Annotated in this window: 64 protein-coding genes and 2 pseudogenes (2 of these 66 running past the window's edge); 43 read left to right on the plus strand and 23 right to left on the minus strand. The window is 37.6% G+C overall.

Features of this window, described 5'->3' with window-relative positions; genetic code table 11:
• From AC6CHV_RS19300 to AC6CHV_RS19325, 6 genes and pseudogenes are all read left to right on the plus strand, one after another.
• Nucleotides 1-468: the 3' portion of a YpjP family protein gene (locus AC6CHV_RS19300; protein WP_341331113.1), read on the plus strand. The gene continues 126 nt to the left of window position 1, outside the view; the window shows 468 of its 594 coding nt (coding positions 127-594); the start codon falls outside the window, past its left edge; the stop codon is at nucleotides 466-468.
• Nucleotides 469-670: 202 nt separating this feature from the next.
• Nucleotides 671-1387: an anthrax toxin lethal factor-related metalloendopeptidase gene (locus tag AC6CHV_RS19305; protein WP_498079506.1), complete on the plus strand. Its 717-nt coding sequence runs from the start codon at nucleotides 671-673 to the stop codon at nucleotides 1385-1387.
• A gap of 58 nt (nucleotides 1388-1445) precedes the next feature.
• Nucleotides 1446-2105 (plus strand): annotated as a pseudogene (locus tag AC6CHV_RS19310) (thymidylate synthase); the annotation flags it as partial.
• A 260-nt stretch (nucleotides 2106-2365) separates the two neighbouring features.
• Nucleotides 2366-2662 (plus strand): annotated as a pseudogene (gene thyA / locus AC6CHV_RS19315) (thymidylate synthase); the annotation flags it as partial.
• Nucleotides 2663-2963: 301 nt separating this feature from the next.
• On the plus strand, nucleotides 2964-3458 hold the full coding sequence (locus tag AC6CHV_RS19320; protein WP_341331115.1) for a dihydrofolate reductase: 495 nt from the start codon (nucleotides 2964-2966) through the stop codon (nucleotides 3456-3458).
• A gap of 176 nt (nucleotides 3459-3634) precedes the next feature.
• Nucleotides 3635-4105: a YusW family protein gene (locus tag AC6CHV_RS19325; RefSeq protein WP_498079507.1), complete on the plus strand. Its 471-nt coding sequence runs from the start codon at nucleotides 3635-3637 to the stop codon at nucleotides 4103-4105.
• A gap of 58 nt (nucleotides 4106-4163) precedes the next feature.
• Here the strand turns inward: AC6CHV_RS19325 and trhA are convergent, their stop codons facing one another.
• Complete coding sequence (gene trhA / locus AC6CHV_RS19330) at nucleotides 4164-4817, minus strand: PAQR family membrane homeostasis protein TrhA (protein WP_121448257.1); 654 nt, start codon at nucleotides 4815-4817, stop codon at nucleotides 4164-4166.
• A gap of 262 nt (nucleotides 4818-5079) precedes the next feature.
• Here trhA and ilvA point away from each other — a divergent pair, with 262 nt between their 5' ends.
• From ilvA to AC6CHV_RS19345, 3 genes are all read left to right on the plus strand, one after another.
• On the plus strand, nucleotides 5080-6351 hold the full coding sequence (gene ilvA / locus AC6CHV_RS19335; protein WP_341331117.1) for a threonine ammonia-lyase IlvA: 1272 nt from the start codon (nucleotides 5080-5082) through the stop codon (nucleotides 6349-6351).
• Nucleotides 6352-6436: 85 nt separating this feature from the next.
• A complete protein-coding gene (locus AC6CHV_RS19340) occupies nucleotides 6437-6688 on the plus strand; it encodes a DUF2535 family protein (protein WP_121448259.1) in 252 nt (83 codons plus the stop codon).
• Between the two features lie 138 nt (nucleotides 6689-6826).
• Nucleotides 6827-7669 (plus strand): DegV family protein, encoded by an 843-nt coding sequence (locus tag AC6CHV_RS19345; protein ID WP_498079508.1) that lies wholly within the window; start codon nucleotides 6827-6829, stop codon nucleotides 7667-7669.
• A 34-nt stretch (nucleotides 7670-7703) separates the two neighbouring features.
• Here the strand turns inward: AC6CHV_RS19345 and AC6CHV_RS19350 are convergent, their stop codons facing one another.
• The 3 genes from AC6CHV_RS19350 to AC6CHV_RS19360 all read right to left on the minus strand — a co-directional run bounded on the left by AC6CHV_RS19350 (nucleotide 7704) and on the right by AC6CHV_RS19360 (nucleotide 10084).
• Nucleotides 7704-8183: a PCYCGC motif-containing (lipo)protein gene (locus tag AC6CHV_RS19350; RefSeq protein ID WP_498079509.1), complete on the minus strand. Its 480-nt coding sequence runs from the start codon at nucleotides 8181-8183 to the stop codon at nucleotides 7704-7706.
• Between the two features lie 291 nt (nucleotides 8184-8474).
• A complete protein-coding gene (locus AC6CHV_RS19355; RefSeq protein WP_440272918.1) occupies nucleotides 8475-8762 on the minus strand; it encodes a hypothetical protein in 288 nt (95 codons plus the stop codon).
• Between the two features lie 23 nt (nucleotides 8763-8785).
• Nucleotides 8786-10084, minus strand: coding sequence for an MFS transporter (locus tag AC6CHV_RS19360; RefSeq protein WP_341331121.1), 1299 nt, complete (start codon nucleotides 10082-10084; stop codon nucleotides 8786-8788).
• 265 nt (nucleotides 10085-10349) lie between these two features.
• Here AC6CHV_RS19360 and AC6CHV_RS19365 point away from each other — a divergent pair, with 265 nt between their 5' ends.
• From AC6CHV_RS19365 to cysC, 5 genes are read left to right on the plus strand one after another with little or no spacing between them, the layout of a single operon-like run.
• Nucleotides 10350-11117 carry a phosphosulfolactate synthase gene (locus tag AC6CHV_RS19365; RefSeq protein WP_440272919.1) on the plus strand — a complete coding sequence of 256 codons (768 nt, stop codon included), beginning with the start codon at nucleotides 10350-10352 and terminating at the stop codon, nucleotides 11115-11117.
• The gene (locus tag AC6CHV_RS19370) at nucleotides 11102-11662 is read left to right on the plus strand and encodes a histidine phosphatase family protein (RefSeq protein WP_498079510.1); all 561 of its coding nucleotides are present in this window, start codon (nucleotides 11102-11104) and stop codon (nucleotides 11660-11662) included. Before AC6CHV_RS19365 ends, AC6CHV_RS19370 begins: the two co-directional genes overlap by 16 nt.
• A complete protein-coding gene (locus AC6CHV_RS19375) occupies nucleotides 11643-12350 on the plus strand; it encodes a phosphoadenylyl-sulfate reductase (protein ID WP_498079511.1) in 708 nt (235 codons plus the stop codon). Before AC6CHV_RS19370 ends, AC6CHV_RS19375 begins: the two co-directional genes overlap by 20 nt.
• 26 nt (nucleotides 12351-12376) lie before the next feature.
• Nucleotides 12377-13525, plus strand: coding sequence for a sulfate adenylyltransferase (gene sat, locus AC6CHV_RS19380; protein ID WP_121448267.1), 1149 nt, complete (start codon nucleotides 12377-12379; stop codon nucleotides 13523-13525).
• A 10-nt stretch (nucleotides 13526-13535) separates the two neighbouring features.
• Entirely contained in the window at nucleotides 13536-14141 is a 606-nt protein-coding gene (gene cysC, locus AC6CHV_RS19385) for an adenylyl-sulfate kinase (RefSeq protein ID WP_121448268.1), read from the plus strand.
• Between the two features lie 24 nt (nucleotides 14142-14165).
• Here cysC and AC6CHV_RS19390 read toward each other — a convergent pair whose 3' ends face one another.
• Nucleotides 14166-14786, minus strand: a complete 621-nt coding sequence (locus AC6CHV_RS19390; RefSeq protein ID WP_498079512.1) for a YitT family protein — start codon at nucleotides 14784-14786, stop codon at nucleotides 14166-14168.
• 176 nt (nucleotides 14787-14962) lie between these two features.
• Here AC6CHV_RS19390 and AC6CHV_RS19395 point away from each other — a divergent pair, with 176 nt between their 5' ends.
• Nucleotides 14963-15556 (plus strand): SCO family protein, encoded by a 594-nt coding sequence (locus AC6CHV_RS19395; RefSeq protein WP_498079513.1) that lies wholly within the window; start codon nucleotides 14963-14965, stop codon nucleotides 15554-15556.
• Between the two features lie 48 nt (nucleotides 15557-15604).
• Here AC6CHV_RS19395 and AC6CHV_RS19400 read toward each other — a convergent pair whose 3' ends face one another.
• On the minus strand, nucleotides 15605-15754 hold the full coding sequence (locus tag AC6CHV_RS19400; RefSeq protein WP_165918238.1) for a hypothetical protein: 150 nt from the start codon (nucleotides 15752-15754) through the stop codon (nucleotides 15605-15607).
• A gap of 143 nt (nucleotides 15755-15897) precedes the next feature.
• Between AC6CHV_RS19400 and AC6CHV_RS19405 the strand changes: the two genes are divergently transcribed.
• The 8 genes from AC6CHV_RS19405 to AC6CHV_RS19440 all read left to right on the plus strand — a co-directional run bounded on the left by AC6CHV_RS19405 (nucleotide 15898) and on the right by AC6CHV_RS19440 (nucleotide 22939).
• A complete protein-coding gene (locus tag AC6CHV_RS19405) occupies nucleotides 15898-16467 on the plus strand; it encodes a YkoP family protein (RefSeq protein WP_498079514.1) in 570 nt (189 codons plus the stop codon).
• Between the two features lie 263 nt (nucleotides 16468-16730).
• Nucleotides 16731-17582, plus strand: a complete 852-nt coding sequence (locus AC6CHV_RS19410; protein ID WP_498079515.1) for a metallophosphoesterase — start codon at nucleotides 16731-16733, stop codon at nucleotides 17580-17582.
• 189 nt (nucleotides 17583-17771) lie between these two features.
• Entirely contained in the window at nucleotides 17772-18557 is a 786-nt protein-coding gene (locus AC6CHV_RS19415) for a GDSL-type esterase/lipase family protein (RefSeq protein WP_165918239.1), read from the plus strand.
• A 24-nt stretch (nucleotides 18558-18581) separates the two neighbouring features.
• Nucleotides 18582-19163 (plus strand): YpmS family protein, encoded by a 582-nt coding sequence (locus tag AC6CHV_RS19420; RefSeq protein ID WP_440272924.1) that lies wholly within the window; start codon nucleotides 18582-18584, stop codon nucleotides 19161-19163.
• A gap of 113 nt (nucleotides 19164-19276) precedes the next feature.
• Nucleotides 19277-20065 (plus strand): DUF2935 domain-containing protein, encoded by a 789-nt coding sequence (locus AC6CHV_RS19425; protein ID WP_440272925.1) that lies wholly within the window; start codon nucleotides 19277-19279, stop codon nucleotides 20063-20065.
• Nucleotides 20066-20187: 122 nt separating this feature from the next.
• On the plus strand, nucleotides 20188-21126 hold the full coding sequence (locus AC6CHV_RS19430) for a phosphotransferase (protein ID WP_440272926.1): 939 nt from the start codon (nucleotides 20188-20190) through the stop codon (nucleotides 21124-21126).
• 68 nt (nucleotides 21127-21194) lie between these two features.
• The gene (locus AC6CHV_RS19435) at nucleotides 21195-21635 is read left to right on the plus strand and encodes an SRPBCC family protein (protein WP_440272927.1); all 441 of its coding nucleotides are present in this window, start codon (nucleotides 21195-21197) and stop codon (nucleotides 21633-21635) included.
• A 59-nt stretch (nucleotides 21636-21694) separates the two neighbouring features.
• Complete coding sequence (locus AC6CHV_RS19440; RefSeq protein WP_440272928.1) at nucleotides 21695-22939, plus strand: aminopeptidase; 1245 nt, start codon at nucleotides 21695-21697, stop codon at nucleotides 22937-22939.
• Between the two features lie 69 nt (nucleotides 22940-23008).
• On the opposite strand, the gene AC6CHV_RS19445 is transcribed toward AC6CHV_RS19440, so the two are convergent.
• On the minus strand, nucleotides 23009-23530 hold the full coding sequence (locus AC6CHV_RS19445; RefSeq protein WP_341331133.1) for an HD domain-containing protein: 522 nt from the start codon (nucleotides 23528-23530) through the stop codon (nucleotides 23009-23011).
• A gap of 151 nt (nucleotides 23531-23681) precedes the next feature.
• On the opposite strand from AC6CHV_RS19445, the gene AC6CHV_RS19450 reads away from it, so the two are divergent.
• The gene (locus AC6CHV_RS19450) at nucleotides 23682-24425 is read left to right on the plus strand and encodes an AAA family ATPase (RefSeq protein WP_440272951.1); all 744 of its coding nucleotides are present in this window, start codon (nucleotides 23682-23684) and stop codon (nucleotides 24423-24425) included.
• A 359-nt stretch (nucleotides 24426-24784) separates the two neighbouring features.
• Here AC6CHV_RS19450 and AC6CHV_RS19455 read toward each other — a convergent pair whose 3' ends face one another.
• Both AC6CHV_RS19455 and AC6CHV_RS19460 read right to left on the minus strand, forming a co-directional pair.
• Nucleotides 24785-25951: a chromate efflux transporter gene (locus AC6CHV_RS19455; protein WP_498079516.1), complete on the minus strand. Its 1167-nt coding sequence runs from the start codon at nucleotides 25949-25951 to the stop codon at nucleotides 24785-24787.
• A 15-nt stretch (nucleotides 25952-25966) separates the two neighbouring features.
• Complete coding sequence (locus AC6CHV_RS19460; protein WP_341331136.1) at nucleotides 25967-26275, minus strand: PadR family transcriptional regulator; 309 nt, start codon at nucleotides 26273-26275, stop codon at nucleotides 25967-25969.
• A gap of 175 nt (nucleotides 26276-26450) precedes the next feature.
• On the opposite strand from AC6CHV_RS19460, the gene AC6CHV_RS19465 reads away from it, so the two are divergent.
• On the plus strand, nucleotides 26451-27146 hold the full coding sequence (locus AC6CHV_RS19465; RefSeq protein ID WP_440272930.1) for an AIM24 family protein: 696 nt from the start codon (nucleotides 26451-26453) through the stop codon (nucleotides 27144-27146).
• 60 nt (nucleotides 27147-27206) lie between these two features.
• Here the strand turns inward: AC6CHV_RS19465 and AC6CHV_RS19470 are convergent, their stop codons facing one another.
• The 3 genes from AC6CHV_RS19470 to AC6CHV_RS19480 all read right to left on the minus strand — a co-directional run bounded on the left by AC6CHV_RS19470 (nucleotide 27207) and on the right by AC6CHV_RS19480 (nucleotide 30092).
• Nucleotides 27207-28208 (minus strand): glycoside hydrolase domain-containing protein, encoded by a 1002-nt coding sequence (locus AC6CHV_RS19470; RefSeq protein WP_440272931.1) that lies wholly within the window; start codon nucleotides 28206-28208, stop codon nucleotides 27207-27209.
• A gap of 76 nt (nucleotides 28209-28284) precedes the next feature.
• The gene (locus tag AC6CHV_RS19475; RefSeq protein ID WP_498079517.1) at nucleotides 28285-29361 is read right to left on the minus strand and encodes a TDT family transporter; all 1077 of its coding nucleotides are present in this window, start codon (nucleotides 29359-29361) and stop codon (nucleotides 28285-28287) included.
• Nucleotides 29362-29462: 101 nt separating this feature from the next.
• Nucleotides 29463-30092 (minus strand): homoserine/threonine efflux transporter, encoded by a 630-nt coding sequence (locus AC6CHV_RS19480; protein WP_121448285.1) that lies wholly within the window; start codon nucleotides 30090-30092, stop codon nucleotides 29463-29465.
• Between the two features lie 139 nt (nucleotides 30093-30231).
• Here AC6CHV_RS19480 and AC6CHV_RS19485 point away from each other — a divergent pair, with 139 nt between their 5' ends.
• Nucleotides 30232-31056, plus strand: a complete 825-nt coding sequence (locus AC6CHV_RS19485) for a TrmB family transcriptional regulator (RefSeq protein ID WP_440272933.1) — start codon at nucleotides 30232-30234, stop codon at nucleotides 31054-31056.
• Between the two features lie 611 nt (nucleotides 31057-31667).
• On the opposite strand, the gene AC6CHV_RS19490 is transcribed toward AC6CHV_RS19485, so the two are convergent.
• Nucleotides 31668-31952, minus strand: coding sequence for a phage holin family protein (locus AC6CHV_RS19490; RefSeq protein ID WP_440272934.1), 285 nt, complete (start codon nucleotides 31950-31952; stop codon nucleotides 31668-31670).
• A gap of 252 nt (nucleotides 31953-32204) precedes the next feature.
• Here AC6CHV_RS19490 and AC6CHV_RS19495 point away from each other — a divergent pair, with 252 nt between their 5' ends.
• Nucleotides 32205-33179 carry an NAD(P)H-dependent flavin oxidoreductase gene (locus tag AC6CHV_RS19495; RefSeq protein ID WP_440272935.1) on the plus strand — a complete coding sequence of 325 codons (975 nt, stop codon included), beginning with the start codon at nucleotides 32205-32207 and terminating at the stop codon, nucleotides 33177-33179.
• A gap of 95 nt (nucleotides 33180-33274) precedes the next feature.
• On the plus strand, nucleotides 33275-34051 hold the full coding sequence (locus tag AC6CHV_RS19500; RefSeq protein WP_440272936.1) for a class I SAM-dependent methyltransferase: 777 nt from the start codon (nucleotides 33275-33277) through the stop codon (nucleotides 34049-34051).
• Nucleotides 34052-34091: 40 nt separating this feature from the next.
• Here AC6CHV_RS19500 and AC6CHV_RS19505 read toward each other — a convergent pair whose 3' ends face one another.
• The 3 genes from AC6CHV_RS19505 to AC6CHV_RS19515 form a co-directional block, all read right to left on the minus strand.
• On the minus strand, nucleotides 34092-35300 hold the full coding sequence (locus AC6CHV_RS19505; RefSeq protein ID WP_341331143.1) for an MFS transporter: 1209 nt from the start codon (nucleotides 35298-35300) through the stop codon (nucleotides 34092-34094).
• Between the two features lie 144 nt (nucleotides 35301-35444).
• A complete protein-coding gene (locus AC6CHV_RS19510) occupies nucleotides 35445-35735 on the minus strand; it encodes a hypothetical protein (RefSeq protein WP_341331144.1) in 291 nt (96 codons plus the stop codon).
• Nucleotides 35710-35967, minus strand: coding sequence for a CGCGG family putative rSAM-modified RiPP protein (locus AC6CHV_RS19515; RefSeq protein ID WP_440272937.1), 258 nt, complete (start codon nucleotides 35965-35967; stop codon nucleotides 35710-35712). The genes AC6CHV_RS19510 and AC6CHV_RS19515 overlap by 26 nt, the downstream gene beginning before the upstream one ends.
• 224 nt (nucleotides 35968-36191) lie before the next feature.
• On the opposite strand from AC6CHV_RS19515, the gene AC6CHV_RS19520 reads away from it, so the two are divergent.
• Complete coding sequence (locus AC6CHV_RS19520) at nucleotides 36192-37205, plus strand: acyltransferase family protein (RefSeq protein ID WP_440272938.1); 1014 nt, start codon at nucleotides 36192-36194, stop codon at nucleotides 37203-37205.
• A gap of 65 nt (nucleotides 37206-37270) precedes the next feature.
• On the opposite strand, the gene AC6CHV_RS19525 is transcribed toward AC6CHV_RS19520, so the two are convergent.
• The gene (locus AC6CHV_RS19525) at nucleotides 37271-37516 is read right to left on the minus strand and encodes a DNA alkylation repair protein (protein WP_121448294.1); all 246 of its coding nucleotides are present in this window, start codon (nucleotides 37514-37516) and stop codon (nucleotides 37271-37273) included.
• Between the two features lie 118 nt (nucleotides 37517-37634).
• Here AC6CHV_RS19525 and msrA point away from each other — a divergent pair, with 118 nt between their 5' ends.
• Entirely contained in the window at nucleotides 37635-38597 is a 963-nt protein-coding gene (msrA, locus tag AC6CHV_RS19530) for a peptide-methionine (S)-S-oxide reductase MsrA (RefSeq protein ID WP_440272939.1), read from the plus strand.
• A 270-nt stretch (nucleotides 38598-38867) separates the two neighbouring features.
• A complete protein-coding gene (gene cspD, locus AC6CHV_RS19535) occupies nucleotides 38868-39068 on the plus strand; it encodes a cold-shock protein CspD (protein WP_010283803.1) in 201 nt (66 codons plus the stop codon).
• A gap of 316 nt (nucleotides 39069-39384) precedes the next feature.
• On the opposite strand, the gene AC6CHV_RS19540 is transcribed toward cspD, so the two are convergent.
• On the minus strand, nucleotides 39385-40251 hold the full coding sequence (locus AC6CHV_RS19540; RefSeq protein WP_341331148.1) for a LysR family transcriptional regulator: 867 nt from the start codon (nucleotides 40249-40251) through the stop codon (nucleotides 39385-39387).
• A 120-nt stretch (nucleotides 40252-40371) separates the two neighbouring features.
• Between AC6CHV_RS19540 and AC6CHV_RS19545 the strand changes: the two genes are divergently transcribed.
• Nucleotides 40372-41658, plus strand: coding sequence for an NCS2 family permease (locus AC6CHV_RS19545; RefSeq protein WP_341331149.1), 1287 nt, complete (start codon nucleotides 40372-40374; stop codon nucleotides 41656-41658).
• Nucleotides 41659-41692: 34 nt separating this feature from the next.
• On the opposite strand, the gene AC6CHV_RS19550 is transcribed toward AC6CHV_RS19545, so the two are convergent.
• On the minus strand, nucleotides 41693-42091 hold the full coding sequence (locus AC6CHV_RS19550; RefSeq protein WP_341331150.1) for a nuclear transport factor 2 family protein: 399 nt from the start codon (nucleotides 42089-42091) through the stop codon (nucleotides 41693-41695).
• Nucleotides 42092-42534: 443 nt separating this feature from the next.
• Here AC6CHV_RS19550 and AC6CHV_RS19555 point away from each other — a divergent pair, with 443 nt between their 5' ends.
• Nucleotides 42535-42930 carry a VOC family protein gene (locus AC6CHV_RS19555; protein WP_341331151.1) on the plus strand — a complete coding sequence of 132 codons (396 nt, stop codon included), beginning with the start codon at nucleotides 42535-42537 and terminating at the stop codon, nucleotides 42928-42930.
• A 78-nt stretch (nucleotides 42931-43008) separates the two neighbouring features.
• Here AC6CHV_RS19555 and AC6CHV_RS19560 read toward each other — a convergent pair whose 3' ends face one another.
• On the minus strand, nucleotides 43009-43380 hold the full coding sequence (locus AC6CHV_RS19560) for a VOC family protein (RefSeq protein WP_341331152.1): 372 nt from the start codon (nucleotides 43378-43380) through the stop codon (nucleotides 43009-43011).
• Between the two features lie 162 nt (nucleotides 43381-43542).
• On the opposite strand from AC6CHV_RS19560, the gene AC6CHV_RS19565 reads away from it, so the two are divergent.
• From AC6CHV_RS19565 to AC6CHV_RS19580, 4 genes are all read left to right on the plus strand, one after another.
• Nucleotides 43543-44250 carry a DNA alkylation repair protein gene (locus AC6CHV_RS19565; protein ID WP_341331153.1) on the plus strand — a complete coding sequence of 236 codons (708 nt, stop codon included), beginning with the start codon at nucleotides 43543-43545 and terminating at the stop codon, nucleotides 44248-44250.
• Nucleotides 44251-44302: 52 nt separating this feature from the next.
• Nucleotides 44303-44668 carry a DUF1801 domain-containing protein gene (locus AC6CHV_RS19570; protein ID WP_341331154.1) on the plus strand — a complete coding sequence of 122 codons (366 nt, stop codon included), beginning with the start codon at nucleotides 44303-44305 and terminating at the stop codon, nucleotides 44666-44668.
• A 63-nt stretch (nucleotides 44669-44731) separates the two neighbouring features.
• The gene (solA, locus tag AC6CHV_RS19575; RefSeq protein ID WP_341331155.1) at nucleotides 44732-45865 is read left to right on the plus strand and encodes an N-methyl-L-tryptophan oxidase; all 1134 of its coding nucleotides are present in this window, start codon (nucleotides 44732-44734) and stop codon (nucleotides 45863-45865) included.
• A 214-nt stretch (nucleotides 45866-46079) separates the two neighbouring features.
• Nucleotides 46080-47858: an adenine deaminase C-terminal domain-containing protein gene (locus tag AC6CHV_RS19580; protein WP_341331156.1), complete on the plus strand. Its 1779-nt coding sequence runs from the start codon at nucleotides 46080-46082 to the stop codon at nucleotides 47856-47858.
• Between the two features lie 56 nt (nucleotides 47859-47914).
• On the opposite strand, the gene AC6CHV_RS19585 is transcribed toward AC6CHV_RS19580, so the two are convergent.
• The gene (locus AC6CHV_RS19585) at nucleotides 47915-48805 is read right to left on the minus strand and encodes a LysR substrate-binding domain-containing protein (protein WP_498079518.1); all 891 of its coding nucleotides are present in this window, start codon (nucleotides 48803-48805) and stop codon (nucleotides 47915-47917) included.
• A gap of 153 nt (nucleotides 48806-48958) precedes the next feature.
• Here AC6CHV_RS19585 and AC6CHV_RS19590 point away from each other — a divergent pair, with 153 nt between their 5' ends.
• Both AC6CHV_RS19590 and AC6CHV_RS19595 read left to right on the plus strand, forming a co-directional pair.
• Nucleotides 48959-49648: a 3-oxoacid CoA-transferase subunit A gene (locus tag AC6CHV_RS19590; RefSeq protein WP_498079519.1), complete on the plus strand. Its 690-nt coding sequence runs from the start codon at nucleotides 48959-48961 to the stop codon at nucleotides 49646-49648.
• A 13-nt stretch (nucleotides 49649-49661) separates the two neighbouring features.
• The gene (locus AC6CHV_RS19595; RefSeq protein ID WP_341331159.1) at nucleotides 49662-50321 is read left to right on the plus strand and encodes a CoA transferase subunit B; all 660 of its coding nucleotides are present in this window, start codon (nucleotides 49662-49664) and stop codon (nucleotides 50319-50321) included.
• A gap of 44 nt (nucleotides 50322-50365) precedes the next feature.
• On the opposite strand, the gene AC6CHV_RS19600 is transcribed toward AC6CHV_RS19595, so the two are convergent.
• Together AC6CHV_RS19600 and AC6CHV_RS19605 are read right to left on the minus strand one after the other, a co-directional pair.
• Nucleotides 50366-51577, minus strand: coding sequence for a NupC/NupG family nucleoside CNT transporter (locus AC6CHV_RS19600; protein WP_341331160.1), 1212 nt, complete (start codon nucleotides 51575-51577; stop codon nucleotides 50366-50368).
• 89 nt (nucleotides 51578-51666) lie between these two features.
• A complete protein-coding gene (locus tag AC6CHV_RS19605; RefSeq protein ID WP_498079535.1) occupies nucleotides 51667-52335 on the minus strand; it encodes a thermonuclease family protein in 669 nt (222 codons plus the stop codon).
• Between the two features lie 369 nt (nucleotides 52336-52704).
• Here AC6CHV_RS19605 and AC6CHV_RS19610 point away from each other — a divergent pair, with 369 nt between their 5' ends.
• The 4 genes from AC6CHV_RS19610 to AC6CHV_RS19625 all read left to right on the plus strand — a co-directional run.
• Nucleotides 52705-53007 carry a metal-sensing transcriptional repressor gene (locus AC6CHV_RS19610; protein ID WP_341331162.1) on the plus strand — a complete coding sequence of 101 codons (303 nt, stop codon included), beginning with the start codon at nucleotides 52705-52707 and terminating at the stop codon, nucleotides 53005-53007.
• A gap of 12 nt (nucleotides 53008-53019) precedes the next feature.
• Nucleotides 53020-55416, plus strand: a complete 2397-nt coding sequence (locus AC6CHV_RS19615) for a heavy metal translocating P-type ATPase (RefSeq protein WP_498079520.1) — start codon at nucleotides 53020-53022, stop codon at nucleotides 55414-55416.
• 95 nt (nucleotides 55417-55511) lie between these two features.
• Complete coding sequence (copZ, locus tag AC6CHV_RS19620; RefSeq protein ID WP_341331164.1) at nucleotides 55512-55721, plus strand: copper chaperone CopZ; 210 nt, start codon at nucleotides 55512-55514, stop codon at nucleotides 55719-55721.
• Between the two features lie 125 nt (nucleotides 55722-55846).
• Nucleotides 55847-56451: the start of a YcdB/YcdC domain-containing protein gene (locus AC6CHV_RS19625; RefSeq protein WP_498079521.1), read on the plus strand. 883 nt of this gene lie beyond the right edge of the window; the window shows 605 of its 1488 coding nt (coding positions 1-605); its start codon is at nucleotides 55847-55849; its stop codon lies beyond the right edge, outside the window.

A 56451-nucleotide genomic window follows, 5' to 3' on the forward strand; every position in this document is an offset into this window, starting at 1 on the left:
ATTAATGACCAAAATGCTGAGTCGAAGCTATATTCCAATTTTGAATCTGATTATGGATATGACAGTAAAAACTTTGTTACATATGCGATGTCACAGGCTGAAACAAAATCCTTCGAGAAATTTGGGAGTAGAATAGGGCCTGTTATTGAAGATGAATTCCGTAGTGCAATCTTGCCGAAAATTGAAAGTGTAATTGAATTATTAGCCGAGCAATATCCAAGTGAAGAACTTGGACATCTTGAGATTTCAGAGCAACCGTCTGGTGGAAATGGGGAAAAGATTTTCCATATTTTCGATAAAACGTCTGGGAATGATATTATCCGTTTTCATGTAAGAAGGGATCATCCACCACAGGATGGCTATTGGTTTAACTTCCACTACCATACACATCATGATGGATTCCAAACACATCATACATTAGGTGAAATTTATTGGGATAAAAATACTCCGCCAAAATGGCTTAGTTAATAAAAGAGGAAAAGCAATCCAGAAGTCGATTATTCGCTCCTTTGGATTGCTTTTTTTGTCCGTATTTTTCCTGCTTGAATAACTTACCACTCCTAGTCTAGCAGACTCATATTTCTGAATATGGTATACTATTATTACCATTTTAAAAGAAGAGTGCGCTTTAGCATCACGATTTTATTCATAGATTAAGGAGAGCATTCTTATGCAAAAAACGTTTATTCTTACGCTTCTATTTGTCCTGGTAGGTTTTACCTATCATCCTGGTGAAGCGTCTCCTCATGGGGTTCCACTAAAAGATTATCAATCTCTCACACTATATACTGAAACATCGAATCTTAATAACTACGAAAAATTAAAAAACATCATAGTATTACCTGAAACTAGATTTAATGAGTCTGCCGCAGCAAAAATGATTGAACGTGTGAACCATATTGATGAACTTATCTTGCAAGGACTGGTTGACAATGGTGTAGTGCTGAAGCTGTTTACAGGTAATTTAACGGACGAGCCTACAGCTGCCTATTTAAAAGGAGAAAAGCCGCGTGGCTATAGTGAAAATGGACCGACTTGGGACGATGTTCCGGGAATTGGTGGCTCAGAAGTTGTACTAGCCAAAATCGGATCTAGTGAAAAGGGAAATGGCCATGGTTCTATTAATTTAGAGTTGCATGAATTGGCCCATTCGATTGATAATTTTGTATTTGGTACAATCAGCAATGATCCCAATTTTTTAACCATTTTGCAAAAGGAAGTCAATCAATTATTCCCGGATCGTTCTTATTTTAGTGATTATCCTGAAGAATATTTCGCAGAAAGCTTTGCAATGTATTATCTGTCGGATCAGACAAGAGAAGAATTAAAACTTGCAGCGCCAATGACACACCAGCTTTTTAGTGAATTAAGCAAAACTCAGCAATGAATTCGAATGCTATTTGTAGTAATATAGTAGAATGAAGTTCATGCAAGGAGTGAATCTATTGAAACATGGTGAAAATGCGTACCTAGATCTATTAAAGCATGTTCTTGAAAAAGGTACGAAAAAAATGGATCGAACAGGGACAGGAACGGTTTCAGTTTTTGGCTATCAGATGCGTTTTAATTTAAGTGAAGGCTTCCCTTTGCTAACGACGAAGAGAGTTCCATTTCGTTTAATTGCGAGCGAACTACTTTGGTTTATTAAAGGTGACACGAATATCAGATATTTACTGAAAAATAACAATAATATCTGGAATGAGTGGGCTTTTAAAAATTGGGTTGAGAGCGATGAATACAAAGGTCCAGATATGACGGATTTCGGAAACCGAAGTCTGGTTGACTGCGAATTTAATGAGTTGTATCAAGCTGAAATGGACAAGTTTAAATCTCGTATTTTAGAGGATGATGACTTTGCTACAAAATATGGAGAGCTTGGTCCAGTTTATGGGAAACAATGGAGAGCGTGGGAATCATCACGTGGTGAAACCATTGACCAGTTAAAAAATGTCATCAATCAAATTAAAAATAACCCAGATAGCAGACGTCATCTTGTCGTCGGATATAATCCGGGTGATGTTGAATTCATGGCACTACCACCTTGTCACAGTCTGTTTCAATTCTATGTGGCCGATGGGAAATTGAGTTGTCAGTTGTATCAGCGTTTGTAAATGAGCGCCTTTAGGGAGAAATCTCTATAGAAAACCTACCTAAACGGGGAAACTCTTGCAAAAGACAATCCCGTGCTAAATTGTTTCAAATTGAAACATAAATGCCGAACGACTATCCCATTTGGGAGTACACCTAAGCAGGTGGAAATGGTAGGGGTCCATCATTGGATCGTGATATAGTCTCATCTGTATGGCGACATACAGCAGTTCATAAGTGAACGGGCTAGGCTTAGCGAACCTAGTCGAAGATCATGTCAGGCGACCTTTTTCTCGGAATCCCCTTCAACATCGCAAGTTATGCTCTATTAACTCATCTAATCGCATTTGAATGTGGATTAGAGGTAGGGGATTTTATCCATACGATTGGAGATGCCCATATTTACACAAACCATATCGAGCAGGTGAATTTACAGTTAAGTCGTGAGCCACGTCCGTTCCCGGCATTAAAATTAAATCCTGCAGTTAAATCTGTTTTTGATTTTGAAATGGATGACATTGAAATCGTTGGGTATGAACCACATCCAACTATTAAAGCACCAGTTGCCGTATAACATAATTCAGCAGAATTCCCTACCTTTATTAGTGGGGAGGACTGAAAAAAGTGTTCAAATTTGCTTGGAGCGACTGAAAAAAGTTATAGCCTCCGGCGGATCCACGATTTTTCAAAGGATTTTTCGAGCTGTAAAATCAAAGACTAAGAACGCCACATCCTGTGGCAACGTCTATATGACCCACTTCCTGTAGGTCTAAAAATCTGGCGCAAATATGCCAAGACGTATTTGATTGTAATTCCTATTTCTATGATCCTAAGGTATAATCGACCTTAGGATCTTTTTAGTTAGGAGAATATATATGATATCATTACTAGTTGCAATGGACAGAAACCAATTAATCGGCAAGAACAATGATCTACCATGGCGTTTACCTGCAGATTTAGCTTATTTTAAAAGAGTAACGATGGGGCATACCATTATTATGGGACGTAAAACTTATGATTCAATCGGACGCCCCCTTCCAGGACGTGAAAATATTATCGTAACACGTGACACTTCGTATAAGGCAGAAGGCTGTAAAGTGATTCATTCCATCGAGGAAATTGTAAAAATGAATCAACAAACTGACCAGGAGCTATTTGTAATCGGCGGGGCGGAAATTTTTAAAGAAATCCTACCACATTCAGACCGTCTGTACATAACTGAAATTAATAAAGAATTTGAAGGAGATACCTATTTCCCAGCGTTTGAAAAAGACAAGTGGAAGGTTATTTCAAGAGAACAGGGGATTAAGGACGAGAAGAATCCTTATGATTATACGTTTTTGGTATACGAAAAAATCCCACAAAATTAATGAAAGCAAACAAAAACGCTATGATTTCTCATTGTAGAAACATAGCGTTTTTTATAATTTGTCTCGATTCTTTTGGAGTAAGTAAGAGAGAGGATTCCGTTTATAATTAAACTTGTATAAGCAATACGTGAAATAGCTAGAATGGTAATTATTATCTACAAAAAGGAGCATATACTATGAAGAAACTAACATTAAGTATGGCTGTTATCTTTTTTTTAATAACTATTACTGGCTGCAATGCCGACGATGAAAATGTAACCAAGGTTCCTGAAGAAGTACCCGTTGAGGAGGAAGGAACGAATAACCAAATCAACACAGATCAAACGAAGGAAAATCTATTTAACTTTACAAACTTCGATTTGGATGTAGAATACGCTGAAAATAAGGAATATGACGTGGATTATGAAAGTGAAAGCAATGGATTGGAAGCGGAAATCAAGGATGATATATCAAATACACAGATAAAAGGTGACGAAGCATTTGAAGTGCTAAGATCAATTTTTGAACAATTAAATTTTGATAAGGATACACCAAATGAAGAAGTAGTCTCAGAAGTGACGAAAGCCTTTGATTTAGATGAAGACTTCCAAAAGTTTGAGCTAGAAGTTAAGTTTCTTGATGGGACTGAGAAGGAGTATAATAACTGAATTAATCATAAGGCTTAGAGATAATATTTCTCTAAGCCCTTTTAAATCCGAGCCTTTTTTATGAGATAAACGGTACGTCTACGACATAAAATAGGATGCTAAAGAACATCGCGGCACTTCCCGCTAATACAAATAAATGCCAAATTGCATGGTTAAATGGCAGCTTTCTCCAAACATAAAAGACAGCTCCAACTGTGTAGAGGATTCCACCAGTTAATAGCAACATAAAGCCATTAAACCCGATGCTTTCATATAAAGGCTTAATGCCAACTATGATTAACCACCCCATCAGAACATAAAAAACCGTTGAGAGAATCATAAACTTTTCAACGAAGAAGACTTTAAACACAACTCCAACAATCGCTAGTCCCCATACAATTCCGAAAAGAGTCCAGCCTAACCAGCCTCCTATTGAAACGAGAACGAAGGGAGTATATGTTCCAGCAATTAATAAATAGATCGCTGAGTGATCTAGTATCGCGAACAGCTTTTTCACTTTCGGGTGTGTGATGCTGTGTAATAGCGTTGAAAATAAATACAGCAGTATCATGGATGCCCCGAAAATAGAGAAGCTAACAATATGCAAGACGTTTCCATATTTCACAGCAAATACGATTAACATCACGAGGGCAGGAATGCTTAATAAAACTCCTATACCATGTGTGATGGCATTTGCAATTTCTTCTTTTAATGATTCTTGTCGAAATGTCATATTTATCACCTCTTGTTACATCTTTCTCCAATCATACTGCTAATAAAAAAAGAACACAAATGACATTCGTAATATATCCCCCCGCTAAATTAGAAAAAAATTTCATAAAAATGACTGGTAGCGATTTCATTTCAAAAAGTAATACAATATTTAGAAAATTTTACTCCAGATAGGCTAATTCATGTTATAATGAACAAATTAAATCTTCATTACTGTACAGTGTTGTTGTAGAAATAAGCGAAGCGAAAGGGGATATGGGCTCATGGCACAAGAGGTAAAACAAAAACTAGATGGGATCCATGTAGAGGATATCATAAAAGCGAATCAAACATTAAAGGATGTTATAATCCATACACCTTTACAAAGAAATGAATTACTATCTGAACGTTACGAATGTAACTTATTGATAAAAAGAGAAGATTTACAAATTGTCCGTTCTTTTAAAATAAGGGGAGCCTATAACCGGATTAAAAATCTTTCGGAGCAGGATTTAAAAAATGGCGTTGTTTGTGCGAGTGCTGGAAACCATGCACAAGGCGTGGCTTTTTCCTGCTTTGCTTTAAAAATTCAAGGTAAAATCTTTATGCCATCCACGACACCAAGACAGAAAGTTTCTCAAGTAGAGGCTTTTGGACGGGAATATGTAGAGATTATTTTAACAGGCGATACTTTCGACGACTCTTATGAAGAAGCTGTAGCATGTTGTGAAAGAGAAAATCGTACATTTATCCATCCATTTAATGATGCTGATGTTATGGCAGGTCAAGGAACAGTAGCGGTAGAAATTTTAAATGATTGTGCAGAACCAGTCGATTATGTATTTGCAGCGATTGGTGGGGGCGGACTTATTTCAGGAATTTCAACCTATATGAAGAGCATCTCTCCTGAAACAAAGATTATTGGTGTTGAGCCTGAAGGTGCAACAAGTATGAAGACTTCAATTGCCAACGGGGCGGTTACTACATTGCCTAAAATTGATAAATTTGTTGATGGGGCAGCCGTTAAAACGGTGGGTGAAAATACATTTGAAATCAGTAAAAAGCTTGTTGACGATATTATTCCTGTGCCTGAGGGAAAGGTATGTACAACTATTCTGGACCTATACAACGAAAATGCGATTGTCGCCGAACCAGCAGGGGCATTATCAATTGCTGCACTTGATATGTACAAGGATCAGATTAAGGGAAAAACAGTTGTCTGTGTACTAAGTGGTGGTAACAATGATATCAGCAGAATGCAGGAAATAAAAGAGCGTTCGATGCTCTATGAAGGCCTACAATGCTATTTCATTGTGAACTTTCCTCAAAGAGCAGGGGCATTACGGGAGTTCTTACTTGATGTACTTGGACCAACTGATGACATTACTCGTTTTGAATATACAAAGAAAAATAACAAAGATAATGGGCCAGCATTAGTAGGGATTGAATTAAAAGCGAAAGATGACTACCAAGCATTAGTAAACCGAATGGAGAAAAAAGGGTTCCCATTCCGCGAGTTAAATAAAGAAAATACATTATTTAATTTGTTGATTTAAATTCAATAATTCTACATTTTTAGACAAAGACGAAATGCTTGTTTTCATGTATAATATAAGAAACGGGTGAAAAAGGACTGATAGTTTGCTATTCAAAAGCCTAGAGTTCAAAAATAGTTATGGACATAAGGTAAAAGTAATTGAAATTCCAGTATTAGAGGAAGGCAACACATATCGCTTTATGCTCGATTTTCGTTTACAAGCATATTTGTCGAAAATCATGACGAAATCAAGTCCAGGTCAAATCTATTCGTTTCGAGAATATTTGAAGACAGTGCTAAAATGGACTGATTATGAACGGATTTTCAAACTAGATATTTTAAAACATAATGCATAGTTTTAGAATGAGAGCTGATTTTAAAACATTAAAATCAGCTCTTTTTTTCTGGTTAGGTATAAATTGTAAGCAATCCCCCCGTTAAAATTTGGATAAACTATTTTTATAATAGCTGTACCAGACGTAGGAAGTGAACGTATGACAAAGGTAAAAATCGTAACAGATTCTACAGCAGATTTATCAGAGGAACTAGTAAAAGAACTAGGAATCGAAGTTGTTCCCTTATCAATTACGATTGATGGAGAAACGTTTTTAGATAAGGTAGACATCACTCAACAAGAATTTTTAGCGAGAATGAAGCAATCTGTCGAATTGCCAAAGAGCTCTCAGCCAGCATTTGGGCATTTCGTCGAGCTTTATGATCAGTTAGGAAGTGATGGCAGCGAAATTATCTCCATTCACATGACAGGTGGGATGAGTGGTACAGTTACATCTGCTGAGAATGCTGCTAATATAAGTGAATCAAGTGTAACCGTAATAGATTCCATGTATATTTCAAGGGCTTTAGCTTTTCAAGTTATTGAAGCTGCAATAATGGCAAAAGCGGGACAAACGAAAGATCAAATCGTGAAACGAATCAATGAAATTAGGGAAAACTCAACTTTGTTTGTAACCGTTGATACTTTAGAAAACCTTGTAAAAGGTGGGCGGATTGGAAAAGGCAAGGCATTTATTGGTTCTTTATTGAACATTAAACCAATTGCTTCTTTACAGGATGGCGTCTATACTCCAGTTTCAAAGGTAAGAAGCCATGCACAAATCGTGAAATACTTAAGTAAAAAATTTGCTGAAGATGTAAGTAATAAAACGATAAAAGGTGTAGCGATAGCTCAAGTTGATGCAATCGAACTTGCGGCAAATTTAAAAGAGGCAATCAAAAAACTAACCGGATACGAAAAGGTTGATATCGTTGAAACTACTCCAGTGATAAGCACCCATACTGGCCCAGGTGCAATTGGGTTTATGTATTACGCGGAATAGGACAAAAAGGACGTGTGAATTTCACACGTCTTTTTTAGATTTCAGGTTGTGGAGTTGGTGTTGGGTTCGCATAGCCTTCTTTATATGTTTCATCAATCATAGCTCGTATTTCACTTGGTGATTTCCCGTTTGAATATTCAAGTACGGCTGTAGCTGCGATTTCTAGGCAAACGTTACATTTTGTACCGTGATCATCCCATACAACTGCATCGCCTTTATTCTCATGGACAAAGCAATCGTAATTATCGCGATGTCCAACAGAATCAGCACAACCACAATAGCACGGCATTGATTCGAGTAAATCTTTGTGCATTGCTGCAGCTTTATATATTGTTACTAGTTCCTCTGACTTATCATCTAGAAAGGAGGGCATCACATCAATTGAGGCTGTTTCCTCACGTATATCTCCGATTACATGGTCTTCACCTTGGGACTCATGACTTTCTCCATTTTGGGAGCAACCAACCATACCAAACACGAGGACCAGCATGAGAAGAACAGATAATTTTTTCATTTCAAACAACCTTTCCAATGTTTATGTAAGCCCATTTTAACATAATCCATGTCCCTAAAATATCTGTTCACTATTTTGTCAAAATACAAAATGCGCAAGGCACACAATTCCAACTATGAGCAGGCATGTCCTGTGCCTAACACTGCAAGCCTAACCATCCTTGCATGGGCGACAAGCACAGAAAACTAATGACAGAAAGGCGCTTTTTGCCTTCAGAAGCGAATGACTTGTGACCTCGAGCCGAGAGCATGTGGAGCTTGGCAAAGAAAAAGGATATCGATATCGATATCCTTACTTATCTTCAGATTCTTCATCTGCTAAGTCTAATTTTTCTCCACCAATCGAGATATAAGAAAAAATATCTAAATCTGGCTTAGCTTTTGCCATACCTTGAATGTACGGAGTGATCGTGTCTTTAAAATCTTTACTTACGCCTAATTCCTCACAGTGTCCATAGACATACATTTTTTTATCGTCAAAGAAAAACGAGATATAGCCAAGTGCTTTTTTTTCTTGATTGACTATGTTAAGTATTTGACATTCTTCTTTGATAACCTCTGGAGAAACGAAAATTTGCAAAGGTCAACCTCTCCTTTATCATATTAGGTAAACTGAAGTTTTTTGAACAGGGAGTCATTTGTTTCTTTTTTAGGATTTTTCTTTTTAACATGAATTAGGAGCATACATAAAAGCCCAACTATAAGGGTTAAAGATGCAGTTGTTAAAAACATTCCGGCTCTTGACCAACTCATTAACCATCCATATATAGGCGGACCAATGGCTACTCCTAAGAACCGAACGGAACCATAAAGTGAAGTAACAAATCCTCTCTTTTCGGATGAAACAGAGCCCGTTATAAAGCTGTTTATACAAGGTAATACAAGTCCAGTTCCGATACTGCTGATTGCCAAAACGGCAATAAACGGAATTAAGCTCTCAAAAAAGACTAATAACGCAAACGATATAGTCATGAGGATAAGTCCAATGATGATAAGCTTCTTCATCAAAGGCATCTTTTTACCAATTTTACTACCTGTAATATACGATGTTGTTGTCATACATAATAATGGAATTGCTAATATTGCTCCTTTAAGTACACCATCTGTATCATACGTTTTTTCTAATACATCAGATAAGTAAAAGAGAATCCCAAAAAGGGTGAATAAACAAGTTGCTCCAGCTAAATATGCTGTGAATAACCATCTACCTTCATGTTTAAACACTGAAAACAATCCTCGCACATACTTTTTAAGTGGGGGTGGTTCTTTCTTTTGCTTTTTCTCTTTAACAAAGAATATCGTGAGAAGTACGGAAATTAAGCAAAAAATTGGGAATGCAAAAAAGGCAGCATACCAAAATAATAACGCTAGAAGGGAACCGATAATTGGTGATATTACCTTCCCAAAGCCATTTGATGCCTCCACGAGTCCTAAAACTCGGCTTTGTTTTCCCCCTTTAAATAAATCTCCAGTAAGCGCCATTGCGATAGGTGCTGTTCCTGCGGCACCGATACCCTGCATAAGCCTACCAGCCATGATCCAAAAATAAGGACTAGAAAACCATGCGGCTGCAGCACCAGCGAGCAATCCTCCTGTACCGTAAAGAATCAATGCTGGTATAATAACCGCTTTTCTTGAAAAACGATCCGAGAAATAACCAAGTAATGGAATAGAGATCGCCGCTGCAACTGAAAATGTTGTGATTACAAGACTCACCTGAAATTGGCTGATATCTAGCTCTTTTTGCATTTGTGGTAATACAGGAATGAGCATCGAATTACCAAGTACCAGGATTAGTGGAATAGAACTAATCGCAACAATTGTCATTGCTGAATTTTTTTGATTTGACAAGTTTTTGCATCTCCTTCTTTTACGGTATGTAAAAGGCTGGATGAACTTCATCCGTTTCCCTCTTGTCATTGTCGTTAAAATCAATTATTGCTTTACTAGTTTTTCAATATCTCACGAAACCTATTCTGTAAGTAGTTTCCAAATGAACAGTGCCCAGAAAAGCCCAATCTATACACCCTTTACCTATTTTTGAATAACATATCAACTGTAAGATGATGGGTATTTGTAATGGAAATAGAACAGAAGCCTATGAAAAATTGGGCAAATGTAGTGAGGATTTTTTATCCTTACGCTGAACTAAGGAGGAGTTATTCCTATGGATTTTTTAGATGTTCCTTTACGAACACAGGGAGAACGTAGTTATGGACTTACCTCAATCGCTGATTTTGGTACTCCGTTAGGTCAATTAGAGGCTTATTTACAGGATTATCATACCTATATCGATATCGCGAAAATTGGGATTGGCTCCGCCTATGTGACCCCGAACCTACAAGAAAAAATCAACCTCTATAAAAAATACAATGTCATTCCTTATTGTGGCGGTACTCTTTTTGAAAAATGCTTTGTGCAAGAGAAACTTGACGAATATGTACTAAGTTTACAAAAGCTAGGGATTGAATGGATTGAGGTCTCAAATGGAACAATTGACATCCCACTTCATAAGAGAATTTCATTAATCAAAAAACTAAAGCAGCATTTTAATGTAATTGCAGAGGTTGGGTCTAAAGATCAAGATAAAGAAATGCCTTTATCTGAGTGGGAACATGAGATTAATTTATTGCTGGCAACAGGTTGTAAGTATGTTATTACTGAGGGGAGAGACTCAGGGACAGCAGGTATTTACAATCGTTCGGGCAATGTGAACATGGATCTAATTAATCAAATTTCCCAAAATATTGACGTAAATAAGGTGATATTTGAAGCCCCAACACCTAAACACCAAATGTTTTTTATTAATCAGTTTGGAACAAATGTCAACCTCGGCAATGTGAAAATTAACGATGTACTGGTTTTAGAGGCACAAAGACTCGGACTACGAAGCGAAACATTTTTCCTGGGTGAAAAGACATGGAACTTACCTTAATCAGGCATCTTCCTACTGAATGGAATGAAAAGGGGGTTCTCCAGGGTAGCAAGGATATTCCTATTTTAGAACTTGCTGACGCAAACAAGAAGGCGATCGAAACCAATAAAAAATTGTTAAAACCAACATACTCATTGATTTTAACAAGTGAATTAACCCGCACTCAACAAACAGCAAAGTCCTATGGATATAACAGTTTTAAAATAGAGCCACTGTTAAATGAGCTTCATTTTGGAGAATTTGAAGGGAAAGATAAGAAGCTTCTCATCGAAACGTATAAAGATGAGTGGTTTACACGTCCAGGTGAAATCATGCTTGGGGAAAAGATTTCGAACTTGGAAAAAAGGGTGCACACATTTTTATACAAATACAAGGATTTTGAGTCAATTTTAGTATTTGGTCATGGTTCTTGGATACGGGCATGTGTATCCTGTCTTACATTCGGAGCTATCAATAATATGAACCAGCTAGAGATTAAAAATAATCAGTTGCTAACGATCAACGTGAGAGAGGAGGAACACAAGATTGAGCGTCATCACATATGAAAATTGGAGTGAGAAAAGGGTAAAGGACGTTGTCAACAGCAACAAAGATTATTATGACATTTTAAAATGGGCATATCGAACATATGCAGCAGAAGACATCGTCTACGCATGTAGCTTTGGAGCAGAGGGTATAGTGCTCATTGATTTGATTGCTAAGGTCAATAAGGCTGCCAGAATTGTCTTTCTAGATACAGGACTTCACTTCAAAGAAACGTATGAACTCATTGATAAGATCAAAGAAAAGTATCCTACTCTAAATATTGAACTAAAAAAACCTGACTTAAACCTAGAAGAGCAGGCAAAAAAGCACGGGGATGAGCTATGGAAAACCAATCCTAATTTATGTTGTCAGATTCGAAAAATTGAACCTCTACATGAAGTTTTAACTTCTACCAAGGCTTGGATTTCGGGACTACGGAGAGAACAGGGGCCAACCCGCAAAAATACGGAATACCTAAACAAAGATGAAAAATTTAAGAACATTAAAATCTGTCCCCTTATTCATTGGACTTGGGACGATGTTTGGACATATATTAAGCTGAACAATCTCCCCTACAATGAGTTGCATGACAAAGATTATCCAAGTATTGGTTGTGCACCATGCACAAATCGAGTATTAAATGGAGATTTGCGTTCAGGAAGATGGGCCAATTCTGATAAAACAGAATGCGGTTTACATGTGAAATAACGAAATAGGTAATGGAGGTTTTTAAAGTGTCATTAAGTACGCCGCATGGCGGTTCGCTGGTAAATCGTTTCAATCCAACTTTAAATGTTGAAGACATTGATAAACAAATTGAACTGAGCAACATGGAGTTAAGTGATTTGGAATTAATAGCAGTTGGGGCATATAGTCCGCTTGAGGGGTTTATAGGTAAAGAAGACTATGAATCGATTCTACACTCAATGAGACTTTCAAACGGTTTACCGTGGTCAATTCCTATCACTTTGGCGGTTGATAAGGCAACGGCAAAGAAGATCTCAATTGGAGAAAAGGTTCAATTAGTACAAAATGGTAAGGCTTATGGGGTCATAGAAGTGTCTGAAAAGTATGTACCAAATAAAGAAGCAGAAGCCTTTAATGTGTATCGTACGACGGAAGATGCACATCCGGGGGTTAAACGATTGTATGAAAGACCAAGTGTGTATATTGCGGGTCCGATTCAAATGATAAAGCGTCCAAAAAAGGAAAGGTTTGAAACCTTTTACTTGGACCCCATCGAAACAAGAGCGGTGTTTGAGCATCTTGGTTGGAAGAAAGTAGTCGGATTTCAAACAAGAAACCCAGTCCACCGAGCACACGAGTATATTCAAAAATCTGCATTAGAAGTTGTAGATGGATTATTTTTAAATCCATTAGTCGGAGAAACGAAATCGGACGATATTCCAAGTGATATTAGAATGGAAAGCTATATGGTTCTCCTAGAAAAATATTACCCAAAAAACAGAGTGTTCTTATCGGTATTTCCGGCTGCAATGCGTTATGCTGGGCCTAGAGAAGCGATTTTTCATGCTCTAGTAAGGAAGAATTATGGTTGTACTCACTTTATAGTCGGTCGGGATCATGCAGGAGTGGGAAATTATTACGGAACATATGATTCACAAACAATTTTTAGTCATTTTACAGAAGATGAACTAGGAATTTTGCCATTGTTTTTTGAGCATAGTTTTTTCTGTAGAAAATGTGGGAATATGGCGTCCGCAAAAACATGTCCTCATAGTAAAGAAGACCATGTCATATTATCGGGCACAAAGGTACGTGAAATGCTAAAAGCGGGTAAAAAACCACCAAAGGAATTTAGTAGACCAGAAGTAGTTGAGGTCCTCATTAGAGGAATGGCAGAACAATACACAAAGATATAAGGTGGGAAATATGGGCGAAGAACAATATATTATATGGCATCAATCAACAATTACGAAGAATGAGCGACAACAACAAAATCAACATAAAAGCTGTGTGATTTGGTTTACTGGACTATCAGGTTCAGGTAAATCCTCATTAGCAAATGCCCTTGACAAAGAGCTTTTCTCACTAAATGTACAAAGCTATGTCCTTGATGGTGACAATATTCGTCATGGATTAAATGCTGGCCTAGGATTTAGCAAACAGGACAGGAAAGAAAATATACGTAGGATAGGTGAGGTATCAAAGCTATTTGTTGATAGTGGGCAAATCGTTTCAACAGCATTCATTTCACCGTTTCGAGAGGATCGAGATCAGGTGAGAGCCTTGTTTCCTGACGGCGAATTTATCGAAGTATATGTGAAATGTCCAATTACTATTTGTGAAAATCGTGATCCAAAGGGTTTATATAAAAAAGCAAGGAATGGAGAGATATCCGAATTTACAGGAATAAGCTCTCCATACGAAGAACCCTATCGTCCAGAGTTGATTTTAGAGACAGATAAATTAACCATTTCACAATCAGTTGGAACAATTATTAACTATTTAAAAGAGAGGGAAATTCTGTTGAAGTAAGAAAGTACATTTGGCTTTCTTACTTTATTTTTTTCTCCACCCCAGTGATGGTGTATTGATAAACGAAGGTGCTCTAAGATGATAGATTACATCAATGATATTAGTTGATACTGTTTGGCAAATAATCGCATAAAAAACGATAGGGATATCGATTACTGATGCTGTTAATAAGAAAATGAAAAAGTTTAACCATAGCATGACTTTACCAGGAGACCAATCATTGTATTGAGCAATCATTAATGTTGGGATAACCATACCGCCACTGGATGAACCACTTCGGATTAATAGTCCGACTCCAACACCAAAAATCACTGCCCCACTTAATAGATCCAGCCAGAAGAACGGGGTTAAGAAGGATCCAAGAGTAGTTACATAACTCACTGTCACTGAAGTAATCGTCACGGCAATCATCGTTTTTACCGTCCATGAAAACCCAAAGTATTTTAAAGCAAGAATTAAAAAGGAAAAATTGACTATCCAAAGGGATATGCCTAAAGGCAATTGAACCCAGTGATTCATTAGTATCGCAAGCCCAGCAGCACCACCGGAAGGAATATTATGAGGAAATAAAAATAAGGACATACCGAGCCCCTGTAAAAATGCGCCGATAACAATACATATGTAGGTAATAATAATTTTAGGCATTTGAATAAAAACCTTTCCAACCAGTATAATAGAACCTCATAACCGATAACCTCCCAAAACTCACTCTCCTTGTCCATTTTATGATGACAAGCTGTTTGATATGTTCGAAAATTGTTCACAGCTATTTTGTTGTAAGTTTGTCACATATTCTTTAAAATGAGATATTGAATGGAAAAATGACGAATGTAGGTGAAAACGTGAAAAGAATAAAATTTTTTGTTATGATCGCCCTTATTTTTATTTTAGCTGCTTGTGGAAATAGTGGTATCGCAAATCCGCTGAACTATGAGGTTTCCGATTTCTCCTATGTAGATCAGAATGGCGAGGATTTTAGCCTTAAAGATTTAGAAGGAAAAGTATGGATAGCGGATATGATCTTTACACAGTGTGACACCGTGTGTCCACCAATGACCGCACATATGGCTAAGCTTCAAGGAATGGTAAAAGAAGAGGATCTAGATGTTGAATTTGTTTCCTTTTCAGTTGACCCAGAAGTTGATACGCCTGAAATGCTGAAGGAATATGCAGAAGGCTATTCCGATGATTTATCTAACTGGCATTTGTTAACAGGATATACATTGGATGAAATGACTGTATTTGCAAAAGACAGCTTTGCAGCTTTAGTCGCAAAACCAGAAGGCCAAGACCAAGTTATGCACGTAATCAAGTTCTACTTAGTTGACCAAAATGGAACAGTGTTAAAGGAATACAACGGGGTTGAAAATACTCCATACGAAGAAATTATTGCAGACATCAAGAAAGTACTATAGTTTTTGATTGAAGAAGGACTCCTGGCCGGAGTCCTTTTTGCTTACCTCTCAATCCTCTGCAGATTCAACGCCGTCAACAACGATGGTTTCTAGTTCTTTCCAGAACAACTCGTGACTAGTAAATGTCATACAGCCACTTGAGATTTGTTCTGGGAATTCTTGTTTTGAATTCTGTTGTTTTTCGTGATCTTTTTCCATATCAAATACATCCTTTCAAATTTTATTGAATGTACATAGTTTTTTTAAAAGTTTCTACTTTTATCTTGCCTTACTTTTCCAAAATAATTTTCAATTAAAATAGAGAAAATGAAACTGTAAATGATTGTTAAGGGGATGCATCCATGCTCGCAAAAATGAAGGTGTGCGTGATTACTATTTGGGCAATTCTTGATCCGATTTATTATGGACTTACAAGACTTACATATGTAGAGGATAAAGAGATTTTGCGGGTTAAAGTAACAAAATATAAAGGACGTTCATGCGTTCTTGCTGATGGAACCGAAATAAAGAAAAACGATTTATTAATTAAAATTCATTTACATAATGTGATTTTACTTAGAGAGTTGATTGGACTTCAAGGAGAAACTTCAAAGGCTAGAACGATATACAAGCAAGTGAAGCAGGCATTGCCTGGAGTTGCGGGGTATTTACAAAACCACCCAAAAAGGGATGAAATAAAAGGGCTTGTTGGTATTACAGCACTAAACAAAGGAAGCAAACGACTAGGCTTTGAAACAGTAGCGATATCAAACAAAATCTATCTTTGGTTTAAATTAATTGTATTTCTTCCCATGTATTGTATGGCAGTTTCAAATATGTCAGCGCAAAGTATCCGTAGACAGCCGATGTATTTATTTATGTCTAAAGATACATTGTATAAACTTTATTCAGAAAGGTCTCAAACTTCATAAGTGGGATGAATATAGAAAAGACACTAGCTGAATAAAATTAGAACCCCGACGAATGCCACAGATTTTAAAAGGGAAATTTCGATCAATAAGATCAAAGACTAGAAACGCCGTGGCAGCGACTTTATGACCCACTTCATTTAGGTCTAAATCTGGCGCCTAATGACTTAGTAATTTGATTTGTAATTCTTAGGTATCCATTCATTACCACTGCTTTTTTCGAATTCTATTATCTATAATGGAAGGAGAAAAGGTGGTGTTTTTTTGTGAAAATTTTTATCGCTCTTATCGCTATCATAGTAGTTTTCTACTTTCTTAGAAAAGCTAATAAAAATACGTATAAAGTGATTGTTAACAAAATTTCTGTAAACCCAGAACCACAATATGTGAACTCAACACAAGTCAATGTTCTCCACCTATCAGACCTGCATCTTGAAAATCTATCGATTACTCCGGATGAATTATACCGACAAGTGAAACATGAAAAAATCGATATAATAGCCATAACTGGTGATTTCTTGGATCGCCAACGCAGTATTCCAAAACTGGTTCCATATCTAGATATACTAAATAAGATTGCACCGAAACATGGTATTTATGTTGTGTTTGGGAATCACGATTATTTTTTACGAAAGAAAAACTTTGAAAAACTTAAACGGATGTTGGAAGAACATGGGGTGAGAACATTTCAAAATGAAAATGAGTCACTCATGATTCATGGACATCGTCTGAATTTAATTGGAATTGATGATTTCAGCTCGAAACGAAGTAATCTACTAGAGTCTTATTCAGCCTTAAAAGCGGGCTATAATCTTGTATTAACCCACGATCCAAACCTTGTTTTGCAGATGAAGGGGTATCATTTTGATTATCTTTTATCAGGTCATTTTCATGGTGGACAAATTTGTTACCCGAAGCCTTATCATTTGGTGAAAATGGGGAAACTTGTTAGAATGAAGATGATAAAAGGATTCCATACACATGATGGAAAACCATTTTACATTAACGAGGGATTGGGCCAAACAGGACTAAATATTCGCGTTCGAAGCAATCCTGAAATTACCATTCACACGCTAACGCTGGGAGCAAAAGAAGCAGCGGAAAAACACGCAATATAAGCGAAGACGTCCAAATAGACGTCTTTTTTCATCATCTATTGAATGAATTGTCCAAACTTTTATGAAGATTGAAATTATTACACTGAATAGAAGATATTTCAACGAAACATGAATCCTTACAGGTTTTTTTACGTATGCTATAATACTAAACTTGTAGACAACAGTCTGGAAAGAAATGTGGTGAGCAAGTTGAATAATTCGTTATTAGCCATTATTATCACTAGTTTATTATTAAGTGGTTGTTCAGGTGGAATAGCTGCAACAGCAACAGGTACAGCCACCGGTGATCATGATACAGGTCTAACTCCAAAGAGTGAAATCCCAGATGATTTTATCCCAAGAGAACTTCGTATTGCATCAATTGGCGATTCATTAACTAAGGGTGTCGGCGATGAAACGAATCAGGGGGGCTATACTTCGCTGTTGGAGGAAAAGCTTCTTAATGAAAAAGATGTAAAATCAGTTACTCTGGAGAATTTTGGTGTGAAAGGTCATAAAACAACTGACCTTCTAAATCGACTGCAAAATGAGGAAGTTCAAGAAGGAATTGCGGATGCTGACATCATTATCATTACAATAGGTGGAAATGATATAATGAAAATTGTGAAAGAGAACCTTTTTGATTTATCATTATATGTGTTTGAGAAAGAACAGGCTAAATATGAGGTTCGTTTACAAAAAGTCCTCGAAAATATTAGAAGCCATAATAGTGAAGCCGAAATCGTACTGGTTGGGCTGTACAATCCGTTTGGTTGGTTTATTGACCTTTCTACGGAAATTAATACAATTGTAGACAATTGGAACGAAGGTAGTGAAAGAGTTCTTTCAACATTTGACCATACTAAATTTGTAGTCGTAGACGATGTTTTCAGTCAAACGAGTGATAATCTCTTATCAGAAGATGAGTTTCATCCGAACGCAAAAGGGTATAAAATAATAAGTGAAAGGATTTTTGAAGCAATCATAAATGAGTGATTACCTTCGTAAAGGGGGTCTTTGATGAATGTAAAAAATAAATGGAAGTTTCTTTTTCTCACACTGTTAGCTCTTAATCTCGTGTGTGTGCTTATCTTTCTCGGGTTGCTTTTTGCACCGAATAAAGAAGTGTCCCCGAAGGAAAAGGTCATTTCCACGAATCATGTAAATCTGTCAGTCGAAACGAATAAAGAGGACTTAACGAGAGTAATCAATAATTTTTTGAAAAAAGAGGCAAAAGATAACCCCCTAAATTATAAGGTTTTGTTAACGGAACGGGTGATGCTCCTTGGAACGATTACTGTTTTCGGGAAAGAAATAGATATGGTTATGACATTTAAGCCTGAGGTAATTGAAAATGGAGATTTACTATTACAACAGGAGGCCTTTACAGTTGGTCAAGTGAGTTTACCTGTTTCATTTGTACTTAGGTATATTAACGACTATTATAATCTTCCAGAGTGGGTTCAAATTGATTCAAAAAAACAAGATATCTATGTCTATTTGTCCGAAATGAAAATGAAAAGCGATATGAAGGTGTCAGTTGAAACCTTTAATCTAAGCAAGGACGAGTTACGGTTCAAGTTGCAAGTTCCAATAGACTAGTAAGCAAACCAATGATTGGTTTGCTTTTTTTATTGAAATATTTTAACCATAGAATTAGTACAATCCCAACCATCATATCTATTTAAGGAAAGGTGAAGAAGGGAGGGTGGGGGATGGCCGATCCAATTGTTACAAGGTCATTAGATGAGATACGTTTTTGGTCTAGGATAATGAAGGAGCACGCTTTGTTTTTGAGTTTGGGTTTTACGTATGAACAACAACAATTAATTAATGAAGCAAAGAATTTTATTACGGTGTTTGAGAGAATTGAGGAAAAGCTAGCTCGGTTTTCGGTTCATTCGGAATTAAGTCAAGTACAAGCGTTTAATAATGAAGTGTATCAAGCTGCTGCTTCTATATGGGCTTATAAAAGAAAGGTATTAGGGTTAACTTTACGTTGTGAGATTAGAACAAACAATTACCCTTTGTTAGTTGATCATATTAGCAGGGAAGCAGCCTATTTTGCTAATCGGTTAAAAGAACTTAATCAAGGAATTCTTGCGCCAAAACCAGAAGCTATTATTCAGGAAAATGTGTTTTTCCTTCGAATTATGGCTGATCATGCAAAATTTATCGGACATTTGTTAGACCCTTCGGAACGAAAGCTTGTTGACCAAGCTAGGGAGTTCAGCCATGATTTCGATCAATTGTTATTTCAAGCAATTGACTTAGATTCAATGCGACCACAGTCGGAAACAAAACCAATTTTAACTCAGTTTTTAGATCAAAATAGAGTATCAGTTGCCTCATTAAGAGATTTTAAGAAAACTGCGAGGGAGCTAATTGAGGCCTGTCGCATAAAAAGTAATATTCATCCTCTGTTAGCTGATCACACCTTTAGAGAAGCTGAAAGATTTTTAGAAATAATTGATTTATTTGAGTCGAGTTTACTAAAGAAATAAATAACGTTGTAACAGTAAGAGCAAATCGATGTTGATTTGCTCTTATTTTTACTTAATTAAAGGAATGGAGCATTTTTTTGTGGAAGAAGTATGGATATAATAATCGTAAGAGAGGTATTTTTATGGAAATGCAGTCGGAAAAATGGTTCAAAACTGTAGTTGAAAGTGCTGGTTATAAAATCACTGGGCCAATTGTAAAGGTTAAAGAGTCTGATTTTTGTTTGATTGTACGAATCCCAACGAATAATGGAGATCTTTATTTGAAAGAAAATGGGTTCGCCACCAAACATGAAGCAGCATTGTCTAAGTATTTAGATGGGACATTAAAAGGTAAGACTGCTCGTATAGTAGCATCAAATGAATCAGAGGGTTGGTTCCTTATGAAGGATCTAAAAGGGCAACCCCTTCGGAAGCTAAAGGAAAAAGTTCTTTGGCAGCGAGCAATACAAGAATATGCAGAATTACAGATTATCCAAACGAATAATGTGGAAAGCCTTCTTGCACTGGGTGTACCCGACCGAAGGATTCCAATACTAAAACAAGAAATTGAGCAGTATTTACTAGACATGTGTCGAACAGGACTCTCAGAGGAAGAAACGAAAAAAGTCATGTCTCTCCAACCTGAATTTTTCGAGATGTGTGATTATTTGGGGGCGATAGTACCTGCTTCAATAGAGCATGGGGACCTTCATTCAAATAATATAAGACTAGTTAATGAGAACATCGCGTTTTTTGACTGGGGCGATACATCTGTTTCCCATCCATTTTTTAGTACTCGTATCTTCTGGCATGCGCTTGATGCTTTGATCAAGGTAGAATCCGATTGGCTTAAAGTTGTTGAAGAATTTCGTCCATTCTATTTAGAGCCTTGGACAAAATTTGCACCTATGAAGGAATTAGACAGAGCGTTACGGATATCTGATGAATTGGCATGTGTACAGCGTGCACTCAGTTGGCATTTATATTTGACACCTTATAGCAAGAATAAAGTTGAATTTGCAGCTAGGCCAGCACAATGGTTACGGCTATTGATGGAGCATCGTACATTGGTTGGGAAGTGAACCGTATTAAGTATATATTATGGAATTCTATCGTGTAATTAATATCCTCCAGAAAGGTGAGCTGTTATATGATCTCTGAAATAACATCAAAAATGCGAATTAATAGGTCGGCAAATGAGGTGTTTGAAGCATTAGTAGATCCAGAAAAAATCGGAAACTATTGGTTTTCATCTGGGTCAAGCCGATTAGAAGAAGGAAAGAAAATTACATGGATTTATCAGGAATATAATGCCGAATTAACCATTAAAGTAGTAGAGGTAGAACAAGATAAAAGGATTGTGTACAAATGGGGGGAAGGTGAGCAGCAAACGACAGTAACTTTTTACTTGCGAAAAGAGCAAAATGGAAGCGTTGTGCTAGAGGTAACAGAATCAGGTTTTAACACCAAAGACCCTGAAATTGTGAATATTTTGTTAGGTCAAAAAGAGGGATGGATGTATATGCTTTCTTGTTTAAAGGGATATTTGGAAAATGGTATCTCTACGCTGAGGGGTTCTTTAATTCATTAGGATTTTAAATGTGTGTTATGCTAGTATAATGGTATACATATTTTATTGGGGGTAATAAGATGGCTCTTCCACACTTTGAGGAGAACTTAAAAAAGTATGCGAAGCTTTTAGTAGCTAACGGACTTAATGTGCAAAAAGGTGATTGGGTTAAGATGACAATCACGGTAGATCAGGCTCCACTTGCTCGCCTTGTGACAAAAGAGGCATACGCATTAGGGGCCGAGAAGGTTATTGTAAAATGGTCTGACGATGAAATTACAAAAGAACATTATCTGCACCAGCCTGAAGAAGTGTTAACTGATATTCCTGAATATGAAATTCAAGAATCAGATGATCATGTTCTTAACCACAAGGTGTGTCGACTTTCAATCGTTTCAAGTGACCCTGGCTTTTTAAGTGGGGTTGATTCTGCTAAAATTTCTGCCTATCAAAACAAAGCTGCAAAGGCTTTCAAAGTACAACGGGTTGCGACCCAAAACAATGATTTAAAATGGACAGTTGCAGCTGCTGCTGGAGCAGGGTGGGCGGCTAAAGTATTCCCAGACCTCTCAACAACTGAGGAGCAGGTTGATGCACTATGGGATCAAATTTTCAAAACATGCCGAGTGTATGAGGAAGACCCTGTTGCTGCATGGGATGAACATACAAAAATCTTAAATGAAAAAGCAGCTAAATTAAATGAAATCCAATTTGATGCATTACACTATCGGGCACCAGGTACTGATTTAAAACTAGGTTTACCAAAGAATCATATTTGGGAAAGTGCTAGAAGTTATAATCCGAAAGAAGAAGAATTTATCGCAAATATGCCAACTGAAGAGGTGTATACGGCACCAGATACACGTCGTATGGATGGTGTAGTTCGAAGCACGAAACCATTAAGCTATGCAGGCACATTAATTGAAGGCATTGAGGTTCATTTTAAAGATGGTAAAATTGTTGACATCTCAGCGGAAACGGGAGATGAAATTATGAAGAAGCTCGTATTTGATAATGAGGGTGGAACAGGTCTAGGAGAGGTAGCATTAGTACCAGACCCATCACCAATTTCTCAGTCAGGTATTACATTCTTTAATACATTATTTGATGAAAATGCGTCAAATCACCTTGCAATCGGTGCAGCGTACCCTACAAATCTACAGGGTGGCACGAAAATGAATGAAGAAGAACTAAAAGAAAATGGCCTAAACGTGTCAACTGTGCATGTCGATTTTATGATTGGTTCAAGTGATATGGATATAGACGGCATTAAACAAGATGGTACAGTCGTTCCAATTTTCAGAAAAGGTGATTGGACTATATAAAAATGAAACGAGGTCCAGGAGAAAGCGAATAAAGCATTTTCTCTTGGGCTTATTTTATTTGGCGTGAATTTATTGGTGTTTGCCGATTTCTTCTTCAACTAAGGCATCTAATCGCTCAATCATTTTCTTCGCTTTATCCTCATCAATCTCACGATAGTGGTGAAGGCCACCCTCTTCTTCATCAAGTTCGTCCGCAAGCTTTGTGATGGCTTGGATTGGCGTACGCTTGATGAAACCTTCTTCGATATAGGAGTCCGTGTGGAATAGTATCGCATAAGCAATTTCCTTGGCATACTTAGGATTTTCACCTAATCGAATCAATAATTTATGAGCTCGTTCTGCCCCTTTAATGGCATGAATATCATTTTCCTTGTACATGCTATAATCCCATTTACCATTCTTATACCAAGTATAATGTCCCATATCATGCAGTAAAGCTGCCTTTGTAGCAAGATCGACAGAAACATTTTGCTGCTTGGCCATTTTGAATGCGTGGTAAGCACAAGCAATAGCGTGAGCCTTCCCAGAACGAGACAAGTATTTTTGCGCGATTCTGTGATTATAAATTTCCGTTAACGTAACATATCTCAATTTTAAGGCCTCCCAAAAAAGATAAATTTTTTGAATCTTATCATGGTTGAAAGATATTAGCAAGAGAGAAACATCGAATTTTAAAGGAAATGAGTGGAAGAACAAAGCGAACGTGTTAAAATGGTTGTATTACTTGAGCGTGGTGATTTGTTTGTTTTTAAGAAGTGTAAAATTATTAGCAGAAAAAATACAAAATAAGCGGGAATATCCTTTTTCGATACCCAGTCTTAGAGGTTTCGAACAACTTGATTTCTATGAACCTGTTACGTTTTTTGTAGGGGAAAATGGGTCAGGAAAGTCCACTTTGCTAGAAGCAATTGCCCACCAGTGCGGGTTTAATAGCGGTGGAGGGGGAAGAAACAATTCCTACAATTTTGAAGAGGCGTCCCCAGCATTAAGCGAGTATATTCGACTCTCATGGATGCCAAAAATCAATCAGGGCTTCTTTTTACGGGCAGAAAGTTTTTTCCACTTTGCCTCGTATTTGGATCAATTGGCCGAGGAGGATCCTACTTTTAACTATGAGGGATATGGGGGAAGGTCGTTGCATGAACAATCCCATGGGGAGTCGTTTTTGTCGTTATTTTTAAATCGGTTTGGTGATCAAAGTATTTATCTTTTGGATGAACCTGAGGCGGCATTATCTCCAGCGCGGCAGCTTGCCTTTTTACGTGTGATACATGACCTAGCTAAAGGTGGAAATGCACAATTCATCATTGCAACCCATTCACCTATATTACTTGGATATCCGGGGGCTCAGATTTATAATTTTGATGCTTCACCGATTGAGCAGATCGATTATGAAGAAACTGAGCATTATCAGATTACAATGGGGTTTTTGAATCGGAGAGAACGGTATTTGGATGAGTTGTTTAGAGACGATGAGGAGGAATAGGTGAATGCAGCCTTGCATTGGTTTGTTTGTTCTTAAATAGATAATGCAAATATGGGTATTCGTACCTCGGGTTACAAAGCTTTCGGGGTTTGGGGGTAAGATTAGGTGGTAATCGTCCCCTGGGTTAAAATGATTTCGGAGACTGAGGGTATGATTAGGCGGTAATCGTACCCTGGGTTACAATGTTTTCGGGGACTGAGGGTATGATTAGGCTGTAATCCTACCCGGTTTAAAAGGTTTCCGAGACTGAAGGTATGTTTAAGCATTAATCATACTTTCGTCATCTAGATTGGTAGATTGTTAAAACAATAGTCTCAGCCTATTCTTTTATGAATTAAAAAGACTACCAAACTGGTAGTCTAAAACAAACTAATAACTGCTCCGCCAATTGCACCTGTCACCACTACAATCCAAGGTGGCAGTTTCCAATAGACAAGCATGCTGAACAAAATGGCTGCGAATGCAAAATCGATTGGTGCAAAAACAGTACTGGTCCAAATCGGGTGATAGAAAGCAGAAGTCAATATTCCAACCACTGCTGCGTTAACACCCATTAATGCTCCTCTAATTTTAGGGTTGCGGCGTACTGAATCCCAGAACGGTAGTGTTCCTAAGATGAGTAGAAAAGCTGGTAGAAAAATAGCCACCGTTGCAAGTAGTCCTCCTTGCCATCCATTGATCACAGCACCTAGATAGGCAGCAAATGTAAAGAGTGGTCCAGGAACAGCTTGTGCAGCACCATACCCAGCTAGAAATGCTTCTTCACTTAACCAACCTGTTGGGACAAATTCACGTTCTAAGAGCGGTAATACAACATGTCCGCCACCGAAAACTAGGGAACCTGAGCGGTAAAAGCTATCAAACATTGCAATCCATTCCAAGGAAGTAACTTCTCTTAGAATCGGTAAAAGAAGGAGCAAACCGAAAAACAATGTCAAACAGAAAACTGCGAATTTCCGAGAGATGGGGAACTGTAAATTGGTAGTCTCGTTATCTGTTTGATTTTTAAATAAAATAAATCCGAAAATGGCTGCAATGAGAATAACGCCTACCTGTGTAAAGGCCGTTTGCCATAGTAAAGTTCCAACTAATGCAAAGAGTGCAAGTGATTTTCTTTTTAAATCTGGGGTAAGTTTTTGTGCCATTCCAAGAATTGCATGTGCCACAACAGCTACGGCCACTAATTTTAATCCATGTATCCAGCCAACAGTTCCGATATTGAAACCTTGTAGGATTACCGCAAAAAGTATGAGTGCAATGACAGACGGAAGAGTGAATCCCAGGAATGATACGATTCCACCAAGTACTCCTGCACGCATAACACCAATCCCAATACCGACTTGGCTACTAGCGGGACCAGGTAAAAACTGACACAAAGCAACTAGGTCTGCATAGGTTTTTTCATCCATCCATTTTCGGCGACGGATATATTCTTCGTGAAAATAACCTAAGTGTGCAACATGTCCCCCAAAAGATGTCAAACCGAGTCTTGTAGATACAAAAAGAATTTCGAGTAAATTTTTCATGATTTCCCCCTTCACCTAGTCCTTAATTTCTCTGAAGAGCTCATAAGCTTTGTTCCGAGCTTCGATAAGAACGGAATTTCCTTTATCTGTTGTGGTATAATACTTTCTAATTTTTCCTTCTACATTTTTTTCTTCTTTTTCTAATAGACCATCTGACTCCATGCTGTGGAGGATTGGATAAAGTGTTCCAGAACTTATCACATATCCATGCTCTCTTAGTTCTTCGAGCATCCATGCTCCAAAAATAGGGTGTTCTTTTGCATGGTGTAAAATATGAATCTGGATAAACCCTAGAAAAAGCTTTCTCACTATTTTATCTTCCACTATAGTAACCACCAATCATATTAATATAGAAAACCAATATCGGAAAACGATATCGAAATTATAGCATGCAAACAAAGATACCTAAAGTCTATAATGAAAATTTACAAAAACTTAACAATCTGAAACCTTTTTACTAGCCTATACGTATAAAAATAAACGAAAGGATGTGGGGGATATGAGTAAATATTCAATTGCGGAATTTATAAAAAACACGGAACAAGAAGATAAAGGGGAAGGGTTGTTTGAGTTAGAAACTCCCAGAATGCTTGAAGTAAATTTGAATGGCATGATTTGGGCAAAAGCGGGGTCGATGGTTGCTTATAATGGAAAAATTAAGTATGAACGAGAAGGAATCCTTGAACATGGACTTGGAAGTATGTTTAAGAAAGCGTTAACAGGCGAAGGGGCTTCGTTAATGAAAGCCAATGGGCAAGGGAAACTTTACTTGGCTGACGGCGGGAAAAAAATTATTATCCTGCAGCTTCAGAACGAATCAATATATGTAAATGGGAATGATCTTCTTGCCTTTGAACCATCCTTGAAGCATGAAATAAAGCTTATGAAGCGGGTAGCGGGTATGATGGCTGGTGGATTGTTCAATGTTCGCTGTGAGGGGAGTGGAATGCTTGCGATTACGACTCATTATGAGCCACTCACATTGCGGGTAACGCCAGGAAAACCAGTGATTACAGATCCGAATGCAACAGTTGCATGGTCTGGAAATCTTCGCCCTGAGTTCCAAACGGATATTTCGTTTAAAACATTTGTAGGTCGTGGAAGTGGTGAATCGATTCAAATGAGATTTGAGGGAGATGGCTTTGTCATTGTACAGCCGTATGAAGAGGTTTATATGCAGCAAGCGAATAGCTGATATTGGAAAAGAAGCATAAGGGATTATACTTACGCTTCTTTTTTTGCATTCATATTTTTATTATGGTCTCCATAGGACATCAACGAGTTCACGTTTGAAAAGGTTTGTGTCGATGTTACAACTTTCAGAGTCTAAACCGTATTGCCAGCCCCATGCAAGTGAACCTTCTGGAGCATTCGGATTATATTTTGGTGCTTTGGTTTCTGCTGTTATTCCGACACTAGGTGCAGCTGTCCAAATATAGTTCTGTTCAAGGATGGCGCCGTTGCTTTTTCCGGCCTCTTGATAGGCTTTAAACAAAGCTTGTTCTGGGTCAAATACGCCATAGATTCCAGATTTATACGAAGAGCCATCGATTGTTTCAAACCATCCTTTAATAAACTCTGAATCAACTGGGTAGGTTGGTTCAATATCTGCAAAAATAGCAACTCCTTCTGGGATACTGATATCACCAGCTAGTTTAATTGCTTCCTTTGCATGCGCGACCCCATTGTCATAACCTGTTGCCTCATTAAAATGATTATAGATTGGTAAGATAAAATCGCCTTCAGCATGGATAATCTCCACCTGCTCAGCTGTCAGTCCTACTGAGATTCCTTCGCGCTCGCCAAGATAACGACCAAATACAACTGGATCACCAAAATTCTCTTTTACACATGCATAAAAATCCTTTGTCGTTTCACTTGCTGAATCAATTCCCCAAACAAATTCTGGGAGTTCATCGCTAGGCTTTGCTTTATCATTGTTGTTTTGTTTTTCATTGTTCTGTTTTTCTTCTTCTTTTTGTTTATCTTCTTCATTTTGCTTATCTTTTTCACTTTGTTTTTCTGAATCTGTTTGCTTAGCAGGTTCATTATTATTTTCTTGATTTTGTTGTTCCTGGTTATTGGCTGGTGGTTCTTTCTTACCTGTATTGGAAGGAGGGGGAGTTGTCGGTGCTTCGGACGTTGGATTTGATGTTGCGGGTTTTGTGTTGTCTTCGGTTATATAGAAAAACACCGCACAGCTTAATAGGAATCCGATAATTACGGATAGTAGGATATTAAAAATTTTCTCTGTCATGTTATCACCTCACCTTAGATACCCTTTATATATATGTAAGGTGACAGTGTGCGGTGTGGGCTTGGAATTCTGAAGTTTAAACCGAGATTTCCGATACGGAATTTTTATACGTAGCACGGTGAAGTTGCATCATATACCTCAGACATAGAAAAACTTCAACCACTATTAGCGTTAAAATGAGCCAAATACCAAAAGAAAGGACAAAATGCCGGATATGCAAAATAATGGCGATATCTGTTTGAAGACGGAATGTAAATGTATCAAACATGGCAAAGGTAAAAATCCGACTCCACTGGGTGACATCGTAAGTAAAAATTCCTTTTTTAATTCCAAAATCCTTAAGTCTTAAATAAAGTCGGATGATCTCAATTGTCTCAACAATTAAATAAAGAGCAAAGACGATAATCCAGACCGTGACGATGATAGTAGGATCAACATTTCCGGATATAATGCAGGCAATTCCAGATATGGACAAGGCCCCGTGGAGAATACAGTTTGTGTTATTCCAGTCATCCTTGATGGACCAGTATTTTCGAATGTATCTTTTACCGATAAAATATATCCCAACACAATAAAAAAGGAAACCAATCATTAGCAAGGTTGTGTTCAAGTAGGTTGGTACATCAGGATATATGGTGTTTATTAAAAGGATTAATGATTGTGTACTAACTGTGGTTAGTAGTAGAATACCGTGAACCTTATGATAGGAATTGGTTTTGTGGATTTCGAAAAAGGCTACTATCGAGATAATTATATAAAATAGCCAGAAACCAAAATTCACAAGTGAGACGAGCATCGCTGGAATAAACCAATCGTTATAAATGTAAAGTAAAATCCCGCAAATGGAGGAAGCGGCTACCCAGGTTCCAATCCCAAATCGATTGATGGGATTTTTGATATGGAGTTCAATAAATTTTCCATTCCATATGGTCAATCCTAAAGAAAAAAGAAATGACAGCCATAGTGTAATGTTGATCATCACAATAATTTCACTATAAACATTAAAGCCTGTCGTGAAATAGTTGGATAAAACCCCTCGAGTCATAATTCCAATCGCCATTACAACGGCTAATGTTGAAGTTTTAACGAAAAGATTTGTGTACTTAATATAGATAATTCCAATTAAAATGAGCAGTACCCATAACAAAAACAATATGATCACCTTTTAAATCTAATTAATTACTAATCTATTTTATCATGTTATGCCTGAATGTGAAAAATCCGTTCAACGGATGAACGGATTTATGTATGTTATTAGATTCCAGTTTTAATGCCAAAGCCGACAAGGATTAAACCGGTTGATTTTTGGAATGCTTTGTTGAATTTCGGATTGTTGAACCACTTTTTTGCGTAATCAAGAATTGATACGAGGAGTAAAAACCAGACAATGGCAAGGATGGACATAATAAGGCCCATTATAATTAATTGTTGATTTATGTTCTCCTTCAAATCAATAAACTGGGGCATGATTGTGATATATACGAGAACGGTCTTTGGATTAAGTATGTTACTAAGTAACCCTTGCAAAAATGATTCTTTATGATGCTTTTTTGTAGGTGTAACCTGATTCTTTGCTTGTTCTTGAAGTTCATTCAATGACAAGGAGCTTTTTGTGAAGAAGCTTTTGATTCCTAAATAGATTAAGAAGGCAGCACCTGCATATTTAATAAAACTAAACAGAAACACGGACTTTGCAATTACAACGGATAACCCAAGAACGGCAATAAGTGTCCAAAAAGCGAGTCCCATCGACGTTCCAAGTAAAGTGTAGCGACCAGCTTTCGGACCGTATGTAAGTGTGTTTTTGATGATTAACATCGTGTCCACTCCAGGAATTATAACCATCATAGCTGCAATTGGTAAATAGGCAATTAGGTTATCCATTTTCTGTAGACCTCCATATTTGTTTTAGTGACTACTACAGTAACTACTTAAAGTTATTGTAGCAGAAATGATTGGAATGCATCAATACTTTTTGTTAGTATATTAGTTACAAAGGTAGCGACTAATTTGGAGGAAGTAAATGGATAATATTTTTGATACCTTAAAAAATTTACATTTTACGGAGTATGAGGCGAAGGCATATTTAAGCTTATTGGAAGAATCTCCATTAACAGGCTATGCGGTTGCAAAAAATTCTGGTGTACCTCGTTCGAAAATTTATGAGGTATTGGACAATTTGGTCATGCGTGGCGATATATTGGTCAGTCCAGGTAATACACCACAATATACGCCGGTTCCTGCCAAAGAACTGATCCGTAACCGTCGTACGAAGGCAGAGGAAAATTTTGATAAGGCAGAGAAGTTTTTTGAGAACTTTGAGCGTTCGGTTCATGATCGTGAAAATATTTGGAATATCACAGGAGATACAGAAATTCTTGATAAAGTACGGACATGTATTGAAGCAGCTAACAAACGAATTTTGTTAGAAGTATGGAAAGAGGAGTATGAGGTATTAGCAGATGATTTAAGAGCGGCTGCTAAAAAAGGTGTCAATGTTACGATTATAGCGTACGGAGAGGTTGAATCAGACTTTGCCAATGTGTATTTACATGATATGAGCCTGGATATTACGGAAGAATATGGCGGTAGATGGCTCGTATACAGTGGTGATGATTCAGAGGTCGTAGCTGGAATCGTGTCTTTAGGTAAAGATAGTCGCGCAGCTTGGACGATGCATGTTGGACTAGTCATGCCAATAACAGAGGTTATCATTCATGATTTATATTTGATGGAACTGTTAAACAAGCACCGTGATATCTTAGAAGAAAGCTTCGGCAAAAACCTAATTAGCCTCCGTCACAAATTTTCAATCCACCCGGATTTCAAAAAACATTATGTGAAGTAAAATGGGTATGGAGCGTTGGTCTTGAATCAGCGCTTTTTTTGTGTAAAAAGAATGTGTTTATCGTATGGCAGGTATTATGGACAAAACGGGAAAATGTTAAAGCGAAAATGCCTGATAAGGTAGGGTTTGGATGCAACTGGAAGAGTCCGTGGTATAAAGATGAAATATGGTATGGGTTTTGTATTAAAATGGAAGATGTCATAGCATAAGGTTTAGATATGGAGTGGGTTTTGTATAAACTTGGAAAAAGCAATAGCTTAAGAATGAAATATGGTGTGGTTTTTGTATAAATTTGGAAGAGCTCATTTCATAAGGTTTAGATATGGTATGGGTTTTGTATGAAAATGGAAGATGCCATAGCATAAGGATGAAATATGGTATGGCTTTTGTATAAAACTGGAAAAGGTCATGCATAAGAATGAAATATGATATGGGTTATGTATGAATCTGGAAAAAGTCACTGCATAGAGAAGAAATATGATGTGACTTTTGTATATATTTAGAAGATGTCATAGCATAAGGACCAAATAGGGATTTGTTTTGGATAAAATAGGAAGAGATCAAGGGGGATCTTCCTTTGGGGACCAAAATCAGCCCCCGCGGTTAGCTAATTACTCATCTTTTTTATCCCTTACTGAGGAGATTCCGTGAATGGTGTTTTTGATGAGGTCTTCAGAGATCATGGTTGCACCTGTGACAAGGATAGCCTGCACAACGGATTGAATAATGAAGCCATAGTAAAGAAGGCAGGCGATGGTGGCGAATCCTAATTGAATCCATCTGTGTGTCCACCGTAGTATGAAAGGAGTATCTTTAAGGATGAGCCCAATGAAATACAGTACAGGTATTAAAATAAACGCATCTTGCCGAATATAAAATTTAAAATTTAGATCCATTTTTTCACCTTCAACATATCAAATCCTTTTAGGATAAATTATTCCAAATAGAAGGTATTGGTTAGTGTGAAAAGGATATTTAAAAATTATAGAGAATTATTTGACTATAACCCTATCAATATAGTATTACTAAATAGAAGGATGATCGAAAGCGATTACTAAATTATAATTACAGACATCCTGTCCTTCTCATATTCAGAATGATTTATTTTCAATGCAAGTAAATATGTTTTGAAATTGGAGGAAGTAAATATGTCGAATATTCCATCTATCCTAAACTCCTTAAGGTTACCTGTTATCGGTTCACCAATGTTTATCATTAGTAATCCAAAGCTTGTGATTGAACAGTGTAAGGCAGGGATTGTAGGGTCGATGCCTGCACTTAACGCTAGACCCGCCTCACAACTCGATGAATGGTTGGCTGAGATAACAGAGACGCTGGCTGATTACAATGCGAAAAACCCTGACCGCCCAGCAGCTCCATTTGCTATTAATCAAATCGTACATAGGTCAAACGATCGGCTTGAACATGACATGGAGCTATGTGTGAAATACAGGGTACCTATTATTATCACCTCACTAGGGGCTCGTGAAGAGGTGAATGTAGCAGCTCATAGCTATGGAGGAATCGTTTTACATGACATCATTAATAATAAATTTGCACATAAGGCAATTGATAAAGGGGCGGATGGCCTAATTGCCGTGGCTTCAGGTGCAGGAGGTCATGCAGGAAGCAAGAGTCCATTTGCGTTAGTTCAGGAAATCCGTGAGTGGTTTGATGGTCCCTTAGCTTTAGCAGGGTCCATTGCATCCGGGAAGTCGATATTAGCAGCTCAAGCTATGGGAGCAGATTTTGCCTATATTGGTTCACCATTTATTGCAACACATGAGGCACGAGCAGCAGAAGACTATAAGCAAGCTATCGTTGATTGCAATTCGGATGACGTTGTGTATAGTAATTTATTTACGGGAGTTCATGGAAACTATCTTGCGCCATCCATTCGTGCAGCAGGCTTAGATCCTGAAAATCTTCCTGAAAGCGACCCATCAACTATGAATTTTGGTGGTGATGGGAAATCAAAAGCTTGGAAAGATATTTGGGGAAGTGGTCAAGGCATTGGAGTGATTAATGAAGTAACAAGTGCAGGAAACTATATTGAAAAACTCCATCAGGAATATATTGAGGCAAGGGAAAACTTATTGAAGACAAGTCAAATCTTTGCCTAGTGAGATAAATGAATTCGTGTGCTTATTCCTAAGTTGATTTTTTTATCGGAGTAAGCACTTTTTTTCATGTTTGTTGGAGGGGAGGAGGAATTACAGTGGACATAGCTCAGCATAACAGAAATGCTTGGGATAAGAAGGTAGAAGAGGGGGCTAGATATACTCGATCGGTGAGTAGTGATGTAATCGAAAAGAGTAAAACTGGTGAGTGGGAAATCATTGTTACAACTGAAAGATCTGTCCCAAGGCACTGGTTTCCGAAATCATTAGATGGATTGAAAATACTCTGCTTAGCGTCTGGTGGGGGACAACAAGGGCCAATCTTAGCTGCGGCTGGGGCAGACGTGACTGTTTTTGATCTATCAAAAAAACAATTAGAGCAAGATGCAAAGGTAGCAGAACGTGAAGGATTAACGTTAAAAACAGTACAAGGTGACATGTCTGACCTTAGTGAATTTGAAGATGAGTACTTTGATCTGATTGTTCATCCTGTTTCTAATTTATTTGTTAAAGATGTGCGTCCCGTCTGGAATGAAGCATCTAGAGTATTAAAAACCAATGGTATTTTGATTGCTGGGTTTACAAATCCCTTACTCTGGATTTTTGATGAAAATCAAGAAAATAATGGGATTCTAGATGTAAAACATCCTATACCATCTTCGACCCTGGATTATTTACCAGAGGATGAAGTGCAAGATTATATCAATTCACATCAAACAATCGAATTCGCCCATACGCTGGAAGATCAAATCCAGGGACAAATTGATGCAGGGTTTGTAATATCAGGTTTTTTTGAAGATGATTTTGGAGGAAAAAGAATAGTAGATAAATATATTAAAACATTTGTTGCTACCCGAGCTATAAAGATGAAATAAACGCTCAGGGACTTCTGAGCGTTTGTTTATACGAACTATTTTATTTCTTAGCTAGTACCCCTCGTTTCACTACATGTTTTCGTTGGTCCCCATTCAAATAGGCAGTGGCGAGTGCAACTAAGAGCAATATTCCTGTTACCGTGAAAAGCATTTGTGTAGGAAATAGTCCACCTAATACTCCTCCGATAAGTGGGCCAATCATACCTCCAATTTGATTTGCAGTTTGACTTAGGCTGAAAGCTCTTCCGCGGAAATCTTCTGGCGTAATCTTGACGATGAGCCCATTTAAAGCAGGGAAGATTGCGCAGAAGAATACTCCATAGGTAAAACGAATAATTGAGAAGCCCCAGATTTGGGTAAAGACAATCTGCGCTAATGTACCGATTCCAGCCCCCAACAGCCCAATGAATAAAATCCTATGGAAACCCACTTTATCCGCCCATTTTCCCCATACAGGTGCAAACAATGCACTCGCAAGACCTGGTAATGCTATTACAAAACCTGTCAGTAATGTTGTATAGCTTGTGTGGCTTGCAATATCAGCGATGTATAGTGGTAGAATTGGGTCAATAATCATGGTAGAGCAACTGACCATTAAAGTCAGAATTAAAACAAGGAAGAATGGGCGATTGTCGATTGCGATTTTAAAATCTTTTATAACCGAACCTTTTTCCTTGTTCGCTTTGAAGTTTTCTTCTTTTACGAAAAAGATAATTAAAATCGTCGCCAATAAGACAACAACTCCTGCGCTTGCAAAGGCCCAGCGATTACCCCATAGTTCAGCTAACCCCCCACCTAACAGTGGTCCAATAATCATCCCGGTTGCAGCTGCAGATGAAATCATGGAGAGCGCATACCCAACATTTTTCGTTGGTGTATTTGTACCGACAAGGGCAATTGAGCCTGGAATAAACCCACTTAGTAAACCTTGCATGATACGTAAACCTAAGATTTGATAAGGATTTGTAACAAATGCCATTAATGTATAAACAAGAAAAAGGGCAAAGCCAGCCCTTACAATCATTGGTTTACGTCCGTACTTGTCTGCAACTCTTCCCCAAAACGGTGTCGCAAATGCACCCGCAAAAAATGCGGCCCCATAGATTAGCCCTGACCATAATTCTGTGTGGTCGTGTACCCCGATTTCTAACAAAAAGATTGGTAAAAACGGGATAACCATCGAAAATCCTGAAGCGGTAAAAAAGACACCAATCCAAAGAACCCATAAATTTCGTTGCCAATTCGGCATGATTTTTTCCATCTCCTAAAAAAGATACTTGTTTTTTTAATAGATTTATAGTACCACAATTGTAGATTATTTTCATTAACGAAACTTTCGGTTTATGAAATATTTTCGAAGCTAAAAAAAATACTCAAAGTCCCTGAGTATTTTTTAGTGAGGAAAATAAATTTGTAGGATGTGTGTTCCGTTTGTTAATTGAAAAAAATCACGAAAATCCGGGAGAATCTCAATTGTTTGATAGTTTATTAATGAAATCGTTTGTTTCACTTCGTTTTCTTTTATGAAAAGCAGTGTATTACCCTCGACACATAAGCTTGAAAAAAAGAATCCATTACGTTCGATTAATTGTCCATCCTCATACCAATTTATAACGACCTGCTGATTGGCGTATTCCATAAGCATATTTAGAACTTCTTTATTTTTTCCAGACGCGAAAAACATAGCCACCACACCCACATTGGTCAATAAATTGATAGGACACACTTGATTCGTACTTGAGATTTATAGCTTCTGCAAGATAGTGAGAGGGGTTACCGAAATTTGCAGGTGTGACAAGATTGACATAGCAGCCACGTTCAGTCTCCTCAATCGCATTTAACCCTTCTTCAATTACTAAAGAAATATTGTGCTCGTAGTCCCCATGCTCTAAATCAATCGACCAATCCTTCGTCATTTTCATCACCTCAACCATATTATAATGCTTGAGAATAAACCTGAAGATGATATGAATCACAGCTCAAAACGTCTAATAAGGTTTGTTTCATTTTTATTAAGATTTTTCAGTATAATTACAAACTGGCCATTAATATTAAAAAGACATTTACAAATCAAAGACAATTGCATAAACACCCTCCTTGCGATGCTATAATACGATAACAATAGTTTGGAGGTTTTATGATGGCACATAAGCGAGAGTATTATTTTGATAACGCAAAGTTCATCTTAATATTCCTTGTTGTCTTTGGGCATTTTATTCAGCCTTTTATTGATGATCATAAAATCATCATGACAATTTACCACTTCGTATATTCGTTTCATATGCCTGCTTTTATATTAGTTTCAGGGTATTTTGCAAAGGGATTTAGGAAGGAAGGATATATTAAAAAGACGGCAAAAAAACTGTTGATTCCCTATTTAATTTTTCAGCTTATCTACACGATTTATTATTACTACCTATATAATGGTGAATCACTTTTATTTGAGCCATTTAATCCACAGTGGTCACTCTGGTTTTTAATTAGTTTATTTTGCTGGAATGTGATGCTGTATGCGTACACGAAACTTCCGATGAAATGGTCGTTGACTATCGCAGTTTTAGTGGGGATAGGTGTAGGATATATTCCCTTTGTGGAAAATTACCTAAGTTTATCTCGGACATTTGTCTTTTTTCCATTATTTTTGTTAGGTTTTTATTGTAAAAGAGAACATTTTTCAGCCTTGAAACGCCCGGCAGTGCAGGTGGGATCAGGAATTTTGCTTTTAGCTATTTTTATCGGCTATTATTTCGTTCCAGAGTTCAACACCGGTTGGTTGCTTGGCTCTAAGTCGTACGAAACGTTATCTCATGTGAATCTTGGCGGACTCATTCGATTAGCAGTCTACTTGGTATCAGTTGTTATGACGTTTGCCTTTTTCTCACTTTTACCGAAAAAACAGTTTTTCTTCACAAGCTGGGGCACACATACATTATATGTTTATTTACTGCACGGTTTTGTCATTAAATATTTCAGAAGTAGCGAATGGCTTGACGTCATTAACGATACCGGAAATATTATCATATTAGTAATTGCTTCACTTGTCTTAACGTTGTTATTATCAACGAAAACAATTAGAGCGATTACTCAACCGTTAATTGAACTTCGAATCTCCATCATCAAGAGGTTCTTTAATTTCAAACAAGAAGGCTACTAATAAAAGGGACGTTTCTCTTGGTCCGGTCAGTACCGTAAAACCAGGAGAAACGTCCCTTTGTGTTTTTACCCTTTGTAATTTTGAGCTCTTTTAATGAAGGATTGTTCATCTTCAATCAGGCCACATACACCGCACTGTACTTTGATTTCTGGTCCACGGTATGGAACATGGAAGGGATCAAGGTTTTCAGTGTATTCCTCCATAACTTCACCACTTTGCGGATCCATTTTTACGGATTTAGGCACTTGTTCAATAATATTAAATCTAGAGCGGTTGGTTTTACAATTAGGACATAAATAAGGACTACTCATTCTTACACCTCCTATTTTTTACTTTTTCCAATTAAGGAAATACTATGAGCGTATTTTTTTGAACAGACAGCAGAAATGATATAATGAAATAAAGTAAAAGGAGAAAGGAAGAGGGTATATGGAAAATACACATGAGAAAGTAGAAAAAGCAACCTTCGCTGGTGGCTGCTTCTGGTGTATGGTTAAGCCGTTTGATACACAGCCAGGAATTATTGAAGTTGTGTCTGGTTATACAGGTGGAACGAAAGAAAACCCTACGTATGAAGAGGTTTGTTCGGATACAACAGGACATTATGAGGCCGTTCAAATTACATTTAATCCAGATATTTTTCCTTATGAGAAAATAATTGAACTCTTTTGGCAACAAATTGATCCAACAGATGCAGGTGGCCAATTTTTCGATCGTGGTGATTCCTACCGCACAGCAATTTTTTACCATACGGACGAACAGAAAAAGATTGCTGAAGAATCAAAACAAAAACTAGCTGAAAGTGGAATCTTCACAAAACCAATCGTAACACCAATCCTTCCTGCAAAGGAATTCTATAGAGCAGAAGAATATCATCAGGATTATTATAAAAAGAAGCCTGAACACTATAATCGATATCGCAAGGGTTCAGGCAGAGACAAATTTATTAGAAAACATTGGTACGCGAAGGAATACGAAGAGGCTAAGAAAAGTCTGACAGAGATGCAGTTCCATGTCACACAAGAACAAGGGACAGAACCTCCGTTCCGAAATGAATACTGGGATAACACAAAAGAAGGCATTTATGTTGATATTGTTTCAGGTAAGCCATTGTTCAGTTCGTTGGATCAATATGATGCTGGCTGCGGCTGGCCAAGCTTTACAAAGGCGATTGATGCGAAAGAAATTGTTGAGGAGCTAGATACTTCTCATGGAATGATCCGTACTGAGGTAAGAAGCAATACAGCTGATTCCCATCTTGGCCATTTATTCTATGACGGACCAGGACCAACTCGTATGCGTTATTGTATAAATTCCGCAGCACTTCGTTTCATTCCAAAGGAAGATCTTGTAAAAGAAGGCTATGGGGAGTACGTGAAACTCTTTAACTAAATCGAGAGAATGCATGTCTATACAGCATGTATGAGAAAATGACTATTTTTATATTTGTTGGTTGACTCTGGTAATCTGCGATGATATGATGAAATAGACCATTTTGTTGCGTTATATAAGTTTAAAGAAAGAAAGAACGATAATTTCATTTTAGAATCAGGCTATTCTTCTGAAGTTATATGTGAATTTGTTTTAGATTTATGTAAGTGTACAATGGTTAATTTTTCAATGCACAAATGGTTTGTGTGTTCATTTTAGGAGGCATATTTCATGCAAAATGGTAAAGTAAAATGGTTTAACAGCGAAAAAGGATTCGGATTCATCGAAGTACAAGGTGGAGACGATGTTTTCGTACACTTCTCAGCAATCCAAGGCGAAGGTTTCAAAACTTTAGAAGAAGGTCAAGAAGTTTCTTTCGAAATCGTTGAAGGTAACCGTGGACCTCAAGCGTCTAACGTAGTTAAATTATAATTTAACCCATAAATAAAAACAGTCCTACTGAAGTAGGGCTGTTTTTTTGTGGTGATTTTCGAAGTAGTGGGTCAGAGGGACAGGTCCGTTGTCCCAGATGGGTTTGTGGTTTGATTAAGGACTTAGAGAGTGCCACAAAATGGGTTTAGCGATACAAGCTAGTGTGCTAGAAAAGTATTTAGTAAATATGATAGTGTCTTCCGTACCGTCCCAAAAGGTGAAGCAGACTTCTGATGGCAAATTACTTGTTACAAAATAGTAAGCAATCGCCTGAAGGTACGAATAACGGCTAATCTTACGAACCCTAGTGTACTAATTAAGATAATTCTTGTTTAACCAACTTGATAAAGTTCTTAGCAGGGGTTGAGACATAGTGATGCTCAAGCCAAATCACACCTAGTGAGGAATGCATTGTTGTATCTTTAATCGGAGCAGAGTATAGATCTCCATCCCCATATACATCAAACACCGATTTTGGCACAATCGTTGCTCCCATGCCTCCTTTAACCATTTCCATCAATACATGCATATCTGAGCACTCCGCAATACTTGTAAATTGAAGCTTTTGTTTAGAAAATGCTTCGTGAATGATATTATAGCTTCCCAAACCTTCAGTACTTGGAATAATGAGTGGCAATTGTGAGATTGATTGCAGCGAAACTATGTCCGTTTTCTGCTTACTCACAAAAACAAAGGGCTCACTAAGAAGGTGTTCATATATGAAACCACGATGTTCAAGCGGTAGTCTTACAAATGCCATTTCAATCGCGCGTGATTTGACCATTTCTGCCAGATAAAAAGAATCATTTTGAACAACTTTAATCGAAACGAGTGGGTATTTTTGGTGGAAGGCACGAAGCATGTCCGAAAATCCAGAGACAGATAACGTGTTTAAACCCACCGCGAGTACACCTTTTGTACCTTCTTCTGTTTCTTGAATTTCATTTTTTATTTCCTCAATACTGTTCACGAGATGCAATGCACGTTGATAGAGAACCTCACCTTTATCCGTTAATTCCATACTTTTGCCAATACGTTCAAATAATTTGACTCCAAGCTCTTCTTCCATCTGCTTTAGTAGCATGCTAAGAGGCGGTTGAGACATATGAAGTCGATTGGCGGCTGCTGTAATATTTTTTTCTTCAGCGATTGCAATAAAATAACGTAACTGCTTAATATCCATCAAATTTCTCCTTCTATATAAAAAATATATAGTTTCTATATATATTATATATTTTCCGAATGGTAGAAGTCTATGTTATGATGAATATCGTTTTTAGTGGACGTGAGAAAGGTGATAAACATGGAACGTTTTTTTAAATTGCAACAACATGGTACGACAATTGGAAAGGAATTTTCTGCAGGATTTATTTCATATATAACCGTTGTCTACATTATTATTGTCAATGCAACAATCCTCGCTGTAGCGGGAATTCCTATGGAAGCGGGTATCATTGCTACTATTTTAACTAGTTTCATAGGATGTGTAGTGATTGGGTTATGGGGGAATACACCGATTCTCCTCATTCCTGGAATGGGATTAAATGCGATGTTTACCTATACAATTGTACAATCCGGAGGATTTACATGGCAGGAAGCATTAGCTATGGTTTTTGTAGCGGGACTCATTTTCGTTGTTATTGCTTTTACACCATTAGCGAAAGTGATTACTTCCTCAATTCCAGCCTCTTTAAAAGAAGCGATTACGATTGGGATTGGAATTCTGTTGATATTAATTGGGTTTGACAACGCAGGGATAATTACTAGTTCAGAACACACTCTGCTTGCTATCGGTGATTTAAGTAGCCCGACAGTGATAATTACTTTTATTGGTTTAATTATTACGGTTTTATTATTTATTAAAAATGTACCCGGTAATCTATTGTTAAGTATTTTGATTACATCGGTATTAGCGATAATGTTTGGGGGATCAAACGTAGAGGGAATCTCCTTATCTACACCAGATTTCAGTGAATACTTTGGTGTGTTTGGTCAATTATCTTGGGCACAAGCAGGGAATATTATTTTTTGGCTAACTTCAATTTCACTTGCAATGGTGCTAGTATTTGAAAATATTGGTTTAATACATGGACATACGAACATGTTAAAACGTCCTGAGAGTAGTAAAAAATCCCTTCAGGCTACAGCCGTTTCTGTTTTATCTTCTGGAGTTTTTGGAACGAGCCCAACTGTTGCTTCAGTGGAGTCAGCTGCTGGAATTACGGCTGGAGGAAGAACTGGACTAACAAGTATTGTAACAGGGGTTATGTTTTTAGTTTCTATTTTATTTATACCAGTGATAAAAGTGGTTCCCGCAAGCGCGGTTTCACCAATTCTAATCTTAATTGGGGTTCTGATGTTGCAAAACATTGTGAACATTTCAATGGATGATTTCACTGAGAGTTTCCCGGCGCTTTTAATTATCGTGTTAATTCCATTAACGTATAGTATTGCGGACGGCATGGCAATCGGCTTTATTATGTACCCTGTCATGAAACTTTTGATGGGCAAAGGAAAAGAAATCCATCCGGCACTATATATGATTGCGATATTGTTTATTAGTAATTTTGTCATTCAATATGTGTACTAAAAAATAGCAGTCCTTTATGGGCTGCTATTTTTGTTTAGAACATTCCATTTTCATTAGGAAAGTTTTCAGGTAGGGATTGTCCAATATCCCACAATTCAACAACCTTATTATTTTCGAAACGAAAGATATGTACAACTGCTGCACCACGATCGTCAGGATTTTGTCTGATGTGGGAGTATACAACAACCTTGTCACCTTCTTCTATGGCAAGTTTCACATCGAAAATCTTATGGGGATTCTTGACAGCATTTTCTTCCATAGCGAGCATAAGACTTTTTGCATCTCCACGAAAATGAGGATTATGGTGACAAAAATCAGTGTCGATGTATCGTTCGTATGCTTCTCTTACATTCCCTGACACAACGAGATTTAGAAAAGATAATGCTTTATCTTTAAGTGAGGAAGGGGGTGTGCTTCTTAGATCCGGATTCATTTTAATCATCCTTTTTAAAAAATTATATCTATTAAAATAAATGGGTGTCAATTATGGGAATTATTATTCACAGGTTGTATGATAAACTTTAAAAAGTTACAGAAGAAGAGGTCTTATGAGCATGCGATATGAAGAAAAGGAAAATTTATATTTTCATATAGACTTGAGTCATCTGAAAATCAAACTGTTATTACATTGCATGGCGAAATCAAGGGGTTAATAGGTTTTGGCAAAGTTTTTGGTAAGGTAATGGCAGGTGAATTTATAAAAGCCAGTGCTAAAGATTTAGATGCATTAAAAAGCTATTTAGAGAGATAAGTATATGGTGTTATAAAATAAGTTGAATAACATTTTTTACTTTTTCCGATAATGAAGAAGGTGTAACAGCAACATAGGTAGAATTACATAATATAGAAAAATTTATGAAATTGTAGGTGGATATGATGGGAAGAATCGTTCATTTTGAAGTACATGTGGATGACATGGAGCGAGCAAAGAAGTTTTATGGGGAAGTGTTTGGTTGGAAATTTGAAGATTGGACGGACTATGCGGGGATGCCTTATTTTGGAGCTGTGACAGGGGATGCAAATGAACTTGGTATTAATGGTGCTTTAATGCAAAGACAAGGTCCTCCTCCTGGAGCAAACCAACCTCTGAATGGTTTTGCCTGTACTATGGGTGTGGCGGATTATGATTCAACTGAACAGAAAATCTTGGCTAATGGTGGGAAGGTTGCGTTGCCGAAATATGCACTTCCAGGTATGGCGTGGCAGGGATATTATATTGACACTGAAGGAAATATCTTTGGAATTCATCAACCAGATGAGAATGCGAAATAAGTCTTAATCGTTCCTTCAAATAATAAAGCCTTTTGCCCAATTATGGGTGAAAGGCTTATTAGTTTGATATGTATTTGTTTAGCGATGCTGGTCGAATAAAATTTGATTCCCGTCTGGATCTTCTATGACAAAATGAGCAGGTCCTTCACTTGATTCATCTGCTTCAGTCAGCATAGTCATTCCTTTTTCTTTTAGCTGCTTTTGAATTTCGCGAACGTCTGTAAACGACTCGAGATTTTGTGCGCTTTGATCCCACCCAGGATTAAAAGTGAGAATGTTCTTATCAAACATTCCTTGGAATAAACCGATTACAGTATCACCATTTTTTAAGATGAGCCAATTTTGATTGATATCCCCACCTAGTGTCTGAAATCCTAGGTTTTCATAAAATTCCTTTGATTTGTGAATGTCTTTTACATTTAAACTGACAGAAAATGCTCCAAGTTTCATTTTTTACCTCCTCATTATGGTTTAATTTAACTATAAAGGAGTACTTGGAAATTCACAAGGATATCAGGGTATGATCCATTCAAATTATGGGATAAAATACCAATTGTAATACACGAGGATCATGCTAGAACTTAAATAGATTTATTGAGAGGATGAACAAATGTGACGTATGAAGAAATTATGGAAAAACTTGAGGAAATAGGTTCCGAGCAAATAAAGCAAATTTATAAGAATCATGGTGTAAGAGAGCCGCATTTTGGAGTTAAAATTGGGGATTTAAAAAAGCTTGTTAAGTTTGTAAAGAAAGATTATGAATTAGCGTTAAAATTATATGATTCTGGTAATCATGATGCCATGTATTTAGCGGGTCTCTCGGTAAATCCCAAGCTAATTTCAAAGGAGACGTTACAAGATTGGGCAACTAAAGCATATTGGTATATGGCTGCAGAATATACTGTTGCACAAGTGGCGGCTGAAAGTAAGTTTGCACTCGAATTGGCAAGGGAATGGATGAGATCTGAGGAAGAAATGATTGCAGTTTGTGGATGGAGTACATACTCAAATTATTTATCAATTACACCAGATGAAGAACTAAATATTCCAGAAATAAGAGACCTGTTGAATCAAGTGAAAAGTACGATCCATGAAGAGCGAAATCGGGTTCGCTATGTGATGAATAGCTTTGTTTTGTCTGTGGGTAGTTATGTAGCGGAGCTAAATGATGAAGCAAAGCAAGTCGCAGCACATATTGGAAAGGTGCATGTAGATGTAGGGAATACAGCATGTAAAGTTCCTCTTGCAACTGATTACATAAAGAAGGTAGAAGCGAAAAATCGAGTAGGTATGAAAAGAAAGACTTGTATTTGTTAACTCCAATACGTAATGGATTCACATATTTTTATAAAACTAGAAGGTGAAAAAGATGGAAAAAACAAGAACGATTGAAGCGGTAGACCAATATATTTCGGAACTACCTGAAGATATTCAGAGCATTACACTTGCTTTAAGAAAAATCATACTAGATGCATCTCCAAACTTAATTGAGGAATATAAGTGGTCGATGCCGAATTACACCTACAATGGATTGGTGTGTTATCTTCAGGCCTCTAAAAAACATGTGAATCTTGGTTTCCATAGGGGTGTTGAACTTCAAGAAAAGGATACAAATCAATTATTACAAGGGTCAGGCAAAGGGGTGAGGCATATTAGGATTAAAAAAATGGAAGAGATTCAGCCTGATGTTTTTAACGAATTAATTAAGGCTGCGATGGATTTGAATGAGAAATAAGCTCAGTGTATCTGATTTCAGCAAATAGAATTCAGGCAGATAACGAGTGGGGGTATCTAACATATGGATTTTGAAGTTATTATCGTTGGTGCTGGATCGATGGGAATGGCAGCTGGCTACTACTTAGCGAAGAAAGGGAAGCGTGTATTATTGATAGATTCCCATAATCCTCCACATACAGAAGGATCACATCATGGAGAAACAAGAATTATTCGCCATGCCTATGGAGAAGGCGAGAGTTATGTTGAGATGGCACTAAGGGCACAGGCCTTGTGGAATAAGCTTCAAGAGCTGTCAGAAGAACAAATTTTTGTAAATACAGGGGTTATTAATGTTGGTCTTCCTGATTCTCCATTTATTCAAAATGTAATGAGTAGTGCCGAGAAATTTTCTTTAAATGTGGAACAGTTATCCGCTGCGGAAATTAATGAAAAATGGAATGGTTTTAGTGTACCAGAGGGTTATATAGGCTGTTATGAGTTGGATTCAGGTGTATTAATGAGTGAGAAGTGCATAAGTGCTTATAAGACAGATGCTTTAAAAAATGGAGCAGTTCTTAAGCCTAATTCACCTGTGACATCCATAAGCATATTTGAGAATCATGTAGAGGTACAAACAGAAAATGATAGCTTTACAGCTGAGTCACTCGTCTTTACTCCGGGTGCGGGTGCTAGAAAAGTTCTTCCACTTATTGGACTAGAATTGCCGTTACAGGAAGTAAGAAAAACCTTTTCGTGGTTTGATACTGATGAGGGTATCTATCATTCTGATACGTTTCCAGCCTTCACATTTGAATTGCCTACAGAAACATTCTATGGTTTTCCTAGTATTAATGAAGCAGGTGTTAAAATTGGGCGTCACGATGAGGGACATCCTAGAAATATGGAGAAACCTATTGAAGAATTTGGAACTCATGAAAATGATATACAGGATGTAACTCGTTTTGCAGAGAACTTTTTAGATAAGGTTGGACTTCACAAGTTGGGGAAGGTATGTACATATACGAACACACCAGATGAAGATTTTATTATTGATAAACACCCAAGTTATGATCATGTCGTGATTGCTTGTGGATTCTCAGGCCATGGCTTTAAGTTTAGTAGTGTAGTAGGGGAAATTTTAAGTACATTAGTAACTGGGGATCGTAATACAAAGTTTGATATTCGTCCTTTCTCAATCAAGCGATTTGATAACTAAGCGATGTTGGTGAACGTTAAAAAGCAGTCCTAAGGGGCTGCTTTTTGTATTAGTTTTGGGACAAGGGACCTGTCCCCGTGTACCAAAATCTAAATTTTTTATAAATTCAAGCAATAGGATTGACAGTTCTACACTAGTCTTATTAATATTATGTTATAAAGACGAAAGTGAATAAAACGTAATGTTACTGATTTAGTGTAGAGGAGTGGGGAGTTTGAAGCTAAGAGCAAAGAGAAGTGAGCTAGTGGAAGTAGCAAAGGGGAATATACCTGCTGATTTGTACATAAAAGGTGGGACAGTCATTAATGTGTATTCTGGTGAATTTTTAAAGCTAAATGTGGCTGTATATAAGGATAGTATCGCGTATGTTGGTGAAAGTGAAGCGATGGTTGGAGAGCATACGAAGGTTATTCATGCTGAAGGAAAGTACGTGTCTCCTGGGTTCATTGAGGCACATTCTCATCCATGGGTTGTCTATAACCCTATCAGCATTACAAGCAAGGTGTTGCCACTGGGTACAACCACATCGGTCAATGATAATTTATTTTTCTATTTACATATGGGAGCGAAAGGTTTCAAGGACATGGTTTATGACTTAAAGTCCCTTCCAGGAAATTTCCTTTGGCTTGTAAGACTTGTTTCACAGGCGGACTATCCAGGTGAACGTGAGTGGTATAATCATCAAGATATTCAGGAATTATTAGCATTGGACGAAGTGGTTGGTTCGGCTGAAGTAACACGCTGGCCGCTCCTTTATAATGGAGATCCGTTTCTTCTAGAAACAATGGATTATGTAAAAGAAATCGGAAAGGTTTCCGACGGCCATACTTCAGGCTGTTCGTATGAAAAATTAAATGCGATTGTCGCTTCAGGCGTGACTGCGTGCCATGAGGCGATTACGGCCAAAGAAGCATTAGACCGCCTTCGATTGGGGATGTGGACGACATTACGAAACAGTTCGCTTCGACCAGATTTAGAAGAAGTGATTAAAATGATTACAGAAGGTAAGGTCAGCACAAGTAGAATTGTGATGACAACAGATGGGCCACATCCTGGCTTTATTGAAAGAGAAGGATTTGTTGATGGACTTGTTCGTCAAGCAGTTGAACTTGGTGTTCCAGTGATGGACGCCATTCAAATGGTAACAATCAATGCAGCTACATACCTTCGCCTTGAGGATTATATTGGGGGCATTGCCCCGGGAAGAAAGGCAGACATCCTCCTGCTTCCAGACCTAGTTGACTTCCGCCCGGACTTAGTTGTTGCAAGTGGCGAAATAGTTGCGGAAAATGGACAATTATTCGCATCGATGCCGGAAATAGACTGGACAAAATATGTGGTGAGAGAAGCATTTGAATTCCCGAAATCTGTGTTAGAAAACCCAGAACTCTATCAATATCCACATCCAGATGAGAATGAACCATTACCAGTTTCATATTTTAAGAGTAATGTCATTACCGCTAGGAAGGATACCATCATCCCATCTGTGAATGGTGTTGCGGATCTTTCAGGTCATGAAGGTCTAATGTATTCAGCATTGATTGATCGAAGAGGAAATTGGGTCAGTAGAGCTGTCCTGGAAAGATTTGCTGTTACCCTTGATGGGATGGCTTCGACGTACAATACGACGACAGAGTTACTTGTTGTTGGAAGAAACCATCAAGCGATGGCAAAAGCAGCAGCACGGGCTTATGAAATGGGTGGAGGTATTGTCATTGTGGATGGAAATGACATCATCCTTGAAATCCCGTTACCACTTACAGGTATGATGACTACGAACCCTTCATTTGATAAAGCCGTGCAATATCATGATGAATTGCTTCAAACACTGCAGGAAAGGGGATTCCCATTCCATGATATACTCTATACTTTATTGTTTTTAACCTGCGACTTCCTTCCGGGTTTACGCTTGGTGCCGTATGGTCTATATGAAGTTAAAAAGGATGACATTTTGCTAAAGGCAGAAGCGTTTGGGTCAGAGGTAACGAAGTAATATAAATAAGCAACCAACAAACACGGAAAGATAAATGTTTGTTGGTTGCTTTTTGTTTAGGTTAATAATTCTCCAAACTCCTCAGCAATAAATTTCAACAAAGCCCTTACTGCGAAAGATTGATACCTGTCTTTTTTGGTAATGACAACAAGCTCCCACATTGGAGGTGATTCGAGTGGAATCATGTTTATTTGAGTTTTATCCATTTTTGAATACGTTGATTTAGGTAAAAGAGTAACCCCCAATTGTGCAATCACAAGTTCCGTTATCAAGTCCCATTGTGAACTCACATAAGCAATTGTAGGAGTGAATCCAGCATTTTGACATTGTTGAATAATCAAATTATGTAAAGCAAATTCTTGATTAAAGAGAATAAAAGATTCAGTTTCAAGTTGTTCAAGTTTTACGCAATCCTCATTAGATAATCGGTGTCTGGGATGAGTGAAAAGCATAAATTCTTCTTTAATAAAGGGGGCGACCCAAAATTTATGGTGGTCGGTCGGATTTACTACAACACCAACGCCTACTTGCCCCTCATCTACCAAATGTTCAATACGCTTGGCACCAAGTTCAATTAATTCTAACGACACTTGCGAATGTTTCTTTCCAAATTCTTGCGCAATAGTTGGAAAGAAGAGTGTTCCAATTAAAGGGGGTATCCCAATTTTGATTTTCCCTGTCGGCAGATTGATAAGATCGTCTAATAAGGTATGTAGTTCGTATGTGGCACCTAGTATTTTAGTTGCTTGCATATATACAAGTTTACCTGCATCTGTCAAAACTAATTTTCGAGTTGAGCGTTCGAATAATTCAACGTTAAGGTCAGTTTCTAATTTTTTAATGGATTTACTTAAGGTTGGTTGTGATATGTAGGTGTTAACTGCTGCTTTTGTAAAACTACCGTAATCTACAACTTCCATAAAGTAGCGTAAATCTTTTAACTCCATACATGCCTCCTTTTATTCCATTTTGTAATAAAGTTTATTCTTAATATTCATTTTACGGATAAATGGGATTGTTGTAAAATTTTATTAAGAAGATATTGAAAATTGTGAAATAAATACAGAGATTCAAAAATCGTATTCCAGGAGGGGAAATAAATGAAAACTATATTTACAAGCTTTGAAGAAGCTGTAAGCGCTATCAAAGATGGGATGACCTTAATGGTTGGTGGCTTTGGCCTTGTTGGAATTCCTGAAAATCTAATCATTGGCCTACGGCAGGCGAATGTAAAGGATTTAAAAGTGATTTCGAATAACTGTGGAGTAGATGATTGGGGACTTGGAATCCTTTTGCAAAATAAACAAATCAAAAAGATGATTTCCTCTTATGTGGGAGAAAACGAGGAGTTCGAAAGACAAGTGCTAAGTGGCGAATTGGAGGTTCAACTAGTTCCACAAGGGTCATTAGCAGAGAAAATCAGAGCTGGTGGAGCAGGTATCCCAGCATTTTATACCTCGGCAGGAGTGGGAACTCCAATCGCGGAGGGACGTGAAACAAGAGAGTTTAATGGAAAAGAATATTTACTAGAAGAAGGTTTAACAGCCGATTATAGTCTAGTGAAAGCATGGAAAGCAGATAAATTAGGGAATTTAGTTTATCGACAAACAGCTCAAAACTTTAATCCAATCATGGCAGCAGCTGGGAAATATACGATTGCAGAGGTAGAGGAGATTGTAGAAGTTGGCGAACTCGAACCTAACGAAATTCACACACCCAGCATTTATGTTCAGGGACTTGTTATAGGTAAGCATGAAAAACGAATTGAGAGATTAACAATAAGAGATTAGGGGAGGGAAAACAATGTCGAATAACGTGAGAGTGAAGATTGCAAAAAGGGCGGAGCAGGAAATTAAGGATGGTAATTATGTGAATCTGGGGATTGGCATGCCAACAATGGTGGCAAATTATATTGCGGACAATAAACATGTGGTTTTACAATCGGAAAACGGATTATTAGGAATTGGGCCTTACCCTTCGAAGGAAGAGGTAGACCCTGACCTTATCAACGCAGGAAAAGAAACAGTTACGGCGATGAAGGGAGCTAGCTTTTTTAGCAGTGCCGAGTCTTTTGCTATGATTCGCGGGGGACATATAGATATTGCAATCCTAGGTGGTATGGAAGTGGCTGAGAATGGCGATTTAGCCAACTGGATGATTCCTGGCAAGATGATTAAAGGCATGGGTGGAGCCATGGACTTAGTTCACGGTGCCAAAAAGACGATTGTCATTATGGAGCATGTGAATAAACAAGGTCAGCCTAAACTATTGAAGAAATGTAGTCTACCACTTACAGGTCAAAACGTTGTGGATCGCATTATAACAGATCGAGCCGTTATTGATGTTACAGAGAATGGCTTAAAATTAGTTGAGGTAGCAAAGGGGTATAGTGTAAAAGATATAGTAGAAAATACTGAGGCTGAATTAATCATAGATAATGAAGTTAGTCTTGAAGCATATTAGATACGAAAAAGGATAAGGCAACACCTTATCCTTTTTCTGAAATTTTAAATAAACATCCCTGCAATAGCAGCACTTAATAAAGAAGCAAGCATCCCTGCAGCAACTGATCGTAATCCCAATTTTGCGATATCTGCGCGTCGTGATGGTGCTAGTCCACCTAAACCACCAAGCAGAATGGCCATCGAACTTAAGTTTGCAAAACCACATAATGCAAAACTGACAACGATGACTGTTTTTTCAGTTAGTTCAGGAATTTGAGGGGCAAAATAAGAATATGCCACGAATTCATTTAGGACAAGCTTCTGACCTATAAAGCTTCCAGCCGTGATTGCTTCTGACCATGGTACACCCACGGCAAATGCAATTGGTGAAAAGATGATTCCTAAGATGCTTTCAAGACTCAAAGCGTTATAACCAAATATACCACCTAGTCCACTTAATATTCCGTTTATTAACGCAATAAGTGCAATAAAGGCGAGTAACATGGCACCAACATTTAAAGCAAGTTGTAAACCATCACTTGCACCCCGGGCTGCAGCATCAATTACGTTAGTCGAATCAGTATCTTTTTGCATTTCATAATCTTTAATGTTTGAATGCTCGGTCTCAGGCATAATAATCTTTGCTAAAATAAGTCCAGCTGGTGCAGCCATGAAACTTGCAGCCAGAAGGTATTCTAAGGGAACACCTAGGAGCGCATACCCTACTAGGACAGAACCCGCAACCGAAGCAAGTCCACCTGTCATTACTGCAAATAGTTCCGAGTTGGTCATTTTAGCTAAGTAAGGACGAATGACCAAAGGTGCTTCTGTCTGGCCAACAAAGATATTTGCAGCTGCAGACATGGATTCAGTCATGGAGGTTCCGAGTAACTTAGATAATGCTCCTCCGATGATCTTGATGAACCATTGCATAATCCCAAGATAATAGAGGATTGAGATTAATGAAGAAAAGAAGATAATAATCGTTAACACGTGTATTGCAAAAATAACACCAAATTCCTCTGTATTCGAAAGCGACCCAAATAGAAAAGAAATTCCTTCATTAGCGTAGTTAACAATATCCTGAACCCTCATTGAAACCCATTTAAGTGCCGCTCTTCCTGTCTCCCATTTTAAAACAATAAAAGCAAAACTCAATTGGATAAGTAATCCAATCAGGATTGTTCTGGGATTAATACTACGCCTGTTACCCGATATTAATAAGCCTATCCCAAGTACAACCAAGATTCCGAATATCCCCCAAAGTATGTTCATTAAATCACCTCTAATGGTAGATTTATCATCATTGATAAAGAATATACGAAATAAAGCTTGTATTAGGATAGACTTTTTGCTGTATTATCTTAATGTGAAACAGCCTCTATATTATAAGGCCGATCATACCCTGCATATCCAGGAATCGACCATACGCCGATTTTCGCTTTTTTCGCTTGCTCCATGGCTGCAATATAATCATCTAGATACTTTTTGTCTTCATAGATATATCTTACGATTAGAAGTCCTTCTTTTAACATTGTTTCTTGAATGTTTTCACCCGTTGGTAAGAAGCCGTAGACAAGTAGGCGATCGTATTTATCACGACTATTACCTTTACTTAACTCAAGAACAATTTCTTTTCCTTCCACTAAATTATTTAAATAATCACGTGCTTCCTCTGCAAATGGCATAGGGCCACCTTTAATTTCACTTGAATCTACTAGTAAAAAACGAAGGGACTCTTTTTTACCATTTATAATCGCTTTACAAGTGTCACCGTCATAACAAGATTCTATATGAGCCGTTACAACTTTATCTTCATTAACTCCATCTGGCAGTTTCGTAAGGACTTCAGTTAAATTTTCAATTTCTCCAGCAAATTCTGCAGCATTACCTACCGCATCGCTGAACTCTTCTAATTCGTTGGAACCGACAATTTCGCTAGCTTGCTCAACCTTGTCTGCTAGTTCTTGAATTCCTTGTACATCAACGGTATCCGAACAAGCGGATAAGATTGTAATACTTAAGAATACGATTAAGTCTTTATTAGTTTCTTCATTGTTTCTCCCTTTTTCTAACTATGTTACTAATTAATAATATGAAATATCTCGAAAAGTTCAAGGGTTGAATGTACCGAACCATATAGAAGGGTATCTTCTTTTATAAGTCACAAAATTTTCATTTGCATACAATAGGGGGGTATCGTACACTTTAATTATAAAGATAAAATGATATTGATAAATTCAAGATATATTGATAATGGGCTTAATTACCCTTTTTTTTCGAAAAAATTTATACCTACTATAGCTATTCGCGTAAAAAAGTTAATCTTAATCACTCTTTTTCGTTGACTTGAATACTATAGGGGGGTATAGTAAAATTATAAAGTAAAGGAAGTGATTGATTTGGATAAATTTTTACATGAGCACCCGAGTCAACCAAGATCAAAAGATGAAAAGCAAGCTATTGTTAACCGTTTAAAACGTATTGAAGGTCAAGTTCGTGGCATACAGAAAATGGTTGAAGAAGATCGATATTGTGTAGATATTTTAGTACAAATAAGTGCCATCCAATCTGCATTAAAGCAAACTGGGTATACGATCACGGAACGACATATGAAACATTGTGTCAGTGATTCTATTAAGAATGGGGAAGGGCAAGAAGCGATTGACGAGTTAATGACTGTTTTAAAACAGTTCTCGAAATAGGGGGTATAGACGATGAGTGAGGCACAGCGTGCAATGCAGCATACAACACTTGGTGTAACGGGAATGACGTGTGCTGCGTGTTCCAACCGTATTGAAAAACAGTTAAATAAAATGGATGGGGTGGAAGCGCAGGTTAATTTAACAACGGAAAAAGCAACCGTTAATTATGACCCGGAAAAGATATCGATTGAGGAAATTACAAAGAAAATTGAAAATATCGGATATGGCGTAATAATGGAAAAAACTGAACTCGATGTTTTTGGGATGACATGTGCGGCCTGTTCAAATCGGATTGAAAAGGTATTGAATAAACAAAAGGGTGTTAAGGTGGCAACGGTCAACTTAACGACTGAAAGTGCCGCCATTGAATATAACCCAGGGATGATCGATGTCAAAGACTTGATTGAGAAGATACAGAAGCTAGGGTATGACGCGAAACTAAAGGTGGAAGCTGAGGAAAAGCAAACCTATAAAGAAAAAGAACTTCAATCCAAAAAAATAAAATTAATTATTTCGGTACTGCTGTCAGCACCGTTGTTAATTACGATGCTTGTTCATTTATTTGGAATGACCATACCGGCTATTTTTATGAACCCATGGTTTCAATTTGCATTAGCAACCCCAGTTCAATTTATTATCGGCTGGCAATTTTATGAAGGTGCCTATAAGAACCTTCGAAATGGTGGGGCTAATATGGATGTGCTTGTAGCCTTAGGTACAAGTGCCGCGTATTTTTACAGTTTATATGAAGCACTGAAAACCATCGGGAACGCACATTATATGCCACATTTATATTTTGAAACAAGTGCCGTTTTAATCACATTGATTTTATTCGGTAAGTTTTTAGAAGCAAGAGCAAAGAGTCATACAACAAATGCGATTTCCGAATTGTTGAATCTGCAAGCGAAAGAAGCACGAGTGATTCGGGATGGAAAAGAAGTCATGATACCTGTTGAAGCCGTTGTTGTTGGCGATCGTGTTCTTGTAAAACCGGGTGAAAAAATACCTGTAGATGGTATCGTTGTGAAAGGAAGAACGTCTGTTGATGAATCAATGCTTACTGGTGAATCGATTCCAATTGAAAAAGATCCAGGTTCAAAATTAATCGGATCCACAATTAATAAAAATGGTGCAATTGAAATGGAAGCAACAAAAGTTGGGAAAGATACAGCCCTTGCATCCATTATTAAAGTAGTAGAAGAAGCGCAAGGCTCAAAGGCGCCAATTCAACGTCTAGCTGATGTGATCTCAGGTTATTTCGTTCCAATTGTAATTGGCATTGCAATCTTAACCTTTGTTATTTGGATTGCTTTTGTGGAACCAGGTCAGTTTGAACCTGCATTAGTCGCATCAATCGCTGTACTCGTGATTGCATGTCCGTGTGCTTTAGGTCTTGCCACTCCGACATCCATTATGGTTGGGACAGGTAGAGCAGCTGAGAGCGGAATCTTATTCAAAGGTGGAGAACACTTAGAACGTACACATCAAATTGAAGCGATTGTTTTAGACAAAACCGGAACTATCACAAAAGGTAAACCAGAAGTTACTGACTTTACGGGTGACGATGAAGCGTTGCAGCTATTAGCTAGTGCGGAAAAAGGTTCAGAACATCCACTTGCAGAGGCAATTGTTGCCCATGCAACAGAAAATGATATTGAATTTTTAGAGGTCGAAGATTTTAGAGCTATACCCGGCCATGGTATCGAAGCAAGAATTTCTGGTAAACACGTTCTTGTGGGAAATCGAAAACTGATGATGGATCATCTTATTATTACAACCGGTTCTGAAAAGCAATTAGTCGAATATGAAACACAAGGAAAAACAGCGATGTTGATTGCAATTGATGGAGAATATCGCGGTATGATTGCCGTGGCTGACACAATTAAGGAAACTGCGCCAGAAGCGATTAAGCAATTAAAAGAGATGGGTATTGAAGTCATCATGTTAACAGGTGATAACGAAAGAACTGCGCAAGCGATTGCGAAACAAGTTGGAATCGACCAGGTAATTGCACAAGTGTTACCTGAAGAAAAAGCAGACAAAGTGAAAGAGTTACAAGATAAAGGTAAAAAGGTTGCCATGGTTGGAGATGGCGTAAATGACGCACCTGCTCTTGTCACAGCAGATATCGGGATTGCTATTGGCACAGGAACAGAAGTTGCAATCGAAGCCGCTGACTTAACCATTCTTGGTGGGGAGTTATTGCTAATTCCAAAAGCCATTAAAATCAGTCATCAAACGATTAAAAATATTCGTCAAAATCTATTCTGGGCTTTCGGATACAATGTAGCAGGTATTCCGGTTGCAGCGATTGGATTACTTGCACCATGGATCGCCGGGGCTGCAATGGCATTAAGCTCAGTAAGTGTAGTTTCGAACTCACTTCGTTTAAAACGAGTGAAATTATAAACTAAGTGCTTGGGGCTCACATTATGGTTAATGATTATTGAGCTGAATGCGCAAAGTGCTAGATATTCTTGCACGTTAAAGGAGGTGAAAACATCATGGAAAAGAAAACATTAGACGTACAAGGTATGTCATGCGGTCACTGTAAAGCAGCAGTCGAGGGCGCATTGAAAAACTTAAATGGCGTATCAGCTGCTGAAGTTCACTTGGAAACAGGTAAAGTAGATGTTACTTATGATGAAACTAAAGTAGATGTCAATGCTATGAAAGAAGCAATTGAAGAAGAAGGCTATGATGTTGTAGCATAAAATTACATTACACAGTATGGGAGTTCGTGGTTGAGACATGAACTCCCTTTTTTGGGACAAGGGGATAGGTCCATTGTCCCAACTTGGAACAATGGACCTTCCATCTGTAAGAGAGGAGGAATATGATGAACAAAATAATAGAGAAGTTGCAGGCTTTTTTGCCTGTAGGAGTGTATGATCAAGTATCGGAGGATGAAGACGGAATTTTTGATATCCTAGAATCAGCTACAGATGAAATAATCGGGAGCTATTCTTTGAATGAAAAGGGAGAGTTAATAAGCTATTCGTTAGTGGATGATGCCCCAGAGGGGGAACTTAGAAAGGAAGAATTAACAGCGATTGCGAAAAAATTTGTTGACACCTTTTTTCCAGGACAGCAAGAATACGAGTTTTCGGGTATCCTAGATTTAGATAATCCGTACATGGTGACGTATGAAAAGAGAGATGAGAATTATGGTTTGTTTATACATAGCACCGGTTTCACGATAACTATTTCAACATCAGGTCAAATCATGAGTTTTTACAGTACAGATGAAGAATATGAGATTCGTTATTCTGATTTCGTTGTATCTGAAGAGGAAGCTTTGGAAAAATACATTGAAGGACTAGACTTCGAGTTGAATATACAAAAATTTGATCATGAAGTTTATAAAAATGGAGATAACAATTACCACCTTTCGTATAGTGTAATTGAACAAATCATGGAAATCCCTGTTGACGGGTCAGAGTT

This window comes from Ferdinandcohnia sp. GQ5 (assembly GCF_059759275.1).

Excerpts from the sequence above, each read along its gene's own strand:
- AC6CHV_RS19305 (WP_498079506.1), top strand. The coding sequence starts at position 671 with ATGCAAAAAACGTTTATTCTTACGCTTCTATTTGTCCTGGTAGGTTTT.
- AC6CHV_RS19320 (WP_341331115.1), top strand. The coding sequence starts at position 2,964 with ATGATATCATTACTAGTTGCAATGGACAGAAACCAATTAATCGGCAAG.
- AC6CHV_RS19325 (WP_498079507.1), top strand. The coding sequence starts at position 3,635 with ATGAAGAAACTAACATTAAGTATGGCTGTTATCTTTTTTTTAATAACT.
- trhA (WP_121448257.1), bottom strand. The coding sequence starts at position 4,817 with ATGACATTTCGACAAGAATCATTAAAAGAAGAAATTGCAAATGCCATC.
- ilvA (WP_341331117.1), top strand. The coding sequence starts at position 5,080 with ATGGCACAAGAGGTAAAACAAAAACTAGATGGGATCCATGTAGAGGAT.
- AC6CHV_RS19345 (WP_498079508.1), top strand. The coding sequence starts at position 6,827 with ATGACAAAGGTAAAAATCGTAACAGATTCTACAGCAGATTTATCAGAG.
- AC6CHV_RS19350 (WP_498079509.1), bottom strand. The coding sequence starts at position 8,183 with ATGAAAAAATTATCTGTTCTTCTCATGCTGGTCCTCGTGTTTGGTATG.
- AC6CHV_RS19360 (WP_341331121.1), bottom strand. The coding sequence starts at position 10,084 with ATGAAGTTCATCCAGCCTTTTACATACCGTAAAAGAAGGAGATGCAAA.
- AC6CHV_RS19365 (WP_440272919.1), top strand. The coding sequence starts at position 10,350 with ATGGATTTTTTAGATGTTCCTTTACGAACACAGGGAGAACGTAGTTAT.
- AC6CHV_RS19370 (WP_498079510.1), top strand. The coding sequence starts at position 11,102 with ATGGAACTTACCTTAATCAGGCATCTTCCTACTGAATGGAATGAAAAG.
- cysC (WP_121448268.1), top strand. The coding sequence starts at position 13,536 with ATGGGCGAAGAACAATATATTATATGGCATCAATCAACAATTACGAAG.
- AC6CHV_RS19390 (WP_498079512.1), bottom strand. The coding sequence starts at position 14,786 with ATGCCTAAAATTATTATTACCTACATATGTATTGTTATCGGCGCATTT.
- AC6CHV_RS19395 (WP_498079513.1), top strand. The coding sequence starts at position 14,963 with ATGACGAATGTAGGTGAAAACGTGAAAAGAATAAAATTTTTTGTTATG.
- AC6CHV_RS19400 (WP_165918238.1), bottom strand. The coding sequence starts at position 15,754 with ATGGAAAAAGATCACGAAAAACAACAGAATTCAAAACAAGAATTCCCA.
- AC6CHV_RS19405 (WP_498079514.1), top strand. The coding sequence starts at position 15,898 with ATGCTCGCAAAAATGAAGGTGTGCGTGATTACTATTTGGGCAATTCTT.
- AC6CHV_RS19420 (WP_440272924.1), top strand. The coding sequence starts at position 18,582 with ATGAATGTAAAAAATAAATGGAAGTTTCTTTTTCTCACACTGTTAGCT.
- AC6CHV_RS19425 (WP_440272925.1), top strand. The coding sequence starts at position 19,277 with ATGGCCGATCCAATTGTTACAAGGTCATTAGATGAGATACGTTTTTGG.
- AC6CHV_RS19430 (WP_440272926.1), top strand. The coding sequence starts at position 20,188 with ATGGAAATGCAGTCGGAAAAATGGTTCAAAACTGTAGTTGAAAGTGCT.
- AC6CHV_RS19435 (WP_440272927.1), top strand. The coding sequence starts at position 21,195 with ATGATCTCTGAAATAACATCAAAAATGCGAATTAATAGGTCGGCAAAT.
- AC6CHV_RS19440 (WP_440272928.1), top strand. The coding sequence starts at position 21,695 with ATGGCTCTTCCACACTTTGAGGAGAACTTAAAAAAGTATGCGAAGCTT.
- AC6CHV_RS19455 (WP_498079516.1), bottom strand. The coding sequence starts at position 25,951 with ATGAAAAATTTACTCGAAATTCTTTTTGTATCTACAAGACTCGGTTTG.
- AC6CHV_RS19465 (WP_440272930.1), top strand. The coding sequence starts at position 26,451 with ATGAGTAAATATTCAATTGCGGAATTTATAAAAAACACGGAACAAGAA.
- AC6CHV_RS19470 (WP_440272931.1), bottom strand. The coding sequence starts at position 28,208 with ATGACAGAGAAAATTTTTAATATCCTACTATCCGTAATTATCGGATTC.
- AC6CHV_RS19480 (WP_121448285.1), bottom strand. The coding sequence starts at position 30,092 with ATGGATAACCTAATTGCCTATTTACCAATTGCAGCTATGATGGTTATA.
- AC6CHV_RS19485 (WP_440272933.1), top strand. The coding sequence starts at position 30,232 with ATGGATAATATTTTTGATACCTTAAAAAATTTACATTTTACGGAGTAT.
- AC6CHV_RS19490 (WP_440272934.1), bottom strand. The coding sequence starts at position 31,952 with ATGGATCTAAATTTTAAATTTTATATTCGGCAAGATGCGTTTATTTTA.
- AC6CHV_RS19495 (WP_440272935.1), top strand. The coding sequence starts at position 32,205 with ATGTCGAATATTCCATCTATCCTAAACTCCTTAAGGTTACCTGTTATC.
- AC6CHV_RS19505 (WP_341331143.1), bottom strand. The coding sequence starts at position 35,300 with ATGCCGAATTGGCAACGAAATTTATGGGTTCTTTGGATTGGTGTCTTT.
- AC6CHV_RS19510 (WP_341331144.1), bottom strand. The coding sequence starts at position 35,735 with ATGTTTTTCGCGTCTGGAAAAAATAAAGAAGTTCTAAATATGCTTATG.
- AC6CHV_RS19515 (WP_440272937.1), bottom strand. The coding sequence starts at position 35,967 with ATGACGAAGGATTGGTCGATTGATTTAGAGCATGGGGACTACGAGCAC.
- AC6CHV_RS19520 (WP_440272938.1), top strand. The coding sequence starts at position 36,192 with ATGGCACATAAGCGAGAGTATTATTTTGATAACGCAAAGTTCATCTTA.
- AC6CHV_RS19525 (WP_121448294.1), bottom strand. The coding sequence starts at position 37,516 with ATGAGTAGTCCTTATTTATGTCCTAATTGTAAAACCAACCGCTCTAGA.
- msrA (WP_440272939.1), top strand. The coding sequence starts at position 37,635 with ATGGAAAATACACATGAGAAAGTAGAAAAAGCAACCTTCGCTGGTGGC.
- cspD (WP_010283803.1), top strand. The coding sequence starts at position 38,868 with ATGCAAAATGGTAAAGTAAAATGGTTTAACAGCGAAAAAGGATTCGGA.
- AC6CHV_RS19540 (WP_341331148.1), bottom strand. The coding sequence starts at position 40,251 with ATGGATATTAAGCAGTTACGTTATTTTATTGCAATCGCTGAAGAAAAA.
- AC6CHV_RS19545 (WP_341331149.1), top strand. The coding sequence starts at position 40,372 with ATGGAACGTTTTTTTAAATTGCAACAACATGGTACGACAATTGGAAAG.
- AC6CHV_RS19550 (WP_341331150.1), bottom strand. The coding sequence starts at position 42,091 with ATGAATCCGGATCTAAGAAGCACACCCCCTTCCTCACTTAAAGATAAA.
- AC6CHV_RS19555 (WP_341331151.1), top strand. The coding sequence starts at position 42,535 with ATGGGAAGAATCGTTCATTTTGAAGTACATGTGGATGACATGGAGCGA.
- AC6CHV_RS19560 (WP_341331152.1), bottom strand. The coding sequence starts at position 43,380 with ATGAAACTTGGAGCATTTTCTGTCAGTTTAAATGTAAAAGACATTCAC.
- AC6CHV_RS19570 (WP_341331154.1), top strand. The coding sequence starts at position 44,303 with ATGGAAAAAACAAGAACGATTGAAGCGGTAGACCAATATATTTCGGAA.
- solA (WP_341331155.1), top strand. The coding sequence starts at position 44,732 with ATGGATTTTGAAGTTATTATCGTTGGTGCTGGATCGATGGGAATGGCA.
- AC6CHV_RS19585 (WP_498079518.1), bottom strand. The coding sequence starts at position 48,805 with ATGGAGTTAAAAGATTTACGCTACTTTATGGAAGTTGTAGATTACGGT.
- AC6CHV_RS19590 (WP_498079519.1), top strand. The coding sequence starts at position 48,959 with ATGAAAACTATATTTACAAGCTTTGAAGAAGCTGTAAGCGCTATCAAA.
- AC6CHV_RS19595 (WP_341331159.1), top strand. The coding sequence starts at position 49,662 with ATGTCGAATAACGTGAGAGTGAAGATTGCAAAAAGGGCGGAGCAGGAA.
- AC6CHV_RS19600 (WP_341331160.1), bottom strand. The coding sequence starts at position 51,577 with ATGAACATACTTTGGGGGATATTCGGAATCTTGGTTGTACTTGGGATA.
- AC6CHV_RS19615 (WP_498079520.1), top strand. The coding sequence starts at position 53,020 with ATGAGTGAGGCACAGCGTGCAATGCAGCATACAACACTTGGTGTAACG.
- copZ (WP_341331164.1), top strand. The coding sequence starts at position 55,512 with ATGGAAAAGAAAACATTAGACGTACAAGGTATGTCATGCGGTCACTGT.